Source organism: Streptomyces sp. NPDC059010 (genome assembly GCF_042740355.1).
GTDB lineage: Bacteria > Actinomycetota > Actinomycetes > Streptomycetales > Streptomycetaceae > Streptomyces.
Window position 1 is genome coordinate 76,882 of sequence record NZ_JBHYJA010000024.1, and the last position, 54,931, is coordinate 131,812.

The following is a 54,931-nucleotide window of genomic DNA, read 5'->3' on the forward strand; positions in this document are numbered from 1 at the left end:
CGGCCCCCCCCGCCCCGCGGCCCCCCCCCGCCCAAAACATGGTGCCGGCGCGCGGGGTAATGCCACATATTTTACCCCCGGGCGCCCCCCCCGTGGGGGGGCGGGCCCCAGCTCGCTGTATTTCCAGGGGGATTCTCCCCTGTTGTCTTCGGCCCGTTCTCGCGACTCTCTGCGCCGTTCATCGTGCTGCGGGAATTCCTTGATACGCGCCCGCATCGAGGAAGGTTCCGTATGAACCGAGCACGTCCGTCACGCAGCACCCGCACCGCACGCACCACCCGTACCCACGACCGCTCCGAGGGCTCTTCCGCAGGCCGCACCGGCTCCCGGCGCCGTCCCCAGGGCCGCCGGGGCCAACCTGCCGCGTCCCATGCCGAGTTCGCGCCGCCGAGGACGATCGAACCGGCGCTTCCCGCCGTCGAGTCGTTCTCCGAACTCGCCATGCCGGCGCCGCTGCTGGCCGCGCTCGGCCACGAAGGCGTGAGCGTGCCGTTCCCGATCCAGGCGGCGACCCTGCCGAACTCCCTGGCCGGCCGTGACGTACTCGGCCGGGGCCGTACGGGCTCCGGCAAGACCCTCGCCTTCGGCCTCCCCGTGCTGGCCCGTACGGCGGGCCGCCGAGCCGAGCCGCGGCAGCCGCTGGCCCTGATCCTGGTACCCACCCGCGAGCTCGCCCAACAGGTCACCGACGCGCTCACCCCGTACGCCCGCTCCGTGAGTCTGCGGCTGGCCACCGTGGTCGGCGGGATGTCGATCGGCAGACAGGCGCATGCGCTGCGGAACGGGGCCGAGGTCGTCGTCGCGACGCCGGGGCGGCTCAAGGACCTCATCGACCGGGGCGACTGCCGGCTGGGCGAGGTCGCGGTCACCGTCCTGGACGAGGCGGACCAGATGACCGACATGGGGTTCATGCCCCAGGTCACCGCGCTGCTCGACCAGGTGCGACCCGGCGGCCAGCGGATGCTCTTCTCGGCCACCCTGGACCGCAACGTCGACAAGCTGGTCCGCCGCTATCTGACCGACCCGGTGGTCCACTCCGTCGACCCGTCCGCGGGTGCCGTCACCACGATGGAGCACCACGTCCTCCATGTGCACGAGGCGGACAAGCACCGCACGACCACCGAGATAGCCGCGCGCGACGGCCGGGTGATCATGTTCCTGGACACCAAGCACGCGGTGGACCGGCTGACCAGGCACCTCCTCGGCAGCGGCGTCCGCGCCGCCGCCCTGCACGGCGGCAGGTCCCAGCCGCAGCGCACCCGGACCCTGGCCCAGTTCAAGGAGGGGCAGGTGACGGCGCTGGTGGCGACCAATGTCGCGGCGCGCGGCATCCACGTCGACGACCTCGACCTGGTCGTCAATGTGGATCCGCCCGGCGACCACAAGGACTATCTGCATCGCGGCGGCCGTACGGCCCGCGCCGGAGAGTCCGGCAGTGTCGTCACCCTGGTGACCCCCGGCCAACGCCGCGACATGGCCCGGCTGATGGCCTCGGCCGGCATCAGCCCGACGATCACCGCGGTGCGCTCGGGAGAGGCGGAACTGAGCCGCATCACCGGCGCCAAGGCCCCGTCCGGCATCCCGGTCGTCATCACCGCGCCGGCCGCGGAGCCCGCCCGCCGGGCCGCGTCCGGTACGTCGGCCTCGGCCCGGGGCCGACGCGGGCGCACCACCCGGGGCCGGTCCGCGGGAAAGCGCCGCGCAGCGTGACGTGCCGGCGGTCCGCCGTCGACACGAGACCGCCCGTCCGGGGCCGTCTCGACCAGAACGTCCACCCGTATCGCAGGAGGCAGCCGTGACACCTGTTCAGACGCGTCGAAGCCCGACCACCGCCCACCTCACGGCCAAGGCCCGCCACCGGGACACGGCCGAGCTGCGGGTCCGTGACGACATGACCGTCGAGGTCGCCCTGTCCGTCATGGCCGGTGCGGGGGTGGAGAGTCTCCTCCTGTGCGACGGGGACGACGAGCGCACCGGCTCGGTCACCCGGGCCGAACTCGTCGTGCACCGCGGCAGCTCCGCCTACACGGACCGCGTCCGCCTGCGGGACATCCTCGGCGCACCGTGCCCGGTCGCCGGTTCCGCCTCCCTCTGCCCGTGACTTCTCCCTGTGAGGCATCATCATGCGCTGTGTCATCGCCCGATACCCGTTCGAACTGACCAGGGACGGAGTGCTGGCCTCGATGGCGGGTGTCAAACCCGAGCTGGTCACCGGTGACTCCGTGACCATCGGCCGCCGCCGCTATCCCGTGAAGCAGGTCGGCGAGGTCATCACCCGGCAGGACCGCCGCGACTTCAGCGGCGGCGAGGTCACCCGGGCCATGGCCCGCCTGGGCTTCACCTGCCACGCTCGCCCCGAGGCCGTCCCGCCCTCGGCCCCGGCTGCCCGCACCCCCCTCCAGATCGCCTCGGAACTGCTCGGAAGCCCCGACGCGCAGGACGCGTGACGCCTTGCGGCGGGCGGCGTCGGGCCGACCGCCGTGAAGCCGCCGTGAAGCGCCGACCGGACAGAGGAGATGGGCCTCATGTGCCCTCGTCCCGAACCGCCCGAGCCCTGCCGTGCGCCCGAACTGTTCGACGAATGCCGGATGGTGCGCGCCCACGGCATGCTGGACCCGACCACCGTGGCACCCCTGGCGCACGCCCTGGAGGAGGCCCGCATCGGGTGCGGGCGCGTCTTCGTCATCGTCGACCTCCGTGAGGTGACCTCCACGGACGGAAGCATCCTGGGACCGCTGTGTGCGGCGTGGGACGACTGCCGGGCCCGCCACGGCTGGGTCCGGGTCGTCCACAGCAGCACGACGATCGACCTCGCCCTGCTGGGCGGCGGTGTACTCGACCGCTTCCCCGCCCATGCCAGCGCCCAGGACGCCTGGCGGGGAAGGACTACGGCAGCGCGTGGCGCAGTACCCGCCCCCACATCGACGCGTACTGCTGACGGAGAGACCCCGTGACATACGGCAGTCCGTACCGCGCGCAGATCTCCCGCACCCGGGGCGCGACCTCGGCGTAGCGGTTGCTGGGCAGGTCGGGGAAGACGTGGTGCTCGATCTGGTGGCTGAGGTTGCCGGTGAGGATGTGCAGCAGCCGGCCGCCCTCGATGTTCGCCGAGCCCTGGATCTGCCGCAGATACCACTCGCCCCGGGTCTCGCCCTCGATCTCGTCCTCCGTGAACGTCCTTACGTCACCGGGGAAATGGCCGCAGAAGATGACGGTGTGGGCCCAGACGTTGCGCAGGGCGTTCGCCGTCAGGTTGCCGAGGAGGCAGGGCACGGCCGAGGGGCCGGCGAGGAGCGGGAAGAGGACGTAGTCCTTGGCGAACTGGCCCACCGCCTTGCGGGCCAGGCCCGCGAGGTCGCCGAGGAAGGACCGCACGCTCTTACGGCCGGCCGTCACCGCGTCCGCCTCCAGGTCGTACAGCGCGATGCCCCATTCGAAGACCGGCGCGAGCAGGGCGGCGTAGAGCGGCTGGAGCGCGTACACCGGGTGCCAGGGCTGGTCGGGGCTCATCCGCAGGATGGTGTAGCCGAGGTCGCGGTCGCGTCCGACGACGTTGGTGTACGTGTGGTGCAGATGGTTGTGGGTGCGTTTCCAGGCGTCGGCGGGGGTGGCGAAGTCCCACTCCCAGGTGGTCGAGTGGATCGCCGGGTCGCCCATCCAGTCCCACTGGCCGTGCATGACGTTATGGCCCAGCTCCATGTTCTCCAGCGTCTTGGCGACCGTGAGCATCGCGGTGCCGGCCAGCCAGGCGGGCGGCAGGAGCGAGACGGTGAGCGCGAGGCGGCCGCCGGTCTCCAGGGTGCGCTGCACGGCGAGAACCGTGTGGATGTAGTGGGCGTCGTTCTCGCCGCGCGCCGCGACGACCTCGGAACGGACGCGGTCGAGTTCACGTCCCAGTTCGTCGGTCGGGTGGACGGTCGGGTCGTCGGTCGGGGCGACTTGCCTGACGGCAGGGGCACTTGCGGCCATGAGGGGCCTCCTCGGGAGGTCCTAGACGTCGAGGACGAGCGGACCCGCGGCTCCGTTGACGCAGGTCTGGATCAACTCGCCGGGTTCTCCGTGCAGTTCACCGGTGCGCAGATCGCGGACACGGCCGTCGAGCAGCGGCACGAGGCAGCCGTGGCAGACGCCCATGCGGCAGCCGTACGGCATCGTCACGCCCGCCTGCTCACCGGCCACCAGCAGCGGACCGGACGCGGGCGCGTCGGCCTCGATGCCGCTGCGGTCGAACCGCACCCGGCCGCCGGTGGTGTCGGCGGCCTGCGGCAGCGGCGGAGTCAGCCGGAAGCGCTCCGTGCGCAGCCGCCCGCCCAGGCCGGCGGCGCCCCAGTGGTGTTCGGCCGCGTCGAGCAGTCCCGCCGGGCCGCACACCCACGCCTGCCGCCGCCGCCAGTCGGGACAGAGCGCGGCGATGCGCTCCGGGGTGAGCCGGCCGTCCGCGCGCGTGTAGGTCAGTCCGAGCCGGAGCCAGGACGACCGGGCCGCCAGCTCGGTCAACTCGGCCCGGAACAGGCACTGTTCGGGATCGGGCGCGCTGTGCAGGAGTACGACGTCGCCGGGCGGCCGGCGCCGCTGTGCGAGAGTCCGGAGGATGCCCGCCACGGGGGTGATCCCGCTGCCCGCCGTCACGAACAGCATCCGCTCGGGCGGTGGCTCGGGCAGCACGAACTCCCCTTGCGCCGGACCGAGTCGCAGCACGGTGCCGGGCACAGTGCGGTGCACGAGATGGGGGGAGACACGGCCACGGGGGTCCGCCTTGACGGTGAGGGTGAGGGTCCGGTCGCCGGGTCGCGCGGTGATCGAGTACGTACGCCAGTGCCGTACGCCGTCGATCTCCACCCCCACCGGCAGATACTGCCCGGCCCGGTGCCCTCTCCAGCCACGCCCCGGCCGGATCGTCAGCGTGGCCGCGGCGGGACCCTCGGCGCGCACGGCCACGACCCGGCCCGCGGGGTGCCGCGCGGACAGCAGCGGGTCGAGCAGGGCGAGGTAGTCGTCGGGGGTGGAGGGCCTGGTCAGCGGGCCGGCCAGCCAGGACGCGGCCGTCAGGATCCGCCCACCGGTGCTCCCGGACCACCACTCGGTCAGCCGGTCCACTACGGGCGACGAGGACTTGGACCTCGGCACGGGCATACGGGTGCCCCTTCTCCTGGACGCGATCCGTGATTCGCTTCCCGGTGTATGTCCGGGCCTCGCTTCCCAGTGCATGTCCGGGCCTTGCTCGCCGGTGGTCTCCGGATGCGTGTGCGGCGGCCGTGGGACCCGCCGGTCGCGTCAGCCCACAGCGCGCCGCCGCCACGGGCGGTTACCCCGCACCGAGCGAAGCACACCGGGCAGACGGCGGTCGGGCGGGCGCGGGTTTTCGGCCACTGGTCGCGCATCCTCCCGTCGGCGGCGCCGCGACGGCCGTCCGGCGGGGGTGCGGTGACCTGCCCGGGCAGGGGCGCGCACGGGGGCCACCGCTGCTCGGAACGACCGGATCGCGGTGGGCGTACGGGAGTGTCGGGCGCCTCTCGCCGGACACGCCGTCCGCCGAGTCGAGCGAAGAGTCCGCCGAGACGGGACTCCGACCGCCGTTCCTCGCTCCCGTGCCCACCGCGTGCCCGTGAGTACGGACAACCACGGCAGTACGGAAACCCACTCGGATCCGACGTGGCGCTGAGGCATGCAGGTCGCGCTTGTACCTCGTTCGCGTTGAAGCGCCGACGTCTGGAAGACCGAACGGCCGCGCCGGGAACAGTTGATCCGGCCGGCGCGGTTGCATCGACCGAGGGACCGGTGCCGCACGGGCGGGGAACACGGAGATCGCGAGGTCGTCCGCCCCGGCAGGATCTGGGCCCCCGGGATCGCGGGATGCCCGCCGCGCCCTCGGACCAAGACGTATTTCTGCAGGAGGACTGCTTGATGACTGACCGGCCCTTGACGCTCATGGCAGTGCACGCCCACCCCGACGACGAGGCCACCGGAACCGGAGGGGTCCTCGCGCGGTACGCGGCGGAAGGCATCCGCACGGTTCTCGTGACCTGTACCGACGGCGGTTGCGGTGACGGACCGGGGGGTGCCAAGCCAGGCGATCCCGGGCACGATCCGGCGGCCGTCGCCCTGATGCGCCGTCAAGAACTCCAGGCGAGCTGTGACGTCCTGAAGATCAGCGATCTGGAGATGCTGGACTATGCCGACTCCGGGATGATGGGCTGGCCGAGCAACGACGCCCCCGGATCCTTCTGGCGGACTCCCGTGGAGGAAGGCGCGGCCCGACTCGCGGAACTCATGCGGCACTACCGACCCGATGTGGTCGTCACCTACGACGAGAACGGCTTCTACGGCCACCCCGATCACATCCAGGCCCACCGCATCACGATGGCGGCGCTGGAGATGACCGCGCTGACGCCGAAGGTGTACTGGACGACGATGCCCCGCTCGGGCATGCAGCGGTTCGGCGAGATCATGCGCGAGTTTCATCCGGACATGCCGGAGCCGGATCCCGCCGAGGCCGCCGCGATGGCCGAGATCGGCCTCCCTGACGATGAGATCACCACGTGGGTGGACACCACCGCGTTCAGCGACCAGAAGTTCGACGCGCTGGCCGCCCACGCCAGTCAGGGCGAGAACATCTTCTTCCTCAAGATGGGCAAGGAGAGGTTCGGCGAGCTGATGGGCATGGAGACCTTCATACGAGTCCAGGACGCCACCGGCGCGGCCGTACCCGAGAACGATCTCTTCGCCGGACTGCGCTGACCCACCCATCCGTGCCGTCCGGTGAGCAGATGCTCGACCGGGTGCGCCGTGGAGACTTGTCCGGCGGGGCGATGCCCCGCCGGACGCAGTTGGTCACCGATCAGAACAGCTGAGGTGCCAAACCGGCGGTTGCGCCTCCGACGACGGGAACGAGCAGAACCAGCCAGCCACGTACGCTACGCATCGGCGACTCTTCCTGACGGATCATCAGTGCAAGTGCCATGCCTGCCATGGCGGGGAGAGCAATTCCGAGAATGGCGAGCACCAGCAAATTGGGCACGGAGTGCCGGGTAATGGCCCACCCCGCGCCGAGGCTGAGTGCCGCGGCGGTGATCAGCTCTCCGGTCGGCTGTATGAGGCCAAGTCGAGGCCGGTCGGCCCCTGCGACCCTTGCCTTGCTCCGGACGACTGCGAGCATCCAGATAATGCCTGCTACGACCAGCAGGGTTTCGCAAGCGAAGACGATGTTTGCTGCCAGCATGTCATTCCTCCGGCTGTGCTACGAGCAGGCTGCCTTGACGCCTTCAAGTCCCAGGAGTTGGGCGCCGACCCATTGAAGGTCGTTGGCGAGGGTGTGCCCGTTGCCCTTCCGGATGGCCTTGATCGCGCTCACGATCCGCTTGACCCCGACGCGCTTCGCCACCTTCACGATCTTCACCATCTTCGCGGCGGGAAGCAGATTGGTGCCGATGGCCACCGCAACCGCACCCATGCACCCGAAGCTGGGCCAGCCGAAACGAAGTTGTGCCTGGCCCCGATTCTGCTCCTGTTGCTTCAGGTAGGCGATGGTCGCGGCGTCCCCCTGTTCCAACACGTCCTCGGGTATGGACATCATCGTGTTGAGCAGGGCTTCCCATTGGGCATCATCGCCAACCTCATCGGCGACGGCTACCGGAACAGTGCTGCGGTGTGTGCCTTCTGCCGCGTGTGCGCCGGCGCTGGTGGCGAAGATCGCGCCCGCCGTGAGGGCGGAGACAAGCATGGCGGCGCCGCGGGTGAAGCGGGCGCGGTCGGTCGTAGTGGTGGGCATCTGTCCCCGTTTACGTGTCGCTGTAGATCTGGACACACGCAACTACCCCTCCCAGCAAGGTGGGAAGGGTGCACGTGTGTCGTGTGGTCGAGATCAACAGAATCAGATCGAGATCAGGAAGGCTGTGACTGAAGTCATGATTCCGCCCCCGATTCTCCGACTATTTCGCAGGTATCACGCCTCAGTAACCATTTGATGCCAGGCGTGACAGTTGAGGAACCTTCAAATCTAAACCAGATCGCGCTCTGGAACGGCCCTGAGGGGGGACCCGGGACGCCTCAGGCCACGCCGAGGAAGCGCAGAACGGCGAGCACCCGGCGGTGGTCCGCGTCGGCCTTCGGCAGGTCCAGTTTGGTGAGGATGCTGTTGATGTGTTTGGCCACCGCGCTCTCGCTGACCACGAGCTGCGCGGCTATGCCGGCGTTGGACCGCCCGCCCGCCATCAGCTCCAGGACCTCGCGTTCGCGCGGGGTGAGGCGGTCCAGCGGGTCGCTGTGGCGGCGTACCAGCAGCTGGGAGACCACTTGCGGGTCCAGCGCGGTGCCGCCTTCGGCCACCCGCCGCAGTGTGTCGGCGAACTCCTCGACGTCCGCGACCCGTTGCTTGAGCAGGTAGCCGATCCCCGACGTGTGGGCGGACAGCAGATCGGCCGCGTACCGCTCCTCCACGTACTGGGAGAGCAGCAGTACGGCAGTACTGGGCCACTGCTGTCTGATGACCAGCGCGGCCCGCACCCCCTCGTCCGTGAAGCCGGGCGGCATCCGGACGTCCACCACCGCGATGTCCGGCCGGTGTTCCTCCACCGCCGCCAACAGCGCCTCGGCGTCGCCCACTTCGGCGGCCACCTCGAACCCGGCCATCTCCAGGACCTTGACCACGCCGATCCGGAGCAGGACGGAATCCTCGGCGATCACGGCACGCACGGCAACTCCACGGTCATGACGGTCGGCCCCCCGACGGGACTGTCGACCGACAGCCTGCCATCGACCGACGCGACCCGCTTGACCAGCCCGGCCAGCCCGGTACCGCCGGTCGGCCCGGCACCGCCCGTCGGCCCGGCACCGCCTGCCGGTCCGCTACCACCGGCCGGTCCGGCACCGCCGGAGAGTTCGGCGCCGCCCACCCCGTCGTCGCTGACGACGAGAACCAGGGTCTCGCCGACGCACTCCACCGTGACCTCGGCCCGCGACGCCTGCGCGTGCTTCACCACGTTCGTCAGCGCTTCGGAGACGATGAAGTACGCGACGGCCTCGACCGCGGGCGACGGCCTCGACGGCAGGTTCACCGTCACCCCCACCGGAATGGGTGCCCGGGCCGCGATACCCGAGAGCGCGGCGTCGAGGCCACGGTCCTCCAGAACGGCCGGGTGCAGCCCGCGCACCAGATCGTTCAGCTCCTCTATCGCCTCCTTCGCCTCCCGGTGCGCCTCGTCGATCACACGGCGGGCGTCCTCGGTCAGGTCAGCGAGCGTCGCCTTGGCCAGCCCGAGGTTGACCGCCAAGGAGACCAGCCGCTGCTGGGCACCGTCGTGCAGATCGCGTTCGATACGCCGCCGTTCGGCGTCGACCGCGTCCACCAGGCCCGCCCGGCTCTCGGCCAGGTCCTCCACCCGGCGCGCCAGCTGCTCCTCGCGGCTGGGCCCGAGCCGGACCGTGGCGGTGCGGGTGTCGAGCCGGGCGAGGGCTCCGGAGAGCCAGGATGCCGCGCAGAGCAGGGCGATTCCGGCGGCGGTGACGTAGGCCGCCAAGGGGGTGTAACCGGCTTGGCCGAGGCGCTGCTCCGGCGGAACGAGCCAGATCCATACGTAGACCGAGGCGGCCACGGCGGCCGTGGCCCACACCAGAAGGACGAGGACCGCTGCGAGGGCCAGGAGCGGCCCGAACAGCAGGTGGTAACCGAGCTGCCGCCGGCCCGCCGGGGAACGCAGCCACTCGGGCAGCGGGGGACGCGATCCCCGGTAGGGCGAGGGGATGTCCACACCGAGACGGGTACGGAAGCGGGCGCGCTGGGCCTCGGTCAGCAACGGCCCGGCCGACACGACGGCGGCGAGCGGGACGAGAACCGCGAGGAGGACCGCCGCCAACGCCTCCGGGACGAAGAAGATCCATGGCAGCGCCATGACGACCAGGACGGCGAGCTGGATCAGAACCCCGGTGACGATGAACGCGACCGGGCGTCCGGCGCCCTGGAACGGCCACTGGATCACGCGCCGCAGGCGGGCGGTTATGTGCATGAGGGAACGGTAAGTGCCGAGGTCAGGAGTGGTCCATGACGTAAGCGTCCGTCTTGGGGGTGTAGTTGGTGCCACCCCCAAGACGGACATCTGCGTTACTGACTGTGATCGCCGCGCGGTCGAGGCTGGAGGCCATGAAGGGGAACCACGAACGCGAGGAGTCCGAGCAGATGAGCGCGCTGATCACCCGTCAACCACGTGGTGTCGAGGGCGGGTCGCCCCTGTGGCGGGTGCGCCGCCGGTACCGGATGGAATACGTCCCGGTCGCCTGCGGGCTGGCCCTGCTGCCCTGGCTGGCCGTGTTGGCCAACAGCCTGCCCGCGGCGGCCGTTGCCTCGAACTGGCGCACCGTCTGGATCGGCCTGGACGCCGCGGAGGCGGTGGCCCTGATAGCCACGGGACTGCTGGCCGTACGAGGCCACCGCCTGCAGCCGCTCACGGCCACCGCCGCCGCCACGCTGCTGGTGGTCGACGCCTGGTTCGACACGATGACGGCGGCACCGGGCGCGGACCAGGTCTCGGCGGCGGCCATGGCACTCGGCGCGGAGCTGCCGCTGGCGGCGGTGTGCCTCGTACTGGCGGCAAGGGGACACGCCCGGCCCACGGCCTGACCGCCTCCCGGGCCATCGTCCGCCGACTGGCGAAGGAGCCGAGCCTCCTCGCCCGTTCGATCAATGTGCTGCGAGAGACCGAGTCAACCGCTGGACGAACAGGTGACGATCATCTGGCGGGTTCCGGGGCCCGGGTGAGTTCGGCGGCGCCGAAGGAGACGTCGAAGCGGTCGCACCAGATGCTGACGCTGCGGTACCGGGCCGGGTCGATGTCCTCGGGCACGGTGTAGTTCTGGCTGCCCTTGTTGCCCTTGAGCCTGCCGAGGCTGATGTGTTTGCCGTCGTCGAAGACGTGCCAGCCGGAGCGGCCCTCCCGCACGGGGGCGTCAGTCAGCCAGACGCGCAGGTCAGGACCGTTGCTGGTGTCGAGGTTCTCCAGCCGCACGATGTGGGATCCGTCGGCCAGCCGTACGAGCTTCGCCGTGCCGGACGTCGTGTGCTCGTGGCTGATCAGCTCACCGCCCGCCACCGTCACCGGTCCCGCCGGGGAGGCCGGAGCAGCGGAGGCATCGGGGGCAGCCGGGGCGGAGGACGCCCCGGGCGACGGCGGCGCGACGGGTGCCTTCGAGGCGGCCGCGGTTCCGGGGAAGGCCTCCTGAACCGTCTCGTCCTGCCACAGCTTCCACGGCTGGAACCAGTACAGCCCGAAGCCGACCCCGGCAGCCGCCACCACCAGCAGACCGACCACCCACGGCCTTGTCCACGCCCGCACCCGCCCCATACCGCCCGCCTCCTGGGAGTCACCCGTCCTGGCTCCCCATTCAACAGACGGGCGCGGGCGTCCGGGGCGCCCGGCCGATGACGAAAACCTTACGTCCGTACGCCCCCAGGGTCCCGTCAGCGGTGCTCGGGGTTGTCCGCGCCCGGGCGGCAGCCGGCGTCCCACTGCGAGCGCTGGTTGCCGAACGCGGGGACGCCGCCGGCACGCTTCAGCAGGGCGGCGAGGTGCATCAGGTTCCACGTCATGAAGCTGGTGTTGCGGTTGGTGAAGTCGTTCTCCGGGCCGCCCGAGCCGGGGTCGAGGTACGACGGTCCGGGACCGGCCGCGCCGATCCAGCCGGCGTCCGCCTGGGGCGGGATCGTGTAGCCGAGGTGCTGGAGGCTGTAGAGGACGTTCATCGCGCAGTGCTTGACCCCGTCCTCGTTGCCGGTGATCAGACAGCCGCCGACGCGGCCGTAGTAGGCGTACTGCCCTTGTGAGTTGAGGAGGCTGGAACAGGCGTAGAGGCGCTCGATCACCTTCTTCGTCACGGAGCTGTTGTCGCCCAGCCAGATCGGCCCGGCGATGACCAGGATGTCCGCGGCCATCACCCGCTCGTACAGTGCGGGCCATTCGTCGGTGGCGAAGCCGTGTTCAGTCATGTCCGGGTAGACGCCGGGTGCGATGTCGTGGTCGACGGCCCGGATCTCGGATGTGGTGACCCCGCGCGCCATCATGATCTCCGCGCTCTTGTCGATCAGGCCCTGGGTGTGGCTGAGGTGCGGGGACGGTTTGAGGGTGCAGTTGATGTAGAGGGCGGTCAGGTCGTCGAAGCGGTACGTGTCATCGGAGGCCGTATCGATGGCGGCTTCGGTGGCGGCATCGGGGGTCTGTGAGGGTGTCATGGGGGCAGCGTCTCGCGTGGATTCCGTTTTGTCCCGGTCCGACGCACGCCCTCATGCCGGCGGACATGCCTTGCGGACATGCCTTACGGAGTCATGACGTACTGGCGCGCTCCCGTGGTGCGGCGCCGGAGCGGGCCTAGCGTGGCCGTATGCGTGTACTGGTCACCGGCGGTGCCGGGTTCATCGGGTCCCATGTGGTGCAGGCGCTGGCGGCGCGCGGGCACGAGCCGCTCGTGTTCGACGTGCGGAAGGATCCCGGCGCCGATGTGCGGGACCCGGCGGCCGTCGGCCGCGCCCTCGCCGGGGTCGACGCCGTCTGCCACCAGGCCGCGATGGTCGGGCTCGGCAACGGGGTCGCCGACGCGGCGGAGTACGTCTCGCGCAACGACCTGGGAACCGCCGTGCTGCTCGCCGCCATGGCGGAGGCGGGCGTAGGGCGGCTGGTGCTGGCCGGGTCGATGGTCGTCTACGGGGAGGGGCGCTACGAGTGCCCGCGGCACGGGGTCGTACGGCCCGGGCCGCGTACCGTCGCCGACCTCGACGCGGGCCGGTTCGAGCCGCCGTGCCCGGTGTGCGGGACGGACCTCTCCCCCGGCCTGGTCGATGAGGACGCCCCGGCCGATCCCCGGAACGTGTACGCCACGACCAAGCTCGCCCAGGAGTACCTGGCCGCCGCCTGGGCCCGCGGCACCGGCGGCTCGGCGGTGTCGCTGCGCTACCACAACGTGTACGGCCCCGGGATGCCCCGCGACACCCCGTACGCCGGGGTCGCCTCCTTCTTCCGCTCCGCGCTCGCCCGGGGCGAGGCACCGCGTGTGTTCGAGGACGGGCGGCAGCGGCGGGACTTCGTGCATGTGCGGGACGTGGCGGCGGCGGGTGCGGTGGCCTTGGAGGCGGAGTCCGCCCCGGGTGCGCTCACGGCGTACAACACCGGCAGCGGCGACCCGCGCACCGTCGGCGAGATGGCGCGGGCGCTGGCCGCCGCGTACGGCGGGCCGGAACCGGTCGTCACGGGCGAGTACCGGCTCGGGGACGTACGCCACATCACCGCCGACTCGGCCCGGCTGCGGGACGCGCTGGGGTGGAAGCCGGAGGTCGGGTTCACCGAGGGCATGGCGGAGTTCGCGCGAGCCGGGATGCGGGACGCGTAGGTCCCCGGGGGCCAGGGGGTCCATGAGACCGGTGGTGCTGCCCGTGTTCAGGAAGCGGCGGCGGGCAGTACCACCTCGAAGCGGCAGCCGCCGGGGATGTTGCGTACGGTGGCCCGCCCCTGGTGTGCCTCGACGATGCCCCGGACGATGGCTAGGCCCAGGCCGGCGCCCGCCGGGGGCGTTCGCGCGTGCGTGCCGCGCCAGCCGGTGTCGAAGACGCGGGGCAGGTCCTCCTCGGGGATGCCGCCGCAGCCGTCCGTCACGGACAGCACCACGGCGCCGTCGGTCCCGCGCTCGGCGGCGATCGCGACCGTGCCGTCGGCCGGGGTCCGGCGGATCGCGTTGACCAGCAGATTGCCGAGCACCCGGCTCATCTCCTTGCCGTCCACCTCCACCGGCACCGGCTCGATCCGCCCGCCCACCAGCCGCACCCCGTGCTCCCGGGCGAGCGGGTCGGCCCCCGCGAGGGCGTCGCCGACCAGGTCGTAGAGCGAGATACGGGCGTACGACAGCGGCAGCGTGCCGGCGTGGATGCGGGAGAGTTCGAAGAGGTCGCCGACCATGTCGTTGAGGCGTTCCACCTCGGTGCGGATCTGCTTCAGATAGCGGTCGGGGTCGGCGGCGACGCCGTCCTCCAGGGCCTCCGACATGGCGCGCAGGCCGGCGAGCGGGGTGCGCAGGTCGTGCGAGATCCAGGCGACGAGTTCGCGCCGGGAGGTCTCCAGTGCGCGTTCCCGCTCCCGGGATTCGGCGAGCCGGGCGCTGGTGGCCGCCAACTCGCGGCTCAGTGACTGGAGTTCGGCGGTCGTCGGGCCGTCGGGGGCGGCGAAGCTCCCGCCGTCGCCGAACGACCGTGCCGCGACCGCGAGTTCGCGGCTGCGGGCCACGACCCAGCGGCCCAGGAGGAGAGCGGTGGCCACCGAGACCACGGCCGCCATGGCGACGACGGTCGTGACGACGGTCAGGTCGTGCGTGTTCAGGAACATCGCCCATGCCACGGCCAGCGTGCCCGCGAGCATCGCGACGACCCCGACCGCCGCGACCACCGCGAGGGACGCGGTGAGCGAGCGGCGCCGGATCAGGCGCAGTACGGCCGCCCCGGCCAGCCCGGTGGCGGCGGCACCGGCGAAGGCGTAGACCGCGATGAGAAGGGTGTCCCCCATGCTCACTCACCACCCGGTTCGAAGCGGTAGCCCACGCCCCACACGGTCTGGATGAGGCGAGGGCGGGCCGGGTCGTCCTCGACCTTGCCGCGCAGACGGCGGACGTGCACCGTGACGGTCGACAGATCGCCGAAGTCCCAGCCCCACACCTCACGCATGAGGTCCTCGCGGCCGAACGCCCGTCCCGGATGCCGCAGGAAGAACGAGAGCAGGTCGAACTCCCGCAGGGTCAGGGCGAGTTCGGCGCCGTTCTTGGTGGCCCGGCGGGCCGCCGGGTCGACCGTCAGCCCGGCCGCGCCCAGCCGCTGCCCGGTCGCGGCGGGCCTGCTGCGGCGCAGCACCGACTCCACGCGCAGCACCAGCTCGCGCGGGCTGAAGGGTTTGGTGACGTAGTCGTCGGCGCCGACCTCCAGGCCCAGGATGCGGTCGTCCTCGTCGCCGCGGGCGGTGAGCATGATGACCGGGACCGGCCCGTGCCCCCGGATCCGCCGGCACACCTCCAGGCCGTCCATGCCGGGCAGCATCAGGTCGAGGACGACCAGGTCGGGCCAGTGGGCGGCGGCACGGGTGAGGGCCGTCGGGCCGTCGTCGGCGCGGTCGACCACGTACCCGGCGCGGTCCAGATACCCGGCGACGACCTCGGCGACGGTCGGGTCGTCGTCGACGACCAGGATCCGGGAGATCCGGGAGGGTCCGCCCTCGGTCTCCTCGTGCTGATACGGCTGCTGCTGCATGCCTCCAGCCTGGCACCGAGCGCCCGCCGACGTCGTGCCCGGGCAGCGCCACCGCTCCGACGTCCGCGTTTCGTAAGGAGCGGAAGTCCGTTATGCCCGATTCGCGTTCGTAGGGTGAGACCGTGACGACGACACCTTCAGACGTCGACGTGGTGCTGCCCTGCCTGAACGAGGCCGAGGCCCTGCCCTGGGTGCTCCGGCGGATCCCGCCGGGCTGGCGTGCGCTCGTCGTCGACAACGGTTCCACCGACGGCTCCGACCGGATCGCCCGCGCGCTCGGCGCGACCGTCGTGCACGAGCCGCGCCGGGGCTTCGGCGCGGCCTGCGACGCCGGGCTGCGGGCCGCCACCGCCGACGTGGTGTGCTTCTGCGACTGCGATGCCTCCCTCGACCCGTCGCTCCTCGTCCCCTTCGTCCGCGAAGTGCGGGACGGCGAGGCCGACCTGGTGCTCGGGCGGCGGCGTCCGCAGGGCCCGGGCGCGTGGCCCGCGCACGCCCGCGCCGGCAACCTCGCGCTCGCGCGGATGCTGCGCCGCCGTACCGGGCTGCGCCTGCACGACCTCGGTCCGCTGCGTGCCGCCCGCCGCGAGCCGCTGCTCGCCCTCGGCCTCACCGACCGGCGCAGCGGCTACCCGCTGCAGATGGTCGTCCGCGCGGCCGACGCCGGCTGGCGGATCGCCGAGCACGACGTTCCCTACCTGCCGCGCACCGGGGCCTCGAAGGTGACGGGCACCTGGCGGGGGACCTGGCAGGCCGTACGGGACATGAGCCGCGTGCTGAGCGAGGCCCCGGCACACGGAGGAGGAACCGTCCGTTGAGTTCATCGAGTGCATCAAGTCCGTCGAGCCCATCCAGTGCGTCGAGTCCGTCGAGCGCATCGAGTTGGTTGCCCACGCTCCTGGTCATCGCCAAGGAGCCGCGGCCCGGCCGGGTCAAGACCCGGCTCACGCCGCCGTTCACGCCCACGGAGGCGGCCTCGCTGGCCGAGGCGGCCCTCGCGGACACCCTGCGCACCGTCGCGGCCACGCCCGCCTCCCGGCGCGTCCTCTACCTCGACGGCACGCCCGGCCCCTGGCTGCCGCCCGGCTTCGACGTCGTACCGCAGTGCGGGGGCGGGCTGGACGCGCGGCTGGCGGATGCCTTCGCGCACTGCGACGGCCCGGCCCTGCTCATCGGCATGGACACCCCACAGGTGACGCCGGAGCTGCTCACCGTGGACTTCGCCGACTGCGACGCGTGGTTCGGCCCCGCGGAGGACGGCGGCTTCTGGGCCCTCGGCCTGGCGAGCCCCGACCCCGCCCTGCTGCGGGGCGTCCCCATGTCCACGTCCACGACGGGCGCGGTCCAACGGGGCCGGCTCATCACCGCCGGCCTGCGGGTACGCGACCTGCCGCGCCTGCGCGACGTCGACACCGCCGCCGACGCCCACGCCGTCGCCGCCCTGGCCCCACGGGGGCGCTTCGCGGCACGGTTGGGGAGGTGTACGGCGGTGACGGGGGCGGGGGCGGGGCCGGTCACGGGGGCGCTCTCGCTGCCCTTCACGGGGTTCGACTCGCCGTCGGCCACCGAGGCAGGCTCACCATCTGCCGACCAACCGGACTCGCCAACTACCGACCGACCGGGCTCGCCACCATACGACCGACCGGGCTCCCGGTCGGCCACGGGTTCCCGGGCGGCCGATGGGCGGGGCTCCCTGCCGACTGATGGGCCGGGGTCCCCGTCGGCCCACCGAGCAGGCGCCCATCCGCATCCGCGCCCCCGGCCCGCCGCGCAGCCGAATCCGCGCCCGGCCCCTCCCCGATGAGCACCCCTCCCGTCACCGCCCCGGCCTGGGCGACCGCAACCCCCTATGCCGCGGCCCTGAGCACCGGCCGGGGACCGCTGTTCCTGCGTCGCACCGACGGCTGGCTGTTGCCGCTGGAGGTGGAGCGCTGGTGTGCCCGGGCCGACGCGGTCGACCGGGCGGTGCTGGACCGGTGCGAGGGCACCGTCCTGGACGTGGGGTGCGGGCCCGGACGGCTGGTGGCGGAACTCGCCGCCCGGGGCCGGGCCGTCCTCGGCATCGACATCAGCGAGGCCGCCGTCGACCAGACGGTGCGGCGCGGGGGTCAGGCGCTGCGGCGCTCGGTCTTCGAGCCGCTGCCCGGCGAGCGCCGCTGGGGCACCGTCCTGCTCATGGACGGCAACGTCGGCATCGGCGGCGACCCGCGCGCCCTGCTGGACCGGGTGGCCGGGCTCCTGCGCCCCGGCGGCCTGCTGATCGCCGAGACCGCTCCGGTGGACGTCGACGAACGCGCCCAGGTACAGGTCGTCGATCTCACCGGCACCGGGAACGGGGCCGACGACCCGTTCCCCTGGGCACGGCTCGGCACGCGGGCGCTGTTGCGGTACGCACAGGGCTGGGACGAGGCCGGTCAGTGGACGGCCGGCGGACGGCGCTTCGCAGCCCTGCGCAGCCGCAGCGCCAGCAGCAGCGCCGAGCCGCCGAAGAGGACGGCGGTGATCAGCAGCCAGCGGGCGAGGAACACATCCGCCGGCAACCCGGTGCCGGACCGGTAGCGCCGCTCCACCATCCCGCTGATCAGCGGGAACCACACGAGCAGGAGCAGCCCGGACAGGGCCGCCGGTACGCGCACGTACGGCACCCACTCCCGGCGCCGGACCGCGCCGAGTCCTCGTACGACCGCCCGGTCCGCCACCGCGTACAAGGGCAGCAGCACGAGGTCGTGCAGCAGCGCCGCGCCCACGAACCACAGCGCCACGCCGAACCAGTCGTCCGCGAGCAGCCGTACGCCCGCGTAGGCGGCGAGCGCGAACGAGCAGGCGAGGAGCAGGAGTTGGACGGGGCTTCCGACCGGGATCCGCAGCCGGCTCATCGACATCACAGGTCTCCGAACGTCATCCGGGCCACCCACTTGGTGTTGAGCACACCGGGCGCCGCGGGCACGATGATCCGCGCCGGGTAGCCGTGGTCGGGGGACAGCTCCTCGCCGTTGACGTACAGCGCGAGCAGGGAATGCGGGTCGGCCACCTGGTTGGCGCGCAGGGCGGCTTTCCGGAAGGCGCCGTGTCGCTGGAGGGACTCGACGAACACGTCGGGCGGGTCCGTGTCGTACCCGACGAGCGCCGCGAGGTCGCGCAGCCGTACCCCGCGCCACCACTGGTCCGACGTCGACCAGCCCTCCACGCAGGCGATGGGCAACGCCGCGCTGTGCAGGGGGAGTTGAAGCAGTTCACTCCGGCTCAGGCGGACGGTGCCCGTGCGTCCCGTCACGACCAGCCGCCATGCGTCCTCGTCGGTCTGAGCCGCGTCGATCCCGGCGTACGCCGCCGTCTTGTTGATCTGGAAGCCGTTCGGGCCACTGCCGGGTTCGCCGCCGCCATGGGGTGCGAGGAAGGCCGTGCGCCGCAGCGGACCGTCGAAGTTCTGCCCCACCGTCGTGGCGAACAGCAGCAGCGAGCCGCCCCCGACGAACCACAGGGCACCCCGCCGGGAGACGGTCGGCTCGGCGGGGCGCGGGGAGACCAGGTCGTTCTTCTCCTCCCGCAGGTGCCGCAGATTGCGCAGCGCGATCGGCATTTTCAGCAGCGCGTGGGCGACGAACGCGGCGAAGAACACCCACGCTCCGTAGAAGTGCAGCGGATAGAAGGAGCCGGGGAAGACATAGTCGAGCTGGACGTTGAGCACACCGGTCACGAACTCGAACAGCCCGCCGCCCACCAGGAGCAGCAGCGAGATCCGTTCCAGGGCGTGCGCGAGCGAGCGGGCCGGCGGCAGCGCGAACAGTCTCGGCACCACGGACCACAGCTTGGCGAGCAGGACGGGGATCAGGGTGATGCCCAGGGTGACGTGGACGCCCTGGTTGAGCCGGTACAGCCAGTGCGGGTCGGTCGGCCAGGAGAAGAGGTAGAAGCCGAGGATCCCCTTGTCCGGCGTCTTGTCGTTCACCGGCGCCAGGTCCGGGTTGTAGGCGGCGTACGAGACCAGGCCCGTCACGAACAGCACGGTGATGCCGACCAGCAGGACGAGGCCCAGCACCGAGGTGAACCAGGGGCCGCGCAGCGGGCTGCGCCAGAAGCCGGGCGTGGAGGGGAGCCGTGGGTCGGATCGCAGGGGGAGCCGTGGCTCGGCTCGCCGGGGGATCCGTGGGCTGTCGGGGTCGCGCATGTCCTGACGGTAGGCCGGGAGCGCCCCGCGAAAGGGTGCTCGACCCATGACGAAACGCTGACATCAGGCCCGGACGGCGGTCCGGGACCGGCCACGCGGCCTAGCGTTCCCGTGTGATCCGCACCCTGCCCTCCGCCGAGCCCGACACCGCGCGCTCCGACATGCCCCGCGGTGTCCGACGCGACCTGTACGCCGCCGGGGCCGCCACGCTGCTCGTGACGGCGGCCGTGCTGGTCGGCCGCCATATCCAAGGGGCCGACCACACGCTCTTCGTCGACTGGCCCCCGCTGTTGGCGTCCTGGGGACCCCACCTGGGCCCCGGCACTCCGGCGGCCGTCCTGCTGGCCGTCGCCGTCGTGGCGTACGGTCCCGGCCTCGCGGCCCGTCTCCCCTGGCGGGCCCTGCTGCCGGTGGCCTGGGGCACGGCCACGGCCTGGATCTTCTCCCTCGCCCTGATCGACGGCTGGCAGCGCGGCATCGCGGACAGGCTCACCACCCGCCACGAGTACCTCCAGGTCATCGACCGCTTCGACGACATCCCGGCCGCCCTGCGGGACTTCACCCAGCACATCCTTCTCCAGTCCCCCGACAACTGGCCCGCCCACGTCGCCGGCCACCCGCCCGCGGCCACCGTCACCTTCGTCCTGCTCGACCGGATCGGGCTGCACGGCGGCGGCTGGGCCGGGATGTGGTGCGTCACCCTCGGGGCGACGGCCTGTGTGGCCGTGCTGGTCACGATCCGCGCCATGGCCGACGAGGCACTCGCGCGCAGGGCGGCCCCCTTCCTCGTCCTGGCCCCGGCCGCCGTGTGGCTGGGTGCCTCGGCCGACGCGTACTTCGCGGCGGTGGCGGCGTGGGCGGTGGCACTGCTGGCACTGGCGCTCACCGGCCGGTCCCTGTGGTGGGCGGGGGCGTCCGGGCTGCTATTCGGCCTGACCTGCTATCTGTCGTACGGCCTCACGCTCGTCGCCCTGATCGCGGCAGCGGTCCTGGTGCTCGGCCGGGACGGCATCCGGGGGCGTCCCGCCCTGCTGGTGCCGCTGTTCGCCGGACTGGCCGTGGTCCCGACGGCGTTCACGCTCGCCGGGTTCGACTGGTGGGAGGCGTACCACCTGCTGGTCACGCGCTACTACCAGGGCGCGGGCGGTATCCGTCCCTACGGCTACTGGGTGTGGGCCAACCTCGCCTGCACGGTGCTCATCACGGGCCTGGCGACGGCGGCGGGCCTGCGGCGGACCGGCGCGGCGCTCCTGCGACACCGCGCCGACGCCTCCCCCCGGTCTCCTCGGTCCTACCGGACCCCCCGGGCCTACCGGACCGCCGATGCCCGCCTCGCGCTCCTCGTGTCCGCCGCCCTCCTCGCCCTGCTGGTCGCCGATCTGTCCGGCATGAGCAAGGCGGAGACGGAACGCATCTGGCTCCCGTTCGCGCTGTGGCTGCTCCCGGCCTGCGCGTTCCTCCCTCATCCCCGCGCCTGGCTCACCGCCCAGGCGGTACTCGCGCTGCTCCTGAACCATCTGCTGCACACCGGGTGGTGACCGCGGACGAGGCGGTGGAATCCGGTGTGCGCACCGAACAACTCGGCGAAGGCTTCCAGGCCACCGACCCGTATCCGCTCACGCGGGGAGAGTTCCACGATCAACCCTGTCCGCCCGGCACCGAGCCGGCAGCTGGCGTCCGCTGTCGGCCCGGTGGCTCGGCGTCACCTCAGGTGTCACTTCAGGTGTCGGCCGAAGAAGCGGTCCCCGTCCTCCAACTCGAACCACGGGGTGCCGGTGTGACCGCCCATGTTGGCGTGCAGTGTCTTTTCCTTGCTGCCGAAGGCGTCGAACAGGTCCAGGGCCCGTTGGCGGGGGTTCCCCTCGTCGTCCCACTGGAGCAGGATCAGCAGCGGAATGGTGATCTGCCGGGCCTCCTCGCGCTGGGCGTGGGGCACGTATCCCCCGGCGAAGAACCCGGCGGCCGCGATGCGCGGATCGACCGCGGCGAGGCGGATGCCGACGGCCATCCACCCCGAGTACCCGACCGGGCCGCCGATCTCGGGCAGCGCGAGGAGGGCGTCCAGGGCGGTCTGCCAGTCCGGGACCGCCTTGTGGACCAGCGGGCCGACGAAGGACTCGAAGATCCCGTCGACCGGCTCGCCGGCCTGCATCGCCCGGCGGAGGTCGGCGCGGGCCCGGTCGTCCGCGGCTGAGCGGGGCCGGTCACCGCACCCGGCGGCGTCAATGCCGGCCACCGCATAGCCACGCGCCGCGGTGTAGCGGGCCCGGGCCACGAGCCGCGGTTGCGCCTTGGACATGCCGTTGTTGTGGGCCATCAGGATCAACGGGGCCGGTGCGGCGGATGCGGGCGTCCACAGGGTGCCGGGGATCTCGCCGAGGGTGAATTCGCGTTCGAGGACGCCGTCTTCGAGGAGCTGCTCGGAAGTGAAGTGCATGGTCGTGCCTTTCGGGAGTGCGCTTGAACGGCGCTCCCGGACGACCTATCGCCCGACCGCGACCCCGGAGGGGAGCACCCATGTCGATACTGCGTTCACGGGTACCACCTCCTCGTTCTCCTGCACGGCCGCCAGAAAAGTAGCAACGGTCGCGATGGCCCGCCAACGGGTTTTCGCGGAGCCGGTGGCCCGAGGGCGGCGCCTATCGTGATCCGTATGCAGTCCTACACAATCGGCCAGGCCGCACGGCTTCTCGGGGTGAGTCCGGACACCGCGCGGCGATGGGCGGACGCCGGGCGGGTGGCCACGCACCGGGACGAGGGCGGGCGGCGGCTCGTCGACGGGAAGGATCTGGCCGCCTTCTCCGTGGAGTTGGCGAAGAGCGGTGGCGTCGAGGGGAACACCTCGTACACGTCCGTCCGCAATGCCTTCCCCGGCATCGTCACCGCCGTGAAGCTCGGCGACGTGGCGGCCCAGGTGGAGATCCAGGCCGGGCCGCACCGGCTGGTGTCGCTGCTGACCCGGGAGGCCGTGGAGGAACTGGGGCTGGAGGTCGGCATGGAGGCCACCGCCCGGGTGAAGTCGACGAACGTGCACATCGACCGCGCCTGAGCGGGGCCCAGGATGGCCCGTGCCGGACGACCAGCACGCCCGTCGATTCCGGCCAGCTCACCACGCGGCGTCAGCCGGGACGGGCGGGCCAGATCGCCGGTGAGGGCTATTTCCGCCACGGGGCCGGCGGCCGTACCGGTGGCTGCGAGGGACTGACTCACGGGGTACCACCTCCCGGATGACCGTACCCGGGCCCGAGTCCCGTACAAACGCACATGCCAGCCCAGCAGATCACAGTTGCGGCTCATGCGAAGAGACAGAGGACTTTTTCCTAGCAACTGCGGCAGTATCAAATCGGCCGACCTGGTCGTAGAGAGGGAGTAGAACCGTGATGACCCGTACCGTGCGCCGGACCCGCCGCCCCCTGCGGGTGGCCGCTCTGGGAGCCGTCGCCATGCTGGCCCTGGGTGCCTGCTCCTCCTCCGACTCGGACTCCGCTACGAACTCTGCGAAATCAGACTCCGCAGCGTCCGCCTCGGGCTCCGGCTCGGGCAAGGTGTCCGGCTCGGTCACCGTCTTCGCCGCCGCCTCGCTCAAGGAGAGCTTCGAGAAGCTGGGCAAGCAGTTCGAGCAGGCGCACCCGGGCACGAAGGTGACCTTCAGCTTCGGCGGCAGCGACTCCCTCGCCGCGAGCATCACCGGCGGGGCCCCGGCGGACGTGTTCGCCGCCGCCAGCCCCAAGACGATGAAGATCGTCACGGACGCCGGGGACGCCTCCGGCACCCCCGCCACCTTCGTCCGCAACCAGCTGGAGATCGCCACCCTGCCGGGCAACCCGGACAAGGTCGCCTCCCTGAAGGACCTCACCAAGTCCGGCCTGAAGGTCGTGCTGTGCGACAAGGAGGTGCCGTGCGGCGCCGCCGCCCAGAAGGCGCTGGACGCGAGCAAGCTCAAGCTCACACCGGTGTCGTACGAGCAGGACGTCAAGGCCGCCCTGATCAAGGTCGAGCTGAAGGAGGCGGACGCCGCCGTCGTCTACAAGACCGATGTGCACGCGGCGGGTGAGAAGGTGGAGGGCGTGGAGTTCCCCGAGTCGGCCGACGCCATCAACGACTACCCGATCACCCTGCTCAAGGACACGGAGAACGCCGAGGCGGCCAAGGCGTTCATCGCGCTGGTCCAGTCCGCCGAGGGCCAGAAGGTCCTGAGCGAGGCCGGGTTCCTCAAGCCGTGACCGTCCCGACCGACAAGTCCGGTGCCGCGACCGACACCCTCCGGGGTGGGCCGCGGCGCCGGCGTGTGCGGACCGGCGGCGGCCACGGGGTGCCGCTGCCCCTGCTCCTCCCCGCACTGATCGGCCTGGCGTTCCTCGTCGTGCCGCTGATCGCCCTGCTGGTGCGCACCCCGTGGCGCAGCCTGCCCGGGCAGCTGACCAGCGCCGAGGTGTGGCAGGCGCTCCAGCTGTCCCTGGTCTGCGCGACGGCGGCGACCGCGGTGAGCCTGGTCCTCGGCGTACCGCTGGCCTGGCTGCTGGCCCGGGTCGAGTTCCCCGGCCGAGGCTTCGTACGGGCCCTCGTCACCCTCCCCCTCGTCCTGCCGCCGGTCGTCGGCGGCGTCGCCCTGCTGATGGCGCTCGGCCGCAACGGCGTCGTCGGGAAGTGGCTGGACGCGTGGTTCGGCATCACCCTGCCCTTCACCACGGCCGGGGTGGTCGTGGCCGAGGCGTTCGTCGCCATGCCGTTCCTCGTGATCAGCGTGGAGGGCACACTGCGGGCCGCCGACCGGCGCTACGAGGAGGCCGCCACGACCCTGGGCGCCTCCCGCTTCACCGCGTTCCGCCGGGTCACGCTGCCCCTGATCGCGCCGGGCATCGCGGCCGGCGCCGTCCTCGCCTGGGCCCGGGCGCTCGGCGAGTTCGGCGCGACGATCACCTTCGCGGGCAACTTCCCGGGCCGTACCCAGACCATGCCGCTCGCCGTCTACCTCGCTCTGCAGAGCGACCCGGAGGCGGCCATCGCCCTCAGTCTCGTCCTGCTGGCCGTGTCGATCGCGGTCCTGGCGGGACTGCGTGACCGCTGGATGACCGCCTCATGACCGACACTGCCTCATGATCGGCGCTGCCTCATGACCGACATCGAGAAGACGGCCGAGGGTGCCGTGGGAGCGTCCGGGCCGGCCGGTGCGGGGCTCGACGCCCGGCTGGTGGTCGAGCGCGGCTCCTTCCGCCTCGACGTGAAACTGACGGCGGCGCCCGGCGACGTGGTCGCCCTGCTCGGCCCCAACGGCGCCGGCAAGACCACGGCGCTGCGCGCACTCGCCGGGCTCGTCCCGCTCACCGGCGGCCACCTCTGGCTGGACGGCGCGGAGCTGGACCGTACGCCACCGGAGTCCCGCCCGGTCGGCGTCGTCTTCCAGGACTACCTGCTCTTCCCCCACCTCACCGCGCTGGACAACGTCGCCTTCGGACCCCGCTGCCACGGCGCCACCAAGGCGGAGGCACGGGCGCAGGCCGCCGAGTGGCTGAAGCGGATGGACCTCGCCGCCCACGCGTCGGCCAGGCCCCGCCACCTCTCCGGCGGCCAGGCCCAGCGCGTCGCCCTCGCCCGCGCCCTGGCCACCCACCCTCGCCTGCTCCTCCTCGACGAACCCCTCGCCGCCCTCGACGCACGCACCCGCCTCGACATCCGCGCCCAACTCCGGCGCCATCTGGCCGACTTCGAGGCGGTCGCGGTCCTCGTCACGCACGACCCGCTCGACGCGATGGTCCTGGCCGACCGTCTCGTCGTCGTGGAGGACGGCCAGGTGGTGCAGGAGGGCACCCCGGCCGACATCGCCCGCCATCCCCGTACGGACTACATCGCCCACCTCGTCGGCCTGAACCTCTACCGGGGGCAGGCCGAAGGGCACCTGGTCCACGTCGACGACGGCCCCACGCTCACCACCACGGAAGAGCTCACCGGCCCGGTCTTCGTCGCCTTCCCGCCCAGCGCGGTCACCCTCCACCGGGACCGCCCCACCGGCTCCAGCGCCCGCAACGTCTGGCGCTGCGAGGTCGCCGGCCTGGAGACCCACGGCGACCAGATCCGCGCCGCCCTCACCGGCGAACTGCCCCTGGCCGCCGACCTCACGACGATCGCCGCCGCCGAACTCGACCTCCACGCCGGCGCCACGGTCTGGGCGACGGTGAAGGCGGCGGAGACGCACGCGTATCCGGCCTGAGGAGTGACGTCGTGCCGCCCCCTCCGGATCCTGTCCGAGCGGACGGACGGACGTCCCCTCGCACGGCTCACGGACACGCAGACACCGATCCGTGACAGGTGCGGCTCCGCTTCCGGCGTGGCAGGCCCTACGCTGATGCCCGTTAGGCAGGCCGGCGCTGGGAAGGATGATCGGCGATGACGCCCCTGAGCACCGGTGACCCGGAATCCATAGGCGGGTACACCCTTCTCGGCCGGCTCGGGGCGGGCGGCATGGGAGTCGTCTACCTGGGGGTTTCCGCCTCGGGACGGCAGGTCGCCGTGAAGCTGGTGCGCGGGTCGTACGCCCAGGAAGAGGAGTTCCGCACCCGCTTCCGGCAGGAGATCGCGGCGGCGCGCAGAGTGAGCGGCGCCTTCACCGCGCCGGTCGTGGACGCAGACCCGGACGCCGAGCGGCCCTGGATGGCGACGCTCTACGTGCCGGGGCTCAGCCTGGCCGAAGCCGTGGAGAAGAACGGCCCGTTGAGCCAGCGGGAACTGCGCACGCTGGGCCTGGGCCTCACCGAGGCGCTGCGTGACATCCACCGGGCGGGCCTGGTGCACCGGGACCTCAAACCGGGCAACGTGCTGATGACCGAGGACGGGCCGCGCGTCATCGACTTCGGCATATCGCGCGCCTCCAACCACCAGAGCCTGACCATGACCGGCCGCATCATCGGCACGCCGCCCTTCATGTCGCCGGAACAGCTCGCCTCTCCCCGGGACGTCACCCCGGCCTCGGACGTGTTCTCGCTCGGGTCGCTGCTGGTGTTCGCGGCCGTCGGCACCGGGCCGTTCGACGCCGACAGCCCCTATATGACCGGCTATCAGGTGCTGCACGAGCCGCCGGACCTCGACGGCGTGCCCGAAGCGCTCCTTGACATCGTCGGGCGCTGCCTGGACAAGGACCCGGCCGCACGGCCGGAACTGGCGGACATGCACCGCCTGCTCCAGGCGCTGCCGGAGTCCGACGCCACCGCGCCCCCGAGGACCAGGGACTCCGCGACCCCCCGCCCACGCCCCGCCCCTTGGGGATCGGCCACCGCCTCCGCGAGCACCACCACCCGCACCGCCACCCGCAAGGGACGCCGGCCCCGGATGCTGCTGGCCGCGCTCGGCACGGCGCTGGCCGTCGCCGGGCTGTCCGTCGGGGTCGGTGTCTTCCTGGCGGGCCAGGGCACGACGACCGCCTCCGACCCCGCCGCCGCGACGGCCACCACCCGTACCGCGTCGCTGCCCAAGGGCTGGCGGCCGTGGCGCACCGCACTGCGGCACGACGTGCGGGGCGTCCCTCTCGACTACCAGTCCCTCGGCTGCGTGACGGGCACGAACGCCCTGTTCTGCGGCGGTACGGGCTTCACCGCCGCCCGGCTCGACACGGCCTCCGGCCGCGTCCTGTGGCGGTTCGGCACCCGCCCTCAGGGGGTGCAGCCGATCGGCGTCCGCGACGGACTGGTCTATGTGTACGAGGACCCGGACGACTCGGTCAGGCGCGTGGTGGCCCTCGACGCCGCGACCGGGCACCGGCGGTGGCAGCGCGACATCAGCAAGTCCGAGGACGCGATCCTGTACGACGGCGGACTGCTGACCCTGTCCCCCGACCACTCGACGTTCGTCGCGTACGGCCGTGCCGGCAAGGAACTCTGGACGGCGCCCTCGCTGGACGAGTACTGCACCACATCGGTGCTCGGCGGCACCCCCTACGCCCTGTGCACGGCCGCCACCGAGCCCGGCCAGGCCCCGGTCGACCTGATGAAGCTCGGCCCCGGCAGCCTGACCGAAATCGCCACCCTGCCCAAGAAGGCGCTGGCGCTCGGCGCCGTCGACGGCCAACCCGTGTTCCTCGCCCCCCAGACCGCGAAGGACGTCTACGAATCCGGGTACGAGCGGCCGTACAACGCGCTGCTGCGCGTGAACCCGGAAACCAAGCAGGTCAGGCGGATACCACTGACCCCCGCACTGACCGGCGCGGCCACCCTCGTGGACGGCGTCGTCTACTTCGTCCGGTCCGACGGGACGGTCACCGCGGTGTCGGCGGACAGTGGCAAGCAGCTCTGGCAGAAGGCGACGGACATGGAGAACCTGTCCGCACCCGCAGTGTCGGCGCCGTACAAGCGGGTCTACTTCTCCAACCGCTTCGGCCGCCTGCTGGCCCTGGACAGCCGCACCGGAGTCGAGTCCTGGCGCACCTCCGCGCTGGACAACCCCGGGGACAAGGCCCAGGGCACCCCTCCGAGCGTGCTGCTCATCAAGGACGCGATCGTGGCGACGACCGGCGACACAGCCTTCTCCCGAAGCCCGGACGGGCCTTCCTGACCGGGCGTCAACTCCCAGGGCAGCTCGATCCAGACGGTCTTGCCTCCGTCGTCGGTTCGCTCGGTGAAGACGACCCCGTTCAGTTCTTCCAGCAGGGCGTGCACGATCTTCAGGCCGCGGCCATGGGTGGCGTCGGTGTCGGCATCGGCATCGGCATCGGTGCCGCTGTCACCGAGCGCGGGGCAGTCGGGGTGGCCGTCGTGCACTCCCATGCGGATCCAGGCGCCGTCGCACAGTTCCAGTACGACACCGATGTGCACGGTGGCCGCCGACGCGTGGAGCACGACGTTGGTGAGCAGCTCCGAGGCGATCAGCCGTATCGCGTGGACGGTCTCGCTGCCGGTCGGCACCCCCCAGCCCTTCAGGGTGTCCAGGACGGCCCGTCGGGCGAGCGGGACCTGCTCCGGGTGCGCGGGGATGTGCAGGGACCGGGTGCTGCGGCGCTGAGCGTTCATGGTGTCCGGTCTCCTCGTGCGGTGGCGTGCACGAAACGCTAGGAGAGCGGGGCCCGCACGGGACGACGGTTGTCGCGGTACCGGTAAGTCTCGGGCGCTCAGTGGAACAGCGCGGTGAGCAGGTCTTCGCCGATGCTGCGTACGCGTTCCAGATGCAGTTGGTAGTACGCCCGTCGGCCGTCGCGCTCGACCGTGACGAGGCCGGCCTCGCGCAGCCGGGCCAGATGGCGGGAGACCTGCGGCAGGGTCATGCCGCTGCGGTCGGCCAGTGCGGAGGGGGTGAGGGGTTCACGGGCGATGGCGCGGGCGATCCGCTGGCGGCCCGGGTCCCGCATGACTTCGAGGCGGCGGTGCACCACCGCGTAGCCGGGCTGGTCGTCGCCCTCCGGCACCAGGGGGTAGTGGACGACCGCCGCCAGCCCCGGCTCGTGCTTGACCAGCAGATGGGGGCGGCCGAAGGCGGACGGGATGACCAGCACCGGAGTGGTGGCGACGTTCACGATGCCGTGGTGGAACTTGTCGAAGACCACGCGCGGCGGTTCCTCCCGGTACGACGCCGTGGAGTCCAGGTCCGCCAGCGTCCTGCCGGGACCGCTGTGCTCGATGGAGTCACGCAGTCGCGGCAGCTGCCCGGCGATCACGCGGGCGGCCCTGGCGAGGTCCGGTTCCAGCGCACGGGCCGCCTGGGCGAGCAGGTCGAGGAGGTCGGCGCGCAGGGGTTCGGGGGCGTCGAGGAGTCTGCGGGCGAGTTCGGCGCGGGCGGTGGAGCGCTGCTCGGCCGCCGTCACCAGGCCCTCGCGCTGAGCGCGGTCGTACAGCACCCGGTCCAGCGGGGCACCGGAGTTGCCGCCCCGGATCGCGTATCCGGTCAGCTCTGCGAAGAGCGGCAGCGGCAGCTCCGCCAGGTCGTCGAGCTCGGCTTCGAGCGGCCGGTCCCCCGAGGCGCCCAGCGGGAACAGATACCGGGCCCGGTACGAGGCCCACAGCGGCGCCCAGTCCCTGATGCGCCGCCTCAGTGCGGGGGTGAGAGTGGAGGTGGGCGCCCCGTCGCGGGTGGATCCGTCGCGCGTGGCTCCGTCAGGCGTGGCTCCATCACCGTCCGCGGCATCCGCGTCCAGCCCGCGGACCCAGCGCAGCGCACGCGGATGGTGCTCGGCCTCCGTATAGGCGTGGAGCGCCGCGCCCAGCTCGGCGAGCGGCGAGGCACCTGCGGACACGCAGGAGGGGGAGGCCCCGGCGAGCGAAAGGACGACGCTCATGGCCACCTCCGGCACGCCGGGAATGTCGCTTACCGCGACCGCGACAACCATTGTAGGTACGGCCTCCGGTCGGCTCTACGGTTCCGACAACCCGCCCGAGCCTCGCCCCGGAGTCGCCATGAATCAGCCCGTCCCCGCCGGTCTCCCGGCCGGCCTCCGCGCCGCCGTACAGGATCGCCGCTCCCAGCTGGAGCAGCTCAGCCTCGATCTGCACGGCACGCCGGAGACCCGGTTCGAGGAGCACTACGCCGTCGAGCAGTTGGCCGGCCGGCTCGCCACCGCGGGCTTCGAGGTGAACAAGGGTGTGGCAGGCCTGCCGACCGCCTTCACGGCCACCCACCGGGGGCCGGTCGACGGTCCGACGGTCGCGGTGCTGCTGGAGTACGACGCACTGCCCGGCATCGGCCATGCGTGCGGGCACAACCTCATCGCGGCCGGCGGACTCACCGCCGCCGTCGCCGCGGCCGCCGTACGGCCCGACCACCCCGGCACGCTGATGGTGATCGGCACCCCTGGCGAGGAAGGCGGCGGCGGCAAGATCCTCATGCTGGACCGCGGTGTGTTCGAAGGCGTGGACGCGGCGGTGATGTTCCATCCCGGGGACCGCAGTCTGCGGGCCCGGCACGCACTGGCCGCCTGCCATCTGCGGCTCACCTTCCACGGGGTGGCCGCGCATGCCGCCAAGATGCCCTGGGGCGGTCGCTCCGCCGCCGCGGGCGCCCAACTGTTCCTGACGGCGGTGGACTCGCTGCGGCAGTTCATTCCGCCGACGGCCCGGGTGCACGGGATCATCGCGCACGGCGGCACCGCCCCGAACGTCGTACCCGACCGCACCGTGGTGGACCTCTTCGTACGCGAGGCGACCTCCGCCGCACTGGACGAACTGATGCCCCGGGTCCTCGCGGCCGCCGACGGGGCGGCGCTCGCCACCGGCACCACCGTCGAGACCGCGGAGACCGCGCCGCGCTACGCCGAGCGCGACGACAATCTGGTGATGGGCGACCGGATCGCCGCCTACACCGCCGGCCTGGGCCTGGAGCTGGAGCCGCCGTCCCTGGCCAATCCGGCCGGTTCCTCGGACATCGGCAACGTCTCGATCGCGCTTCCGGCGATCCATCCGTACGTCCAGATCTGCCCCCGCGACACCCCGAGCCACTCCGTGCGGATGCGTGAGGCCGCCCGCAGCCCGCGGGCGCACGAGGCGGCCACGACGATGGCGACCGCCATGGCCGCGCTCGTGCTCGACCTGCTCGGCGACCCGGAGTTCCTCACCGCGGTCCGTGCCGAGTTCCACGCGTCCGCTCCCGGTTCCACCGCCGGTGCGGGAGCCGTCTGTTCCACCGCTGGTCAGGAGCCGTCATGACCTCCTCGTCTCCACCCGCCCTCGCATCGGACGCCCTGTTCAACACGTTCTTCAACTGGGACCTGATCGCCGAGACCTTCCCCCGTCTGATCACCGAGGGGCTGGCGAACACCCTGATCATCGCCGCGGGCGCGATCGTTCTCGGCACCGCCATCGCCCTGGTGGCCGCGATGCTGCTGCTGTCCAATCGCCGGCTGGTGCGGCTGCCCGCCCGTATCTACGTCGACGTCTTCCGCGGCCTCCCGGTGATCATCACGGTGATGCTGGTCGGGGTGGGCCTGCCCGCGGCCGGGATCCGCCCGTTCGGCACCGACCCGTTCGGCTACGCGATCCTGGCGATCGGCATCATCTCCGGCGCCTACACCGCTGAGATCTTCCGCTCCGGCATCCAGAGCGTCGACCCCGGCCAGCTGCAGGCCGCCCGCAGTCTGGGCCTGAGCTATCTCAAGGCGATGCGCCTGGTGGTGGTGCCGCAGGGCATCCGCCGGGTACTGCCCGCCATGGCCGGCCAGTTCGTCAAGGACATCAAGGAGAGCTCGCTGGTCTACCTCCTCGGCCTCGCCGCGGGCCAGCGCGAGCTGTACTTCATCGCGCACGAGGAGGTCGCCCGGACCTACAACTCCTCGCCCTTGATCGCCGCGGGCCTGTGCTACCTCGCCCTCACCATCCCTCTGACCTACTTCGTCAACTACCTCGACAGACGGCTGCGCGAGGGCCCGCGCCCCGGAAGCCTCCCCGCTCCGGCCGAGCCCGACCTGCCCAAGACCCCGCTCCAGCCCGCCGGAACCGAAGCAGGAGAAGGCCGATGACCCCCGCGACCGCCGGACGGGACCCGATGCCGCCCTCGATGCCCGAAGGGGCCCCTGCGACGATGGCCCCCGTCGCTCCCGCCGCTCCCACCACCCCCGCCGCCGTACAGGTCATCGGTCTCAGCAAGAGCTACGGCGCCGTCCCCGTGCTGCACGACGTCAGCCTGGAAGTGCAGCGTGCCGAGACCCTCTGTCTGATCGGCCCCTCGGGCTCCGGCAAGTCCACCCTCCTGAAGTGCCTCAATCTGCTGGAGAAGCCGAACGCCGGTGAGATCTGGCTCGGCGAGACCTGCCTGACCGCGCCGCGTGCCGACGTCGATGCCGCCCGCGCCCGGATCGGCATGGTCTTCCAGCACTTCAACCTCTTCCCGCACATGAGCGTCGAGCGCAACGTCACGCTCGCACTGACCTCCGTGAAGGGCATGGGCCGCGAGCAGGCCCGCACGCTCGCCCGACGTCACCTCGACGAGGTCGGCCTCGCCGCCTTCGCCGACCAGCGGCCCGGCCGGCTGTCCGGCGGGCAGCAGCAGCGCGTCGCCATCGCCCGTGCGCTCGCCATGGAGCCGGAGCTGATGCTGTTCGACGAGGCCACCTCCGCGCTCGACCCCGAACTGGTCAAGGACGTGCTCGCCGTGATGCGCGATCTCGCATCGGGCGGCATGACCATGGCCGTCGTCACCCACGAAATGGGCTTCGCCCGGGAGGCCGCCGACCGCGTCGCCTTCATGTGCGACGGCCGTATCGCCGAGATCGGCACCCCCGACCGGATCTTCGAACGCGCCGACCACCCCCGGCTGCGCCAGTTCCTGTCCCAGGTCCTGTAACCCACCCCCGGGCGGTCCTGTCCACCCTCGCCCCCCGCCTCCCGGGCTCCCCTCCCCGCCTCCGTCGTGCACCACCCCACCAGAAAGCCCAGATCATGCACCTCACATCGCGCAGATCACTGCTCGCCGGCACCATCGCCGCCACCCTGCTGCTGCCCCTGACCGCCTGCGGCGGCGGCAGTGAGGCGGCGGACTCCACGGCCGCCAAGTACAAGCTCGTCCAGAACGGTGTGATCACCGCGGCCACCCAGTCCGAGCAGCCCCCCTTCGCGATCACCGATGCCGCGGGCAGGCCCACCGGCTTCTCGGTCGAACTCATGAACGAAGCCGCGAAGCGTCTCGGCCTGAAGGTCCAGTACAAGACGACCACCCTGCAGGGCATCCTCGCCGGTCTGTCGGCCGGGCAGTACGACATCGGCGTGGCCGGCGTCGGCGCGACCGCCGAGCGCAAGAAGCAGGTCGCGTTCACCACCCCGTACTACTGGGGCTTCACCGACGTCCTGACGCTCAAGAGCGGCAAGCAGACCACGCTGCCGGAGTTCGACGACAAGCGAGTCGGTGTCGTCAGCGGGTCCGTGCAGGAGACCTTCGTCAACCGCGAGATGATCCGGGCGAAGCCGGTCAAGTTCAAGGACCAGACCGCGCTGATCACGCAGTTGCTCTCGGGAGGCATCGACGCGGCCGTGCTGGGCGGCGCCAGCGCGGACGCGTACGTCGCGAAGGAGCCGGTGCGCATCGCCGTGAAGCTGGAGAGTCTCCAGGGCAGCGCCTTCCCGATGCGCAAGGACGGCGATCCCAAGCTGCTCAAGGACATCGACGACCAGATCGACGCGATGATCGACGACGGCACCTACATCAAGCTCTACCGCAAGTACTTCCACGACCCGATCGCCGCCGACCTGATCACCGAACGCCCGAATCTCGCCAAGCAGGTCCTGAACACTGACCTGGCCCCCAGCCGCCGCTGACCGGATAGTGGGGGCGCCTTCCTCAAGGCAGGGCGCCCCCACCTCCGGCGACCGTGGCGCGCGGTCAGCGACCCGCGAGCCAGTCCGCCAAGTCGTAGACGGCATCGCAGTAAGGGTCGTGGACGTCCTTCCGCATGCGTTCCAACTCCCCCAGCCGCAGAAGGACCGGAAGTGCGGCATGCACTGCGGTTACACCGACGGCCACGGAGCCTTCTTCGTCCCGAAGGGGAAGGTCAACGCCGAATGGCGGAGCGTCCTCTGACGTAGGGGTGTCCAGGTAGAGGCGGCACGTCGCCTGGTCGAGAAGCAGGAACCCACGCAGACGCAGTTCCGCAGGCTCGCCCGGTTCCTCGGAGAGGGAGAACGCCGCCGCTGCCGCATGCAGCGCGTCCGGCACGTGGAACCGAGGCCGGGCGACGAAGGCATGGACAGCGGCGGAGGCGTCGATCACCGGAATCCCGAAGGAGTCACGTGGCGCCTCCTCGACGTTGCGTCCAGAGCAGTCGTCCATTGCGCCGCGCAGGGCGGCCGCAAGGTCGCCCGAGGGGATGTTTCCGCCATGCTGATCCGTGAGCGGCACGTCGAACGCGACGGAACTGTCCAGCCGCCGCCCGTCCCACACCACAACGCGACCGACGCCGCGCCGGTCCGGGGACGCCACCACACCACGGACGAGCCTGACTTCCTGCCCGAACGCGAACGCCGTGACCCGACTCAGCATTTCCCGCGCCAACTGCGCCTGCAAGCCGGAAAGGCCGGCCTCGTCCCACATCATCGAGTGCTCCGTCATACCCGGTTCAACGCGTCAGGGCATTTGTTGGCACCCTGGCAGAAAGCTGTGATCACGCCGATCTTGTCGTCGTGATCGGCGAGCTTGTACTTCTTGTCGCTGGTCTCCCAGTGGTACTGGGCAATGACCTTCACTCGGGCGAGAATGATCCCGAGGTTGTCGTACAGCACAGCGCCGTACACCTTGCGGGTCTTCGTGCTCCCGTCTTCGGGATGTTCGTTCACCGCCGCCTTGATGACCTTCTCGTTGTGGATGTTGTGCGGCCCGGAGAAGTGGGCCCAGCCGAACTCCCTGTTGCCCTGGCGAGTCGGGATGTAGCGGCCGTCCTTGTCATGGGCCGTGAACTTCACCACGCTCCAGTGGCTACCGGCCTCACCGGCTACGACCCCTGAATCCGATGGTTCGTCGGCCTTGTAAGTGAGCCCCCGCGCAGCGGCCTTGGCCGCTCCGAAGGTCTGCACGTACTGCTCATCGGAGGCAAGATGAAGCCCACCCTCGCCCGCGTCCGTCGCAGCTGGATTGCCAACAGCGCTGGTTTTCAGTGCGGTTGTCGACTGCCCGGAGAAATCGGAAGCGTTGGCATACGCGGGAATCGCTCCGACAGTCACTGATCCAAGCAGTGCAATGGACGCCAATTTGACCTTCACGTGTTCCCCCAAGTTCCTGTGCTCTGTTGCGAGGCACTCTGGTGCCGAGGTGCCGAACTGATGCCGTGGTCCGCGGCATCACGTTGGATCAACCTACTCCGCTGATAATCAATAGCCTCTCCATAGCCGACCAATATTTGATCAATCCCGCTCGATTCAGGCCCTGCCCTGCAGAGCTGGACACCTCGGAAGCCGGCCACGGCATGACCGGGTGCCAAGTGAACGCGCTCATGCGCCTGTTGATCGTTGACCCGGGCATGGTGCCCGGGTCTGGATGGCGAACTCCCCGTCGACGACCTGCGCGGACTGCTGGCCCGCTCATCCACATGCTCACCGCAGCGGACATCGAGCCGGTCGCATCGGTCCTGGAGCGGCACCCCTCCGAGGCAACCGGGGTGCTCGCGGCGACGGCCCGAGAGGTGCGACGAACTGGCTCGCGCGGTGATGGCCACAGAAACCCTGTCCGAGGTGGAGACCCTCAGCCGTGCACCCTGCGGCTATCTGGACACAAGAGATCCTCTTGTCCTCCTACGCCGCAGAACAAGTAGCCGACGTGCTTCCACGAGCGGCAGCACGGTCCCGCAGCATCACAACGACGTCCTGGTGTCAGCCGTCTCCTAACGGCATCGAGGCTTCCCCGAAGCCGAGTACGGCGGTGGACTCAGCGCCAGTCGTCGATCACGTAGGCGTCCGGGTGGCTGTAGCCGGGTTCGTTGGGCTTGTGCATGGTCACGCCCTGCAGCCAGGTGCGGAAACCGCGGTCGACCATGCGCCGGTAGGCATCCTGGCGGGCCAGGTTCATTCCGGCGTCCAGTTGCCCCAGTCCCTGCTCGGTGGCCAGCTGCTCGCACGCGTTCAGCAGTCGTTCGAACCGGTCCGCGGCGTCCGGGCCAGGGCGTACGGCACCGAATTTGACGAAGCACACGTCCTCACCGGCCTCCGACCCCGCTCCGCAGTGGCAGACAGCCAGACCGTCGAGGTCGGAGTCGCCCCCCTCAAGGAGGATGGTGTCACCGAGCCCCTGCGCCTGTGTGGCCATGATTTCGCGCTCCAGGCTGAGGCCCTCGTACACGGCCCCCGTCAGTGCGCGACTGAGGCTCAGTGCTTCGGGCCGCTCAGCGGCGGTCAGCTCGCCGTACAGCACTCGGCCGGGGACTGCGGCACTGACGGTGACCTGTTTCTTCATGATGGCCGTAAGGAATCGGGGCCAGAAACCGTACCGGCGGTAGAGCTCAAGGTGCTTGGGACTGTGCGAGAAGGTGAACAGGCCGAGGTGGCGGTTCTCCCAGGTGTCGAAGCAGGCCATGACCGGTTCCATGAGGCGCCTGCCGACGCCCTGGTCCCACAGATCGGAACGTACGGTCAACGGGCCGAAGAACCCGACGCTGCCCCAGTTGGCGGCGAAGTTCGATCCGACGACCTCGCCCTCGACTGTTGCTGCGAAGGCCGCGTGTGGATCTGCCGCCCAGCGGGTGCGGACATAGTCGGCGGTCCCGAAGAACGTCTCCGGCTCAGGGGCCCCGAGGAAGGTCCCGAAGGCGACCCTGAAGATCTCGTCGGCCCGATCCAGGTCCGGCTCGACCAGCGGGCGGACCGACACCGAGGCGGCGACACTCGTTCGCTTCGCAGCGGGCATGATCGCTCTCCTTTCCGCCCCAGTTCCATCGCACCACGGACGTGCGCCGCGGGCGAAGCGACAGGTCGGGCGGTACCTCAAGGATCAAGCGATATCTCAAGGATCGAGCGACCGCGCCCCCGACAACCGGGCGGCCGACTTCCTGCCGCCCGACGACCCGCTGGGCCCCGGTCCGTCGGGGCCTCCAAGGAACCGGAGGAGCGCCGCCTGTGCCTGCCTACTGCCTCGCCCCGCCATGGCCATCACCGCCGTCGACAAGTTCGCCCAGTGCACAGAACGGACCCCAGCAATGCCCGCGATGCGCCACACGCAACCCGGCCGCCCTGGCCGGGAAGACGTCATTGGCCGGATGATCACCGACATGCACCGTCCGTTCCGGCGCAGCCTGCGCCACCTCCAGCACCCGCTGGAAGAACTCCGGCTGCGGCTTGGCCACACCCCAGTCCCCCGACGTCACGATCAGGTCCACGGGCAGATCGAGGTCACGCAGCAGGTCACCGACGCGGGACGTCTGATTCCCGGCGACGGCGACGCGGACCCCAAGTCCGCGGAGCTTGGACAAGGCGGGCCGCACGTCGTCACACAGATCCGACTCGTCAAGCGCCTCGCCACGCCCCGCAGCCTCACGAGCGTGATACTCAGCGGCAACGTCAACTCCGGGACGCGCCAGCCGGATGGCATCGACGTCAAGAACGATGGTCTCAACCACCCCGGAAAGCCTAGGCCTTACCCAAACAACCTGACGCGAACCGCACGCCCCACCTCACGCGGTCAGGCGGCGGCACGGTGGGAGTGAACTTCGGCAGACCCCGCAGAAGGCCCTGGAGTGCTCACCCCCTGTGTAACTGATTGACAATTCCTTGATTCGGGAGGAGCGTGCCGTCCAAGAATGGGCCCGAACGGGGGAAATGATCAAATGCCTGGAAGTCTGATTCTTCTATTACTACTGGGGCTCGCGATAGCGATCCCATTGGGACTCTGGTGGATGTCCACCGACAGCACAGCCACGCGCACGATCCTGGGACTCGCCATCACAGTCGTCACGCTTTCGGTTGCGGCGACCGGAAATCAGATCATTCAAAAGAGTACTCTAAACCCAACCCATACAGCAGCTACCCGTAATTCAACTGTCACATCGGGCACGCTTCTCCCACAGCGTCAGGGACAGGGCGATTCTAAAAGTCGTTGTGATCAAGGGTCTGTGTTGTTCGCGGCAATGTGACGATGTACTGGGCGCCCACCACCCCCGCAACGAGGCTCCGGTTGACGGGTGACCTCGCAAGTCACCCTGAACATCCGTAGCCTCGATGTGCCGTGCTGACCGTCACCTACCTCAGCGTCAACTTCCTCATGCACGCGGCCAGGATCATCTGGCATCGCACCATGATGCGGCGCGAACGCCCGGGATGTACCTGTCGTCGGTGCATCCCGGGCGCAATTGAGGCCAGGTCAGATTCTCGATTCCTCGGAGGCTGACTTGCTGTCCTGGCTGCGGGAAGATCCTGCCTTGCTCATGATGAAGGCGTAAATTCCGGCCAGTGCGAATGTGACCACGTACTGAGCCCATTGCGTGGAATCCAGCAGCTTGTTTGCCAGAACGAGCACGCCGGCCCAAACGAGGGTTATCAGAATCTTAGCCATCGTGAAACCTCACAGCTACGCGAGTGCGGAGAGGCACCCAGTGGCTCCTGCGACCACGACCTTGGCGGCAATGTCCTCAGCGACGTCCTTGCTGACGAACCTGCCCACCACGAGTGCACCAGCGCCACCGATAGCCGCCTTGATCAGGCAGTCCTTGACCACCTTCTCCATCTTCGTGTTGGACATGAGGGACTTGCACGAATTCTCGTCGTGATAGACGACGCACTTGGACCTCTGCTCCTCGATCGGGCTGACCCGGGCCCCGTCACCCCTGCCCGTGTCGGTCGACGCGGATGCCGCGCCCGCGCCGGAGAGCACCGCGGCCCCCACCAGCACAGCTGAAGTCAGTCCTGAAGTCAGACGTATCTTGCTCACTTGTTCCCCGGTTCTTGAATTTTCGAAGGCGAAGGTCGCATGCGCTTCGCCCTCTGGTCGTGTTCGACCTTAGTAACGGGGATCTTGCTGCGTGAACCCCCCTTGAGGGTCATTTGAGCTTCTCGTTCCCTGTTCCGCTTCGCAAAGACGCCGGGGCGCAAAAAATTAGGACGTGTGCGTACTTTGTGGTCCAGGGCGTGTGATGGATCGCTAATGTTCCGGCGGCGTCGTACCTGCCCGGGCTGCGGTCCCCGCAGGAACGCTCACGGTGCCGCCGGGAGCCAGTCCACAAGTGCCGGATCTCGATGCTCCGTCATGGCCCGTCAGTTGCACGACCGCCCGACCGTCGGCGTCCTGGCTGTAGGCGATCGTGCAGGTCAGTTGGCGTAGGGCGGTGCTGTTCAGGTCCTTTACGGCCAGGGGGAGGCGGCTTGTGATCTTGCCGTCCGGGGAGACGTCGATCTCGACGGTGGGGCCGGTGCCGGGGGTTGGGAGGGCGGTGGTCAGGCCGGCGGCTCGGTCTTCGGGGCGGGGGCCGTCGAGTAGCGCCAGGATTATCTTCTCCGTGGGGATCGGGCCCGTCTTGGCGTCGGAGTTCTTGGCTCCGGAGCCCCACTCGGCGGATCCGTCTCCGAACTCGTACGACGGCTCGGGTGTCCGGATCACCGGGGTCAGGCGTCCGTCAGGGGCGCGGAAGAAGAGCAGCATGTCGGTGTCGCGGTTGAAGAAGGCCTGGACGCTGGCGGGGCCGCCCGCCTCGATGACGTCGGTCTCCTGGATGCCGCAGCCGCCGAGCAGCGGTGCCGTTACCGCGATGGGGATGGCCAAGGCCACCGCGAGTCGGAGTCTGCGCGCACTCCTTCTCCCCCGACCCTCCTCCACGCGAGGCGGTGTCTCGACAGCCACGGCCACGGCATCCACGGCCACGGCGGCGTCCGTCGCGTGTCGGCGCCCCCGCGCACGCCTCATCCCCCGGCCCCCTCCGCGTGAAGCGGTATCTCCACGGTGAAGACGGCACCGCCCCCGGGCAGGTTCCCGGCGCGGATCGTTCCGCCGTGCAGCTTCACGTTCTCCAGGGTGATCGCCAGGCCCAGGCCGCTGCCCGCCGAACGGGTGCGGGCCGCGTCGGCCTTGTAGAAGCGGTCGAAGATGTGCGGGAGGGATTGGGGGCGGATGCCCGGGCCGCTGTCCATGACCTCGACGATCAGCGCCTGCGTGGACGCGGAGCAGGCCGAGGCAACCGAGCCGACCGAGGCAACCGAGGCAACCGAGGCAACCGAGGCAACCGAGGCAACCGAGGCAACCGAGGCAACCGAGGCAACCGAGGCAACCGGTGTCAGCGTGCCCGCGGAATCGGCCGAGGCCATCAGCACCGGCGTACCCGCAGAGCGTTCCTCCGCCGCCAACACCGGCGATCCCGCCGCCTCTACCTCCCCCGCCAACACCGCCGTACCTCCCACCCCCGTCCGCAACCGCACCGTCACCGGCGCACCCCCATGCCGCAGCGCGTTCCCCACCAGGTTGGCGATCACGACGTCGAAGCGGCGGAGGTCGAGGCGGGCTCGGATTCCGTCAGGGAGGTCCGTACAGACGCGGGCGTCGGTCCAGTGGCGGTTGTGGAGGGTTTTGCGGATGGCCTCGGCCACGTCCACCTCGTCGGCGTTCAGTTCGGCCGCGCGGGCGTCGAAGCGGGAGATCTCCATCAGGTCCTCGACGAGGACGGCGAGCTTTCCCGTCTCGGCGCTGACCAGGCGGACCGCTCGGGCGGTGTCGGCGTCCAAGCCGTCCGCGTCCTCGTCCAGGACCTCGGTGACGGCGAGCATTCCGGCGAGGGGGGTGCGTAGTTCGTGGGAGACGTCGGAGGCGAAGCGGCGGGCTCGGGCTTCGGCCTCGCGTAGTTCCCGGACCGAGCTCTCCAGTTGGGCGGCCGACTCGTTGAAGGTGTCGGCCAGGTCCGCCAGTTCGTCGCTGCCGCGTACCGGAATTCGGGTGTCCAGTCTGCCGCTGCCCATGCTCCGGGCCGCCTCGCGCAGTTCCCGCACCGGGCGCAGCACGCTGCGGGCGGCGATCAGGCCGGGGATCAGGGCGACGACGAGGCCGGGCAGGGCGCCGTCGCGGGCGGCCATGAGGAGGGCGTCGACGTTGATCTGTTCGTCCGTCATGGGCATTACGGCGTAGAGGACGAGTCCGCTGGGCAGCAGGCTGTACGGGCCGGTCTTGAAGACGGTCGGCATGGCGATGGTCAGGTACGGGACGCCGTCCTTGACCACCCGCTCGAAGCTGCCGTGCGGGTTGGCCCGCGCGGCGCGGCGCAGTTCGGGTGTGATGACGGTGGAGACGGGGTTCTCGCCCGAGGAGACGCGGACCGAACCGTACTCGGCGAACACCACCCAGGGGTGCGGCTTGCCCTTGCGGGCGATGTCGCGCAGGACCCCCTCCAGGCCGCCGCCGTCCTCCCGCACCGGCAGCCCGAAGCCCATCTGCTGGACCTGCTCGCGGAACGACGTGACCGCCGTGTCCTGCGCCGTCTCCAGCAGCGCGTTGCGGGCCTCGCGGTACGTCAGCGCCGCCGTCGTACCGGCACTCACCGCGGCGACCAGCAGGAAGGCCAGCAGGAGTCGCGTGCGCAGGCCGAACGCCCTGATCCGCCGCGATCGCCCCGATGGCCCCGATGGCCCCGATGGCCCCGATGGCCCCGATGACCGTGATCGCCGCGATCGTTGAGGGACCGTGGTCACAGCGGACCGAAGCGGTAGCCGAAACCCCGCAGTGTCTGGACGTAGCGGGGGCTGCCCACCTCGTTCTCGATCTTGCCTCGCAGACGGGCGACGCACGCGTCCACCAGCCGGGCGTCGGCGTGGTAGCTGTGCTCCCAGACGTGTTCCAGCAGCTGCTGCCTGCTGAACACCTGCTCGGGGGCGGCGGACAGGTGCAGCAGGAGCTTGAGCTCCGAGGGGGCGAGGGCCAGGGGGCGGCCGGACTTGGCGACGGTCAGGCCGACCCGGTCGATGGTGAGTTCGCCGTAGACCTCGATGGCCGGGCGGCCCTGGCCGCCGTCGTCCAGGCGGCGCAGTACGGCTCGGATGCGGGCCTCGATGACCTCGGTGCGGGCGGGCTTGACGATGTAGTCGTCGGCACCGGCCTCCAGGCCGATGACCACGTCGAAGTCGTCGCCGCGCGCGGTGAGCATGATGATCGGCAGCTGGCTGCGCTCGCGGACCTGGCGGCAGACCTGGACGCCGTTCATTCCGGGCAGCATCAGGTCCAGCAGCAGCAGATCGGGGCGGAACTCGGCCATCGCGGCGAGGCCGGCCTCGCCGGTCGCGGCCGCCCGGACCTCGTGGCCGCGGCGGCGCAGACCGAGTTCGACCCCCTCGCGTACGGAAGGGTCGTCCTCGATGAGGAGCACGCGGGGCATCTGCGGTTCTCCCTCAGTGATGGTCATCAGGTCCGGTCCGGGGCGGGGTCCCATTCCGCGTCCCGGTCCCGGCCCTGGTCCGGGTCCGGGTCAGTCTGTTGCGTATGCCGTGGAGCAGCGCTTCGAGTTCGGCCAGTCGCAGCGGGCGGGCCAGCACAGCGAAGGTGAGGACGACTACGGCCGCACCGGCAACCGTGGAGACCATCGCCCCCGCCCGCTCGGTTCCCGCGACCGCGAAGTGGGCCAGCGCCGTGGCGGGGACGGCGGCCAGCAGCAGCCGTATGTGCGCGCCGGCGGCCGATGAGCGCAGGGGGCGGGCGACGGCGAGCCTTCGGCTCAGCACCCGTGCGGTCAGCGCCCAGCCCGCGCACAGCGCCAGTGAGTACGCGGCCGCCATGCCCGTGACGGCCCAGCGCGCCTGCAGCAGATGCGCGGCGGCCAGGGACAGTCCCGCGTTGAGGGCGACGATCACGAGGTTGAGCAGGAACGGCGTACGGGTGTCGGAGAGCGCGTAGAAGGCGCGGGACAGTACGTACTGGCCGGACAGGGCGATCAGTCCCGGCGCGAAGGCCATCAGGATGCCGGCCATGGCGGCCGTGTCGGCGGCGCTGGTCCTGCCGTATCCGAAGACGAGCGCCATCACGGGCTGGGCCAGGGCGAACAGCGCGCAGGCGGCGGGTACGACGGCGGCGGCGCAGACCCGCAGGGCGTGCGAGACATCACGCCGTACGGCGCCGGTGTCCCCGTCGGCCGCGGACGCGCTCATCCTCGGCATCAGCGCGGTCACCACGGAGACCGTGACGATGCCGTGCGGTACGACCCACAGGGCATAGGCGTTGTTGTACGCGCCGTATCCGGGGCCGCCGTCGAGGCCCGCGGTCGTGGCCAGCCGGGTGGTGACCCAGTAGGCGGCCTGGTTGGCCAGGACCAGCAGCACCAGCCAGCCGGCCGAGCGCAGGGGGCGGGTCAGTCCGCTGCCGCGCCAGTCGAAGCGGGGCCGCCAGCGGAAGCGGGCCGCGCGCAGCGCCGGGACGAGGGCGAGTGCCTGGACCGCGATACCGGCGGTCGTGCCCCAGCCGAGCACGGCGGTCTCGGTCGCGGTGAGCATGCCCCCGCCGTCCCCATCGGCCCCGCCGCGCATGGCCAGGGCCAGGTACAGGCCGAAGACGGTCATGACCACGACGTTGTTCAGGACCGGCGCCCACATCATCGCGCCGAACCGGCCCCGTGCGTTGAGCACCTGGCCCAGCAGCGTGAACAGTCCGAGGAAGAAGATCTGGGGCAGGCAGTAGCGGGCGAACGCCGTCGTCATCGCCGCCTGTTCGCCCGTGTAGTCGGTGTACACGTCGATGATCGCGGGTGCCGCCCATACCGCCGTCGCGGTGATAGCCAGCAGGGCTACGACGCAGACCGTGACGAGCCGGTCGGTGTACGCGGTGCCCCCGTCCTCGTGCTCCTTGGCGGCCTTGACCAGCTCGGGCACGAAGACGGCGTTCAGCGCGCCGCCGAGGAGCAGCACGTAGACGATGGTGGGCAGGGCGTTGCCGACCGCGTAACCGTCGGGGACCGGACCGATGGTGCCCAGCGCCGCCGCGACCACGGCGGAGCGGGCGAAACCGGTGGCCCGGGAGACGATGGACCCGGCGGCCATGACGGCACTGCCGCGGGCGGCGTTCGTCGCTCGCGCGCTGTCCGTGCTGTCCGTGCTGTCCGCGCCGGTCGGCTTGGTCGGTGTCACCGGCGTCGTCTGCTTCATCGGCGGTTCAAATACGCCTGGAAGGCGCGGTGAAGCGTGTGGTTGGCGCTGCCGCTCAAGGGCCTCTCCCATTCCCCCAACGTCTCGACGACCTGTCCCCCGGTGCCGAGCTTCCACCGCAGCAGTCCGTACGTACGTTCCTCAGGATCGAGAGTGGAGGGTACCCCGCGCATGTCGTAGACCTCGGCGCCGAGCGCGTGGGCGTCCTGCAGCATCCGCCACTGCAGGGCGTTGGAGGGCCGGACCTCGCGGCGGTGGTCGGCCGAGGCGCCGGTCTGGTACCAGGTGCGGCGGCCCACCGTGATCATCGTGTGGGCGGCGAGGATCTCCCCGCGGTGCCGGGCGAGGTACAGCTTCATCCGGCCCGGTTCCTCGGCGTTGAGGGCCGCGTACTGGCGCTCGTAGTAGGCGAGGGAGCGGCCGAGCCGGAAGCCGTCGCGGCGCTCGGTGATGCCCAACAGCCGGTAGAAATCCGGGAGTTCGGCGGCGCTGCCCACCACCACCTCCACGCCTTCCTTCTGAGCCCGGCGGACATTGCGTCGCCACTCCTGGTTGAGGCCGGACCACAGGTCCTCGGTGGTGCGTCCGGCGAGCGGCACATGGAAGACGTGCCGGGGCTGGGCGTCACCGTCCCCGCCTCCGCCCCGGCCGCCGCCCTCTCCGGTCCCGTCACCACCGCAGCGCCGCCAGCCCCGCGCCCGCAGCCGTTCGGCGACGGCGGTGCCGAGCGGGTCGACCTCGCTGGCGAGGACGTCGCCGAGGCGTCGGCCCGGGCCGGTGAGGGACTTGAGCCGGGCGGCGTCCCAGCGGCGGTAGGCGGGCGACGGGCCGATGCGCACGGCGAAGGCGCCCGCGCGGCGCAGGTGTTCAAGGAGCGGGTCGAGCCAGTCGTCGAGGTGGGGGTCGCTCCAGTCGGCGACGGGGCCTTCGGGGAGGTAGGCGAAGTACTTGCGGGTGCCGGGGAACTGACGTAGCAGCACGAGGGCTACCCCGGTAAGGGCGCCGGCCTCCGGGTCGGGCCCCCAGCCGAGGAGCCGGGCGCGCCAGCCTTCCTTGACGTCGGCCCAGGACGGGCACTGGAGGAATCCGGCGCCGACTGCGGCGCCGTCGGGGGACGCGAGGAAGGCGCGGTAGGTGTCCGCGGAGATGGTGCACAGGGCGAAGCCCCGGTTGCCTGGTCGGCACACGCGGCTGGGCGGAACGAGCAGCGCTGACACGTCTGAGCCTCTCATTCTCCCCGGGTCTGTCGCGGGGACAGACAGGAGGCTCACAGCGGCCCATGACCGCTCCGTCCGGCGAATGTGACGGGACCATGACCGTTCCTCACCAGTCGCCGTCATAAAGCTCCGTAGCCGCTGACCTCGGGTTTTCCGGCTCTACAGTCACGACATCGCCGACTCTTCCACTCGTTCGCTTCCTCCCGGAGGTCTCGTTGTCGCGCACCCGTGCAATCGCCCAAGTCCGTGTCCGGACCGCCGTAGTGGCCACGGCCATGGCCGCCTTGCTGACGCCGCTCGCCGCCTGCACCTCGGGCGGCTCCCCCAGTGCCCCGGGCACCAAGGTGAAGCCGAGCGCCGACGACCGCCCGGTCACGGTGACGGTCACGCCCGAGGGCGAGAAGGTCCCGCCGGGCGAGACCGTGAAGGTCACGGCCGACGGCGGCAGACTCACCTCGGTGACCGTCACCGACGGCGAGGGCCACCGGCTCGCCGGCAAGGTCGCCGGTGACGGCCGTTCGTGGGTCTCCGACCGCAAGGCCGCACCCGGCGCGGCATACGCGGTGACGGCGGCGACCCGGACCGGAGCCGGAACCGCGAAGACCACCAGGGCCACCTTCACCACCGCCCCCGCCGACAAGGTCAACAAGGTCGACTGGCGGCCGGGCTCCGCCACCACCGTCGGCGTCGCGCAGCCGATCTCCCTGGTCTTCGACAACCCGGTCGAGAACCGGGCCGAGGTCGAGAAGCAGCTGAAGATCACCACCTCGAACAACACCGAGGGCTCCTGGGGCTGGATACGTGACTGGTCGGGCCGGGACCGGGTGGACTGGCGGCCCAAGGCGTACTGGAAGCCCGGCACCAAGGTCACGCTGAACGCCGAGCTGAACGGCACCGACTCGGGCAAGGGCGGCGGCTGGTTCGTACGCGACTACACGAGCACCTTCACCATCGGCGCCCGGCAGATCGTCAAGGTCGACCTCGACAGCCACCGGCTCACCCTCGAACGCGACGGCGAGACGGTCCGGCGCATACCGGTCTCCGGCGGTACGCCCGGCGGCGACAAGCGCTCCTGGCACGGGACCGCCGTGCTCATGGCCAAGGAGGGCACGATCAACATGAACTCCGAGACGGTGGGCCTGGGCGACGCCTACGACAAGATGGTCGACTACTCGATGCGGCTGACCTGGTCGGGGATGTACGCGCACGCCGCCCCGTGGAACGCCCGCTACTTCGGCAACTCCAACCAGAGTTCCGGGTGCATAGGAATGAGCACGGCGAACGCCGCCTGGTTCTACGGGCAGGTGCGGCCGGGCGACCCGTTCGAGATCACCGGCAAGGAGACCAAGGGCGCGGTCGCCCCCGGCAACGGCTTCGGCGCGTGGAACCTCTCGTGGGCCGAGTGGCAGCAGAAGAGCGCGCTGCGCTGAGCCACCGCGCCGAGACGGACTCACCGCCCGAGTGGGGTTCCGCCTTGTGCGACTTCTTCACCCGGGCCGTCGTTCTGCCCGGACGCGTCGCCGTCACGGCCCGATGACCAGGGCGCAGCACGGCACCGCGAGAGGCGATTCAGCGGCGGCGGCCGTCACGGAGCGCCAGCCCCAGGCGCGCAGGGCCCGCAGTGTCGCGGTGTCGGCGCGGTCCACCAGCGTGACGCCGAGTACGGCGGGGTGGCCGGTGAGCCCGGCGGTGTGATCGGCGAGCAGCCGCCGTTGCAGGCGCCGGGCGAGATTCCAGTCACGGCCCTGGTTCTGGGTGCGCACCCGGGAGTGGACCACCAGCCCGGAGATCGCGAAGAGCCTCCCGGAGGGCGCGAGCCGGAGCAGGTCCAGCGGGAGATACCGGTCCAGACCCCGCCACCGGGGCCCGTAGGCGCGTACCGGAAAACCGTAGGCGCATCCCGTCAGTACGACGCCGTTGGCCGGGCCGGTGCCGGCCAGTTCCCGGGGTACGCCGCGCTCCGCGACCAGCAGGGCGAAACCCGGTCGCTGCACCTCGACGGCGAGTCTGCGCAGGAACAGCTCGCGGTCCTGGTTCCACGCCCGCGGATCGCTTCCGGAGGTCTCCGCGTACAGGTCGCCGAGTTCCTGCCGCCGGTCCTCGATCTGCCAGCGGTTCAGCGGGCGGATGCGCTCCCCTTCCAGGGGCGACGGCATCTGCCGGCCCTTTCGGTCGGGCATGTTCACGGCCATGAGGCGCACCCTGCCCCCGGGGGCCGGACGGACCGGCCCGGCGTAGTCGTTCGCCGAGAACGGCACCGCGTGTGAGCCGGCGCACGATGAACCCTCGGCACTTTCACGGTACTCCCGCGCACGTCCGGCCAGGTCGGAGGAGCGGGACACGCCGAGCCGTCGACTCGTCACTAATCTGTTATGGCGAAGACACCTTCCCGCGTCCGCCGGAGTTAGGGTTGTCGCACGAGGCAGGTGTCGCTGAACCCTTCCGAGCACGCGTGCCGCGACACGCCCGGGCCCTCGCCGCGTCCCCGAAACGAAGGTGCCATGCCCGCTGAGAAGGTCCCTGTCGCGGGAGACCTCGACAACGACGACTACCCCGCCTACACGATGGGGCGGGCCGCAGACATTCTCGGCACCACCCCGGCCTTCCTGCGCGCCGTCGGCGGCACCGGGCTGATCACTCCGCTGCGTTCGGGAGGCGGCCACCGCCGGTACTCCCGCAGCCAGTTGCGGATCGCCGCCCGCGCCCGTGAACTCGTCGACCAGGGCACCCCCGTCGAGGCCGCGTGCCGGATCATCTCCCTGGAGGACCAGCTCGACGACGCCCTGCGGCTGAACCGGGAAATGCGTCGCCAGCTGGACCAGCGGGGCGGCCACGCGGCCGCGGATACCTAGTCCGGCCGGTACAGAAATATGACCCACGGCGGGATCAGAATCTCCGGCCGACCCCGAAAAAACATGAGGCTTCCACCGCGGTCCCTGTGTTAACGTGATAGCAGTTGCAGTTTTGGTTGCCAGAGACTTTTTTCTTTGCAGAGCTTTCCGGATCTTTCCGGAGGGGTGATCATCGCGGCGACTCGGATTCCGTAAAGTGCGGATTCCGGCACTGCCCCCCAAGGGAGATTCAATATGGCATCTGGCACCGTGAAGTGGTTCAACGCGGAAAAGGGCTTCGGCTTCATCGAGCAGGACGGCGGCGGCGCTGACGTGTTCGCCCACTACTCGAACATCGCCACCTCCGGCTTCCGCGAGCTTCAGGAAGGCCAGAAGGTTACCTTCGACGTGACGCAGGGCCAGAAGGGCCCGCAGGCCGAGAACATCGTTCCCGCCTGACGCTCACGCGAACCATGTGGCTGGGGCCCGCGCTCTTGGGGTGCGGGCCTCAGCCCATTGTTTTCCCGGGTTTCTCAGCGCCGTGAGGCCCTGACTTTCGCATTTCCCTCGGCTCATTCTTGTGAATCCGCGTGTGGCACCGCTGGGCGGAATTCCTCGATACGCCGCATCGAGGAAGGTTCCTCCATGAACCGCACCCGTCGTGCCGACGGTGGCTCCGGACGCTCTCGCACGCAGGCGAGAGGCCGGCAGAACCCTCGTCCGGCCACCGGGCGCAGGAACGGCTCCGGAGCACGCTCCACCACCCGCCCGCAGGAGTTCGCCCTGCCGGTCACGCACACCGAGCCGCTGCCGCCGGTCGCGACGTTCGCCGAACTCGACCTGCCCGCCCGCCTGCTGACCGCCCTCGCCGCCGAAGGCGTGACGGTGCCGTTCCCGATCCAGGCGGCCACCCTGCCGAACGCGCTGGCCGGACGGGACGTCCTCGGCCGGGCACGCACCGGCTCGGGCAAGACGCTCGCCTTCGGCCTGTCCCTGCTGGCCCGGCTGAACGGACAGCGGGCCCAGCCCCGGCAGCCGCTCGCCCTCGTCCTCGTACCCACCCGGGAACTGGCCCAGCAGGTCACCGACGCGCTCACCCCGTACGCGCGCGCCCTGCGCCTGCGGCTCGCCACCGTGGTGGGCGGCATGTCGATCGGCCGCCAGGCGAGTGCGCTGCGCGACGGCGCCGAGGTCGTCGTGGCGACACCCGGCCGCCTCAAGGACCTCATCGAGCGGGGCGACTGCCGGCTGGACCAGGTCACCGTCAGTGTCCTGGACGAAGCCGACCAGATGGCCGACATGGGGTTCATGCCCCAGGTGACCAAGCTGCTCGACCAAGTCGGTGCCGACGGCCAGCGGTTGCTGTTCTCCGCCACCCTGGACCGCAACATCGACCTGCTGATCCGGCGCTACCTCCACGACCCCGTGGTGCACTCGGTCGACCCGTCCGCGGGCGCCGTCAACACCATGGAGCACCATCTGCTGCAGGTGAGCGACACCGACAAGCACACCACCGCGACCGAGATAGCCGCCCGCGACGGGCGGGTGATCATGTTCCTGGACACCAAGCACGCGGCCGACCGGCTGGCCAAGCACCTGCTGTCCGTCGGTGTGCGGGCCGCGGCCCTGCACGGCGGCAAGTCGCAGCCGCAGCGCAACCGGACACTCGCCCGGTTCAAGGACGGCGACGTCACGGTCCTGGTGGCCACCAACGTCGCCGCCCGCGGGATCCACGTCGAAGGCCTCGACCTCGTCGTCAACTTCGATCCTCCGGGCGATCACAAGGACTACCTGCACCGCGGCGGACGTACCGCGCGCGCCGGGGAGTCCGGCACCGTCGTCACCCTGGTCCTGCCGCACCAGCGGCACGCGATGGACCGTCTGATGGCCGACGCCGGCATCACGCCGAGCACCGCCCGGGTCCGCCCGGGCGAGGCCGAACTGCATCGCATCACCGGCGCCCGAACCCCCTCGGGCGTGCCCGTCACCCTCACCGTGCCGGTCCCCGAGCAAGGCGAACGCAAGGGCTCCGCCTCACGCGGTCGCAAGGCGTCCGGGTCGCGCGGTCGCAGGGGATCCGGAGCAGGCAGCCGTACCGGGTCCGGCGCTGGTAGCCGTACGGGATCCAGCACCGGCAGCCGTACTGGATCCGGCGCTGGTAGCCGTACTGGATCCGGCGCTGGTAGCCGTTCTGGATCCGGAGCCGGTGGCCGAGGGGGACGGTCCGGCGACCGGGGCGGGAGCGGACGGGCCGCCGAACGAACCCCTCGCTCCAGCCCGCGGAACACCCCATAGAGGAGAAGCCCATGCGCTGTGTCATCGCACATTTCCCCTTCGACCTGATCAAGAGCGAGGTCGAGCAGTCGATGAGCGGAATCACCCCCGAACCCGTCACCGGCGTGGCCGTGACCATCGGGCGCCGCGTCTACCCCGTGATGCAGGTCGGGGAAGTCATCACCAGGCAGAACCGCCGCGACTTCACGGCAGGCGAGATGCGCCGGGCGCTGACCCGGCTCGGCTTCACCTGCCACGACGCGCCCCCGCCCGCACCGGCGCCGCGAGCCGACGAGGGTGCGCTCGGCTGGTAACACCTCGGGGCCGGGCCTGCTCGACGTCAAGGCCGTCCGGTCCCTTCGGTGTGGGCTTCGGCGGTGGTCTTCAGGTCGTGCAGCCACGCTTCGAGGCCCGCGCCGAGGGCCGCCGTCGCGGTGGGGACGTCCGCCTCGACCTGGGCGCCGGTCCAGGTCTCCTCGGTGTGGACACGCACCCCGCCCTTGACCTTCCTGAAGGTCCACAGGTGGACACCCTCGTCGATACGCAGCCCTTCACCGATCGCGGGTCCACGCCACAGGACGCAGTCGTGGCGCCGGAGTTCCTGCACGGTGGAGGTGATGGCGAGTGTGGTGGCGGGTGTCGTGGGGGTGGCCGGTGCGGGGGTCGTCCACCGGAACCGCGAACCCGCCTTCAGCCGGCCCGGGTCGAGACGTTCGGCGGTGATGACCGGGGGCTGCCAGGACGGCCAGCGTTCGACGTCGGTCTGCAGCTTCCAGACGGTGCTCAGCGGCGCCTTGATAAGGGTGTCGGACTCGTAGCGGATGACGGCGGCCGGGTCGACGCCGCGCCCGCCGCACTGGGACGTACCGCTGTGCGGGGTGACCTGGGTGGCTTGGGCAGCCTGTGCGGCCGGGACGGTGCCCGCCAGGACGGCGGTGACGGCGAGCGAGACCGTGACGGTGCTGAACATGGTGTTCCCCTCGTTTCGTTGTGGTGATTGGTTGCGGTGATTCGTTGCGTGATTCGCCGCGTGATCCTTGCGGTGATGGGATCGGGCGCTCCGGTGCCCGCTACGGGTTCAGGACGACCTTTCCGGCGACCGTGCCCGACTCGGCCAGCCGCAGGGCGTCGGCGGCGCGGGTGAGCGGCAGTTGCGCGGCGATCTGGGCCGTGACCTCGCCGCGCTGCAGGGCGGCGAAGACCTGCGTGAGGTCGGTACGCAGGCGGGCGCGGAAGCGGTTCTTGGCCAGGGCACGGCCGGCCCAGACGTTGAAGAAGTAGGCGCGGCGGCGGTTGGGCAGGGCGTTCCACAGCCACACCCGGCCGAGCAGCTTGAGGACCGGCCACTGCTTGGAGCCCTCGTCGTCCCGGGTGGAGGCGCTGCCGTACGAGACGAGCGTGCCGCCGGGGGCGAGGAGGCGCCAGGAGTCGACGATGCCCTGGCCGCCGACATGGTCGAAGACGGCGTGCACCCCGCCCGGCGCGAGTGTGCGGATGCGGGCGGCGAGGTCGGCGGCGCGGTAGTCGACGGGGACGACTCCCCGTTCCCGCAGGGCATCGTGGTGGCGTACGGACGCCGTGCCGATCACCCGCGCTCCCGCGGCCAGGGCGAGCTGGACCAGGACCGAGCCGACGCCGCCGTTGGCGCCGTACACCACGACGGTGTGTCCCGCGCGGACGCGGGCCTTGCGGTGCAGCATCTGCCAGGCGGTGATGCCGTTGACGACGAGGGTCTCCGCCTCGGCCGCGCCGATCCCGTCGGGCACCGGCACCACGTCCGCCGCGTCGACCACCACATGGCTGGCCCAGCCGCCGACCTTGAGCAGTGCGGCGACCCGGGTGCCGGCCAGGTCCGGGGTGACGCCCTCGCCGGTGGCCAGCACCGTGCCCACGAGGTCGTAGCCGGGCACGAACGGGAAGGGCGGCTGGTCGTAGTAGCGGCCGCGGCGCATCTGCTGCTCGGCGAAGGAGACGCCGGTGGCCTCCATCCGGATCACGACCTGGCCCGGGCCCGCGGCGGGGACGGCGCCGTGCCGGATCTCAAGCCCCTCGGGCTCGACCTTGCCCGGCAGGACGACCTCGACGAGTCCTTCGGCGTTCATGGTGACCTCCACAGAGTCAGCGGGTGCTCGGATTACTGGGCTTCGCGTTCGTTAGAAGTTATAACTCCACGGATCCGGGAGTGTCAATAACTTCAGTGATAACCTCTAACTATGGTGAACTCGGAAGCGAAGACCCCGCGTGAGCGCTACCGCGCCCAGGTGCGTACGGAGATCAAGGAGCGCGCGTGGGAGCAGATCGCCACGGCGGGCGCGTCCGCGCTCTCCCTCAACGCGATCGCCAAACAGATGGGCATGAGCGGGCCCGCGCTGTACCGGTACTTCAGCGGCCGTGACGAGCTGATCACCGAGCTGGTCAGGGATGCGTACCGAAGCCTCGCCGACACCTTCCGCGCGGCCTCGGCGGCCGGTGCCGACCTGGCCGCACTGGCGCACGCCCTACGCGGATGGGCCCTGGAGGACCCGCAGCGCTATTTCCTCATCTACGGCACGCCCGTTCCCGGCTACCACGCGCCCGACGACACCACCGCGATCTCGTCCGAGATCATGGCGACCCTGCTGGACGCCTGTGCCGCGCGGCCCCTGGACGGCCCGGCGACGCCGTTCGACGCACACATCGGGGAACACCGGGACTGGGCGGCCGGCCACCCCGCCCCGCCCGCGGTCCTGCGCCGGGCGCTGACCTTCTGGACCCGGCTGCACGGCGTCCTGTCCCTGGAACTCGCCGGTCAGTTCACCGGCATGGGATTCGACCCCGCGCAGCTCTTCGCCGCCGAACTGGACGACCTGGTCGGCCAGGGCCTGGTCGGCTAGGACCCGGTCGGCTGGGACCCGGACTCTTCGGGCCGAGAGACGGGGGCGCTCTTCCGGCGGGCCCGGTACGCGGCCGCCTTGATCTTGTTGCCGCAGGAGTCCATCCCGCACCACTGCCGGCGCGTGCCCCGGGAGCGGTCGATGTAGGTGCGGGTGCACTCCGGGTTCCCGCACTCCTTGAGCAGGGGGACGTCCGGTCCGCTCAGCAGCTCGACGGCGTGGCGTGCCACCAGGGAGAGGGCTTCTTCCGGTGTCGCCTGGGTCCAGCGCCCCGACGGGGTGAGCTGCGGCACCGCGGACGGCCTGCGCGCCGCGTTGTTCACCACGGTCAGCGCCGCCCTGTCGTACTCCTCACCGAGCCGACGGGCGGTGACCAGTTGGTAGGCGGCTTCCCGTACGGTCCTCGCCTGCTCGACGTCGGCCTCCTGACCTGGGGAGACCGCGTCGACGATGCCGGACTCCACGTACCATGCGTTCAGCCTGTCCGGCGTCACCAACATCTCGAAGCGGACCGAACGGCGCGCTCGCAGCGTCGCGGCGAAGTCGAGCGCCGGGTTCCCGCAGACGAAGACATGGTCGAGGTTCACGTCACCACTCTGACAGGTGACTGCCCCACCGGGCAAGAATTCCGGTTCCGGCTCAGAGGCCCAGGTCGGCGGCGACGCATGCGAAAGACCGCCACGAGCCCTCGGGGTCGTAGGCGAATCGCGCCGGATCGGCGGGCGTAGCCGTCTTCTCCTCGACCAAGTCCTCGCGGCGGATGCGCTCGGGCAGCCTGCCGAACCGCGCCCGCCGTCCCGCTGCGGCGCCGTCCGTGGCGTTCAGGCCTGTGTTCTGGATTTCGTTCCGGCTTTGGTTCCGGCTTTGGTTCCGGCTTTGGTTCCGGCTTTCCATGAGGGAACTCCCTTATCCGTTCACGTCGATGACGGCCCGGGCGAAGGCGGCGGGTGCTTCCTGGGGCACGTTGTGGCCGACACCCGGCAGGGTTCGGTGCTCGTAGGCGCCCGTGAACCTGTCCCGGTACGAGGCTCCGCCGCCCGGAGCGGTGAAGGGATCGCACTCGGGGTCGAGGGTGATGGTGGGAACGCCGATCGTCGGCCGCGCGGCGAGCCGTTTCTCCAGTGCGTCGTAGCGGCGCTCGCCGTCGGCGAGGCTCAGCCGCCAGCGGTAGTTGTGGACGACGACGGCCGCGTAGTCGGGGTTGTCGGTGACCAGGTATCCGCTCACCGACACGAGGGCCTTGCAGCGTTCGGGCCAGAGCGCGGCGACGATGTCGGCGGTGCGCGAGCCCCAGTCGAAGCCGGCGAGCACGGCCTTCTCGATCTTCAGGGCGTCCATCAGGGCGATGACGTCCAGGGCGACGGCCGACTGCTGGGCGTTGCGGAACGTCCGGTCGGAGCGGAAACGCGTCGTGCCGTGGCCGCGCAGATAGGGGACGACCACCCGGTAGCCCCGCTCGGCCAGGAGGGGGGCTACGTCGACGTAGCTGTGGATGTCGTACGGCCAGCCGTGCAGGCAGATGACCACGGGGCCGTGGGCCGGGCCCAGTTCGGCGTAACCGACGTTCAGCAGGCCTGCCCTGACCTGCTTGAGCTGCGGAAAGGTCGCTGCCGACGCTGTCTGCGGACCTCGCAAGCCGGTCAGCGAAACGGCTGCCGCGCCCGTGCCGACCCCCAGGGCCTTGCCGAAGACACGCCTGTCGATCATGTGCATCCCCTCCACGCGCAGACTTCACGGGCCGTGCGACGACTGAACTGTCGCACGGCGAGGGGGACCCGGGCCAAAACGCAGCCCAACAAGATGTGGGGCAGGTAGACCCAC

The 54,931-nt window shown here is 70.9% G+C and carries 55 protein-coding genes and 2 pseudogenes; 26 read left to right on the plus strand and 31 right to left on the minus strand.

Annotated elements, in window-relative coordinates; genetic code table 11:
- Positions 1-231: 231 nt before the first annotated feature.
- The 4 genes from ACFWYS_RS25605 to ACFWYS_RS25620 all read left to right on the plus strand — a co-directional run bounded on the left by ACFWYS_RS25605 (position 232) and on the right by ACFWYS_RS25620 (position 2,954).
- The gene (locus ACFWYS_RS25605; RefSeq protein ID WP_384773290.1) at positions 232-1,710 is read left to right on the plus strand and encodes a DEAD/DEAH box helicase; all 1,479 of its coding nucleotides are present in this window, start codon (positions 232-234) and stop codon (positions 1,708-1,710) included.
- Positions 1,711-1,795: 85 nt separating this feature from the next.
- Positions 1,796-2,101 (plus strand): hypothetical protein, encoded by a 306-nt coding sequence (locus tag ACFWYS_RS25610; protein ID WP_384773293.1) that lies wholly within the window; start codon positions 1,796-1,798, stop codon positions 2,099-2,101.
- A 22-nt stretch (positions 2,102-2,123) separates the two neighbouring features.
- Entirely contained in the window at positions 2,124-2,447 is a 324-nt protein-coding gene (locus tag ACFWYS_RS25615; RefSeq protein ID WP_384773295.1) for an SCO5918 family protein, read from the plus strand.
- Between the two features lie 78 nt (positions 2,448-2,525).
- Complete coding sequence (locus tag ACFWYS_RS25620) at positions 2,526-2,954, plus strand: STAS domain-containing protein (RefSeq protein ID WP_384773298.1); 429 nt, start codon at positions 2,526-2,528, stop codon at positions 2,952-2,954.
- Here ACFWYS_RS25620 and ACFWYS_RS25625 read toward each other — a convergent pair.
- Both ACFWYS_RS25625 and ACFWYS_RS25630 read right to left on the minus strand, forming a co-directional pair.
- Positions 2,887-3,969 (minus strand): fatty acid desaturase family protein, encoded by a 1,083-nt coding sequence (locus ACFWYS_RS25625; protein ID WP_384773301.1) that lies wholly within the window; start codon positions 3,967-3,969, stop codon positions 2,887-2,889. The genes ACFWYS_RS25620 and ACFWYS_RS25625 overlap by 68 nt on opposite strands.
- A 21-nt stretch (positions 3,970-3,990) precedes the next feature.
- Complete coding sequence (locus tag ACFWYS_RS25630; protein WP_384773304.1) at positions 3,991-5,133, minus strand: ferredoxin reductase; 1,143 nt, start codon at positions 5,131-5,133, stop codon at positions 3,991-3,993.
- Positions 5,134-5,904: 771 nt separating this feature from the next.
- Between ACFWYS_RS25630 and ACFWYS_RS25635 the strand changes: the two genes are divergently transcribed.
- Complete coding sequence (locus ACFWYS_RS25635; protein WP_384773307.1) at positions 5,905-6,738, plus strand: PIG-L family deacetylase; 834 nt, start codon at positions 5,905-5,907, stop codon at positions 6,736-6,738.
- Positions 6,739-6,838: 100 nt separating this feature from the next.
- On the opposite strand, the gene ACFWYS_RS25640 is transcribed toward ACFWYS_RS25635, so the two are convergent.
- The 4 genes from ACFWYS_RS25640 to ACFWYS_RS25655 form a co-directional block, all read right to left on the minus strand.
- A complete protein-coding gene (locus tag ACFWYS_RS25640) occupies positions 6,839-7,219 on the minus strand; it encodes a hypothetical protein (RefSeq protein ID WP_384773310.1) in 381 nt (126 codons plus the stop codon).
- An 18-nt stretch (positions 7,220-7,237) separates the two neighbouring features.
- A complete protein-coding gene (locus ACFWYS_RS25645; RefSeq protein ID WP_384773312.1) occupies positions 7,238-7,768 on the minus strand; it encodes a hypothetical protein in 531 nt (176 codons plus the stop codon).
- Between the two features lie 278 nt (positions 7,769-8,046).
- Positions 8,047-8,691: a response regulator gene (locus ACFWYS_RS25650; protein WP_384773315.1), complete on the minus strand. Its 645-nt coding sequence runs from the start codon at positions 8,689-8,691 to the stop codon at positions 8,047-8,049.
- Entirely contained in the window at positions 8,679-10,001 is a 1,323-nt protein-coding gene (locus ACFWYS_RS25655) for a histidine kinase (RefSeq protein WP_384773317.1), read from the minus strand. The genes ACFWYS_RS25650 and ACFWYS_RS25655 overlap by 13 nt, the downstream gene beginning before the upstream one ends.
- Positions 10,002-10,135: 134 nt before the next feature.
- On the opposite strand from ACFWYS_RS25655, the gene ACFWYS_RS25660 reads away from it, so the two are divergent.
- Positions 10,136-10,612 carry a hypothetical protein gene (locus ACFWYS_RS25660; protein WP_384773319.1) on the plus strand — a complete coding sequence of 159 codons (477 nt, stop codon included), beginning with the start codon at positions 10,136-10,138 and terminating at the stop codon, positions 10,610-10,612.
- A 109-nt stretch (positions 10,613-10,721) separates the two neighbouring features.
- Here ACFWYS_RS25660 and ACFWYS_RS25665 read toward each other — a convergent pair whose 3' ends face one another.
- Positions 10,722-11,333, minus strand: a complete 612-nt coding sequence (locus ACFWYS_RS25665) for a DM13 domain-containing protein (protein ID WP_384773321.1) — start codon at positions 11,331-11,333, stop codon at positions 10,722-10,724.
- 116 nt (positions 11,334-11,449) lie between these two features.
- Positions 11,450-12,217, minus strand: a complete 768-nt coding sequence (locus ACFWYS_RS25670; RefSeq protein WP_384773323.1) for a flavodoxin family protein — start codon at positions 12,215-12,217, stop codon at positions 11,450-11,452.
- A gap of 149 nt (positions 12,218-12,366) precedes the next feature.
- On the opposite strand from ACFWYS_RS25670, the gene ACFWYS_RS25675 reads away from it, so the two are divergent.
- Positions 12,367-13,368 (plus strand): NAD-dependent epimerase/dehydratase family protein, encoded by a 1,002-nt coding sequence (locus ACFWYS_RS25675; protein WP_384773325.1) that lies wholly within the window; start codon positions 12,367-12,369, stop codon positions 13,366-13,368.
- Positions 13,369-13,415: 47 nt separating this feature from the next.
- On the opposite strand, the gene ACFWYS_RS25680 is transcribed toward ACFWYS_RS25675, so the two are convergent.
- Both ACFWYS_RS25680 and ACFWYS_RS25685 read right to left on the minus strand, forming a co-directional pair.
- The gene (locus tag ACFWYS_RS25680; RefSeq protein ID WP_384773328.1) at positions 13,416-14,531 is read right to left on the minus strand and encodes a sensor histidine kinase; all 1,116 of its coding nucleotides are present in this window, start codon (positions 14,529-14,531) and stop codon (positions 13,416-13,418) included.
- Positions 14,532-14,533: 2 nt separating this feature from the next.
- Entirely contained in the window at positions 14,534-15,265 is a 732-nt protein-coding gene (locus ACFWYS_RS25685) for a response regulator transcription factor (protein WP_384773331.1), read from the minus strand.
- Positions 15,266-15,387: 122 nt separating this feature from the next.
- Here ACFWYS_RS25685 and ACFWYS_RS25690 point away from each other — a divergent pair, with 122 nt between their 5' ends.
- From ACFWYS_RS25690 to ACFWYS_RS25700, 3 genes and pseudogenes are all read left to right on the plus strand, one after another.
- Positions 15,388-16,083: a glycosyltransferase family 2 protein gene (locus ACFWYS_RS25690; RefSeq protein ID WP_384773333.1), complete on the plus strand. Its 696-nt coding sequence runs from the start codon at positions 15,388-15,390 to the stop codon at positions 16,081-16,083.
- A 68-nt stretch (positions 16,084-16,151) separates the two neighbouring features.
- Positions 16,152-16,757, plus strand: a pseudogene (locus tag ACFWYS_RS25695) (DUF2064 domain-containing protein); the annotation flags it as partial.
- A gap of 308 nt (positions 16,758-17,065) precedes the next feature.
- The gene (locus ACFWYS_RS25700) at positions 17,066-17,824 is read left to right on the plus strand and encodes a class I SAM-dependent methyltransferase (RefSeq protein WP_384773336.1); all 759 of its coding nucleotides are present in this window, start codon (positions 17,066-17,068) and stop codon (positions 17,822-17,824) included.
- Between the two features lie 322 nt (positions 17,825-18,146).
- On the opposite strand, the gene ACFWYS_RS25705 is transcribed toward ACFWYS_RS25700, so the two are convergent.
- Positions 18,147-19,481, minus strand: coding sequence for a molybdopterin-dependent oxidoreductase (locus ACFWYS_RS25705; protein ID WP_384773339.1), 1,335 nt, complete (start codon positions 19,479-19,481; stop codon positions 18,147-18,149).
- Between the two features lie 113 nt (positions 19,482-19,594).
- Here ACFWYS_RS25705 and ACFWYS_RS25710 point away from each other — a divergent pair, with 113 nt between their 5' ends.
- Positions 19,595-20,971: a hypothetical protein gene (locus tag ACFWYS_RS25710; RefSeq protein ID WP_384773510.1), complete on the plus strand. Its 1,377-nt coding sequence runs from the start codon at positions 19,595-19,597 to the stop codon at positions 20,969-20,971.
- A gap of 176 nt (positions 20,972-21,147) precedes the next feature.
- Here ACFWYS_RS25710 and ACFWYS_RS25715 read toward each other — a convergent pair whose 3' ends face one another.
- On the minus strand, positions 21,148-21,870 hold the full coding sequence (locus ACFWYS_RS25715) for a dienelactone hydrolase family protein (protein ID WP_384773341.1): 723 nt from the start codon (positions 21,868-21,870) through the stop codon (positions 21,148-21,150).
- 216 nt (positions 21,871-22,086) lie between these two features.
- Between ACFWYS_RS25715 and ACFWYS_RS25720 the strand changes: the two genes are divergently transcribed.
- The 5 genes from ACFWYS_RS25720 (at position 22,087) to ACFWYS_RS25740 (ending at position 27,974) form a co-directional block, all read left to right on the plus strand.
- On the plus strand, positions 22,087-22,482 hold the full coding sequence (locus ACFWYS_RS25720) for a molybdopterin-binding protein (protein WP_384773344.1): 396 nt from the start codon (positions 22,087-22,089) through the stop codon (positions 22,480-22,482).
- A 331-nt stretch (positions 22,483-22,813) separates the two neighbouring features.
- On the plus strand, positions 22,814-23,656 hold the full coding sequence (gene modA, locus ACFWYS_RS25725) for a molybdate ABC transporter substrate-binding protein (RefSeq protein WP_384773347.1): 843 nt from the start codon (positions 22,814-22,816) through the stop codon (positions 23,654-23,656).
- The gene (gene modB, locus ACFWYS_RS25730; protein ID WP_384773350.1) at positions 23,653-24,516 is read left to right on the plus strand and encodes a molybdate ABC transporter permease subunit; all 864 of its coding nucleotides are present in this window, start codon (positions 23,653-23,655) and stop codon (positions 24,514-24,516) included. Before modA ends, modB begins: the two co-directional genes overlap by 4 nt.
- 30 nt (positions 24,517-24,546) lie before the next feature.
- Positions 24,547-25,641: an ABC transporter ATP-binding protein gene (locus ACFWYS_RS25735; RefSeq protein ID WP_384773352.1), complete on the plus strand. Its 1,095-nt coding sequence runs from the start codon at positions 24,547-24,549 to the stop codon at positions 25,639-25,641.
- 176 nt (positions 25,642-25,817) lie between these two features.
- The gene (locus ACFWYS_RS25740) at positions 25,818-27,974 is read left to right on the plus strand and encodes a PQQ-binding-like beta-propeller repeat protein (RefSeq protein ID WP_384773355.1); all 2,157 of its coding nucleotides are present in this window, start codon (positions 25,818-25,820) and stop codon (positions 27,972-27,974) included.
- A gap of 26 nt (positions 27,975-28,000) precedes the next feature.
- Here ACFWYS_RS25740 and ACFWYS_RS25745 read toward each other — a convergent pair.
- Positions 28,001-28,429 (minus strand): annotated as a pseudogene (locus tag ACFWYS_RS25745) (ATP-binding protein); the annotation flags it as partial.
- A 98-nt stretch (positions 28,430-28,527) separates the two neighbouring features.
- Entirely contained in the window at positions 28,528-29,688 is a 1,161-nt protein-coding gene (locus ACFWYS_RS25750; RefSeq protein ID WP_384773358.1) for a DUF5937 family protein, read from the minus strand.
- Between the two features lie 118 nt (positions 29,689-29,806).
- Here ACFWYS_RS25750 and ACFWYS_RS25755 point away from each other — a divergent pair, with 118 nt between their 5' ends.
- The 4 genes from ACFWYS_RS25755 (at position 29,807) to ACFWYS_RS25770 (ending at position 33,652) form a co-directional block, all read left to right on the plus strand.
- Positions 29,807-31,051, plus strand: coding sequence for an amidohydrolase (locus tag ACFWYS_RS25755; protein WP_384773361.1), 1,245 nt, complete (start codon positions 29,807-29,809; stop codon positions 31,049-31,051).
- Positions 31,048-31,860, plus strand: a complete 813-nt coding sequence (locus tag ACFWYS_RS25760; protein ID WP_384773364.1) for an amino acid ABC transporter permease — start codon at positions 31,048-31,050, stop codon at positions 31,858-31,860. The genes ACFWYS_RS25755 and ACFWYS_RS25760 overlap by 4 nt, the downstream gene beginning before the upstream one ends.
- Positions 31,861-31,922: 62 nt before the next feature.
- The gene (locus ACFWYS_RS25765) at positions 31,923-32,684 is read left to right on the plus strand and encodes an amino acid ABC transporter ATP-binding protein (RefSeq protein ID WP_384773513.1); all 762 of its coding nucleotides are present in this window, start codon (positions 31,923-31,925) and stop codon (positions 32,682-32,684) included.
- 95 nt (positions 32,685-32,779) lie between these two features.
- On the plus strand, positions 32,780-33,652 hold the full coding sequence (locus tag ACFWYS_RS25770) for a substrate-binding periplasmic protein (protein WP_384773366.1): 873 nt from the start codon (positions 32,780-32,782) through the stop codon (positions 33,650-33,652).
- A gap of 64 nt (positions 33,653-33,716) precedes the next feature.
- Here ACFWYS_RS25770 and ACFWYS_RS25775 read toward each other — a convergent pair whose 3' ends face one another.
- The 11 genes from ACFWYS_RS25775 to ACFWYS_RS25825 all read right to left on the minus strand — a co-directional run bounded on the left by ACFWYS_RS25775 (position 33,717) and on the right by ACFWYS_RS25825 (position 45,132).
- Positions 33,717-34,427, minus strand: a complete 711-nt coding sequence (locus ACFWYS_RS25775; RefSeq protein WP_384773368.1) for a hypothetical protein — start codon at positions 34,425-34,427, stop codon at positions 33,717-33,719.
- 11 nt (positions 34,428-34,438) lie between these two features.
- Positions 34,439-35,089, minus strand: coding sequence for a hypothetical protein (locus ACFWYS_RS25780; protein ID WP_384773370.1), 651 nt, complete (start codon positions 35,087-35,089; stop codon positions 34,439-34,441).
- A 661-nt stretch (positions 35,090-35,750) separates the two neighbouring features.
- Positions 35,751-36,725 carry a GNAT family N-acetyltransferase gene (locus ACFWYS_RS25785; protein WP_384773373.1) on the minus strand — a complete coding sequence of 325 codons (975 nt, stop codon included), beginning with the start codon at positions 36,723-36,725 and terminating at the stop codon, positions 35,751-35,753.
- Positions 36,726-36,942: 217 nt separating this feature from the next.
- Positions 36,943-37,434 carry an HAD family hydrolase gene (locus tag ACFWYS_RS25790; RefSeq protein WP_384773376.1) on the minus strand — a complete coding sequence of 164 codons (492 nt, stop codon included), beginning with the start codon at positions 37,432-37,434 and terminating at the stop codon, positions 36,943-36,945.
- A 740-nt stretch (positions 37,435-38,174) separates the two neighbouring features.
- Positions 38,175-38,366: a hypothetical protein gene (locus ACFWYS_RS25795; RefSeq protein ID WP_384773378.1), complete on the minus strand. Its 192-nt coding sequence runs from the start codon at positions 38,364-38,366 to the stop codon at positions 38,175-38,177.
- A gap of 15 nt (positions 38,367-38,381) precedes the next feature.
- Positions 38,382-38,741 carry a hypothetical protein gene (locus ACFWYS_RS25800; protein WP_384773381.1) on the minus strand — a complete coding sequence of 120 codons (360 nt, stop codon included), beginning with the start codon at positions 38,739-38,741 and terminating at the stop codon, positions 38,382-38,384.
- Positions 38,742-38,951: 210 nt separating this feature from the next.
- On the minus strand, positions 38,952-39,575 hold the full coding sequence (locus ACFWYS_RS25805) for a hypothetical protein (protein WP_384773384.1): 624 nt from the start codon (positions 39,573-39,575) through the stop codon (positions 38,952-38,954).
- Positions 39,576-39,706: 131 nt separating this feature from the next.
- A complete protein-coding gene (locus ACFWYS_RS25810) occupies positions 39,707-41,386 on the minus strand; it encodes an ATP-binding protein (protein WP_384773516.1) in 1,680 nt (559 codons plus the stop codon).
- 89 nt (positions 41,387-41,475) lie between these two features.
- Positions 41,476-42,159 carry a response regulator gene (locus ACFWYS_RS25815; protein WP_384773387.1) on the minus strand — a complete coding sequence of 228 codons (684 nt, stop codon included), beginning with the start codon at positions 42,157-42,159 and terminating at the stop codon, positions 41,476-41,478.
- Positions 42,160-42,172: 13 nt separating this feature from the next.
- Complete coding sequence (gene murJ / locus ACFWYS_RS25820; protein ID WP_384773390.1) at positions 42,173-43,915, minus strand: murein biosynthesis integral membrane protein MurJ; 1,743 nt, start codon at positions 43,913-43,915, stop codon at positions 42,173-42,175.
- Positions 43,912-45,132, minus strand: a complete 1,221-nt coding sequence (locus tag ACFWYS_RS25825) for a lipid II:glycine glycyltransferase FemX (protein WP_384773393.1) — start codon at positions 45,130-45,132, stop codon at positions 43,912-43,914. The genes murJ and ACFWYS_RS25825 overlap by 4 nt, the downstream gene beginning before the upstream one ends.
- 275 nt (positions 45,133-45,407) lie before the next feature.
- Here ACFWYS_RS25825 and ACFWYS_RS25830 point away from each other — a divergent pair, with 275 nt between their 5' ends.
- Entirely contained in the window at positions 45,408-46,562 is a 1,155-nt protein-coding gene (locus ACFWYS_RS25830; protein ID WP_384773396.1) for an Ig-like domain-containing protein, read from the plus strand.
- A 93-nt stretch (positions 46,563-46,655) separates the two neighbouring features.
- Here ACFWYS_RS25830 and ACFWYS_RS25835 read toward each other — a convergent pair whose 3' ends face one another.
- Positions 46,656-47,324 (minus strand): hypothetical protein, encoded by a 669-nt coding sequence (locus ACFWYS_RS25835; RefSeq protein WP_384773399.1) that lies wholly within the window; start codon positions 47,322-47,324, stop codon positions 46,656-46,658.
- A gap of 309 nt (positions 47,325-47,633) precedes the next feature.
- Between ACFWYS_RS25835 and ACFWYS_RS25840 the strand changes: the two genes are divergently transcribed.
- From ACFWYS_RS25840 to ACFWYS_RS25855, 4 genes are all read left to right on the plus strand, one after another.
- The gene (locus tag ACFWYS_RS25840; RefSeq protein WP_384773402.1) at positions 47,634-47,984 is read left to right on the plus strand and encodes a MerR family transcriptional regulator; all 351 of its coding nucleotides are present in this window, start codon (positions 47,634-47,636) and stop codon (positions 47,982-47,984) included.
- Positions 47,985-48,218: 234 nt separating this feature from the next.
- Positions 48,219-48,422 (plus strand): cold-shock protein, encoded by a 204-nt coding sequence (locus tag ACFWYS_RS25845; protein WP_007383480.1) that lies wholly within the window; start codon positions 48,219-48,221, stop codon positions 48,420-48,422.
- A 186-nt stretch (positions 48,423-48,608) separates the two neighbouring features.
- Entirely contained in the window at positions 48,609-50,258 is a 1,650-nt protein-coding gene (locus tag ACFWYS_RS25850; RefSeq protein ID WP_384773405.1) for a DEAD/DEAH box helicase, read from the plus strand.
- 11 nt (positions 50,259-50,269) lie between these two features.
- On the plus strand, positions 50,270-50,551 hold the full coding sequence (locus ACFWYS_RS25855) for an SCO5918 family protein (RefSeq protein WP_384773408.1): 282 nt from the start codon (positions 50,270-50,272) through the stop codon (positions 50,549-50,551).
- A gap of 26 nt (positions 50,552-50,577) precedes the next feature.
- Here ACFWYS_RS25855 and ACFWYS_RS25860 read toward each other — a convergent pair whose 3' ends face one another.
- Positions 50,578-51,207, minus strand: a complete 630-nt coding sequence (locus tag ACFWYS_RS25860; RefSeq protein WP_384773410.1) for an SRPBCC family protein — start codon at positions 51,205-51,207, stop codon at positions 50,578-50,580.
- Positions 51,208-51,307: 100 nt separating this feature from the next.
- Positions 51,308-52,339 carry a medium chain dehydrogenase/reductase family protein gene (locus ACFWYS_RS25865; RefSeq protein ID WP_384773413.1) on the minus strand — a complete coding sequence of 344 codons (1,032 nt, stop codon included), beginning with the start codon at positions 52,337-52,339 and terminating at the stop codon, positions 51,308-51,310.
- Positions 52,340-52,450: 111 nt separating this feature from the next.
- Here ACFWYS_RS25865 and ACFWYS_RS25870 point away from each other — a divergent pair, with 111 nt between their 5' ends.
- The gene (locus ACFWYS_RS25870; RefSeq protein ID WP_384773416.1) at positions 52,451-53,110 is read left to right on the plus strand and encodes a TetR/AcrR family transcriptional regulator; all 660 of its coding nucleotides are present in this window, start codon (positions 52,451-52,453) and stop codon (positions 53,108-53,110) included.
- Here ACFWYS_RS25870 and ACFWYS_RS25875 read toward each other — a convergent pair.
- Genes ACFWYS_RS25875 through ACFWYS_RS25885 form a run of 3 tightly spaced genes read right to left on the minus strand, consistent with a single transcriptional unit; the run spans position 53,107 to position 54,817 of the window.
- Positions 53,107-53,697: a CGNR zinc finger domain-containing protein gene (locus ACFWYS_RS25875; RefSeq protein ID WP_384773419.1), complete on the minus strand. Its 591-nt coding sequence runs from the start codon at positions 53,695-53,697 to the stop codon at positions 53,107-53,109. The genes ACFWYS_RS25870 and ACFWYS_RS25875 overlap by 4 nt on opposite strands.
- Positions 53,698-53,749: 52 nt before the next feature.
- The gene (locus ACFWYS_RS25880; RefSeq protein WP_384773422.1) at positions 53,750-54,004 is read right to left on the minus strand and encodes a hypothetical protein; all 255 of its coding nucleotides are present in this window, start codon (positions 54,002-54,004) and stop codon (positions 53,750-53,752) included.
- A gap of 12 nt (positions 54,005-54,016) precedes the next feature.
- A complete protein-coding gene (locus ACFWYS_RS25885; protein ID WP_384773425.1) occupies positions 54,017-54,817 on the minus strand; it encodes an alpha/beta fold hydrolase in 801 nt (266 codons plus the stop codon).
- Positions 54,818-54,931 lie beyond the last annotated feature (114 nt).

Bases quoted from the DNA above. Each gene is read 5' to 3' on its own strand.
- ACFWYS_RS25845 (WP_007383480.1), top strand. From the start codon at position 48,219: ATGGCATCTGGCACCGTGAAGTGGTTCAACGCGGAAAAGGGCTTCGGC.
- ACFWYS_RS25670 (WP_384773323.1), bottom strand. From the start codon at position 12,217: ATGACACCCTCACAGACCCCCGATGCCGCCACCGAAGCCGCCATCGAT.
- ACFWYS_RS25625 (WP_384773301.1), bottom strand. From the start codon at position 3,969: ATGGCCGCAAGTGCCCCTGCCGTCAGGCAAGTCGCCCCGACCGACGAC.
- ACFWYS_RS25815 (WP_384773387.1), bottom strand. From the start codon at position 42,159: ATGCCCCGCGTGCTCCTCATCGAGGACGACCCTTCCGTACGCGAGGGG.
- ACFWYS_RS25640 (WP_384773310.1), bottom strand. From the start codon at position 7,219: ATGCTGGCAGCAAACATCGTCTTCGCTTGCGAAACCCTGCTGGTCGTA.
- ACFWYS_RS25680 (WP_384773328.1), bottom strand. From the start codon at position 14,531: ATGGGGGACACCCTTCTCATCGCGGTCTACGCCTTCGCCGGTGCCGCC.
- ACFWYS_RS25760 (WP_384773364.1), top strand. From the start codon at position 31,048: ATGACCTCCTCGTCTCCACCCGCCCTCGCATCGGACGCCCTGTTCAAC.
- ACFWYS_RS25655 (WP_384773317.1), bottom strand. From the start codon at position 10,001: ATGCACATAACCGCCCGCCTGCGGCGCGTGATCCAGTGGCCGTTCCAG.
- ACFWYS_RS25870 (WP_384773416.1), top strand. From the start codon at position 52,451: ATGGTGAACTCGGAAGCGAAGACCCCGCGTGAGCGCTACCGCGCCCAG.
- ACFWYS_RS25710 (WP_384773510.1), top strand. From the start codon at position 19,595: ATGCCCCGCGGTGTCCGACGCGACCTGTACGCCGCCGGGGCCGCCACG.
- ACFWYS_RS25885 (WP_384773425.1), bottom strand. From the start codon at position 54,817: ATGATCGACAGGCGTGTCTTCGGCAAGGCCCTGGGGGTCGGCACGGGC.
- ACFWYS_RS25755 (WP_384773361.1), top strand. From the start codon at position 29,807: ATGAATCAGCCCGTCCCCGCCGGTCTCCCGGCCGGCCTCCGCGCCGCC.
- ACFWYS_RS25775 (WP_384773368.1), bottom strand. From the start codon at position 34,427: ATGATGTGGGACGAGGCCGGCCTTTCCGGCTTGCAGGCGCAGTTGGCG.
- ACFWYS_RS25740 (WP_384773355.1), top strand. From the start codon at position 25,818: ATGACGCCCCTGAGCACCGGTGACCCGGAATCCATAGGCGGGTACACC.
- ACFWYS_RS25705 (WP_384773339.1), bottom strand. From the start codon at position 19,481: ATGGGTCGAGCACCCTTTCGCGGGGCGCTCCCGGCCTACCGTCAGGAC.
- ACFWYS_RS25615 (WP_384773295.1), top strand. From the start codon at position 2,124: ATGCGCTGTGTCATCGCCCGATACCCGTTCGAACTGACCAGGGACGGA.
- ACFWYS_RS25860 (WP_384773410.1), bottom strand. From the start codon at position 51,207: ATGTTCAGCACCGTCACGGTCTCGCTCGCCGTCACCGCCGTCCTGGCG.
- ACFWYS_RS25830 (WP_384773396.1), top strand. From the start codon at position 45,408: ATGGCCGCCTTGCTGACGCCGCTCGCCGCCTGCACCTCGGGCGGCTCC.
- ACFWYS_RS25855 (WP_384773408.1), top strand. From the start codon at position 50,270: ATGCGCTGTGTCATCGCACATTTCCCCTTCGACCTGATCAAGAGCGAG.
- murJ (WP_384773390.1), bottom strand. From the start codon at position 43,915: ATGAAGCAGACGACGCCGGTGACACCGACCAAGCCGACCGGCGCGGAC.
- ACFWYS_RS25620 (WP_384773298.1), top strand. From the start codon at position 2,526: ATGTGCCCTCGTCCCGAACCGCCCGAGCCCTGCCGTGCGCCCGAACTG.
- ACFWYS_RS25850 (WP_384773405.1), top strand. From the start codon at position 48,609: ATGAACCGCACCCGTCGTGCCGACGGTGGCTCCGGACGCTCTCGCACG.
- ACFWYS_RS25735 (WP_384773352.1), top strand. From the start codon at position 24,547: ATGACCGACATCGAGAAGACGGCCGAGGGTGCCGTGGGAGCGTCCGGG.
- ACFWYS_RS25660 (WP_384773319.1), top strand. From the start codon at position 10,136: ATGAAGGGGAACCACGAACGCGAGGAGTCCGAGCAGATGAGCGCGCTG.
- ACFWYS_RS25715 (WP_384773341.1), bottom strand. From the start codon at position 21,870: ATGCACTTCACTTCCGAGCAGCTCCTCGAAGACGGCGTCCTCGAACGC.
- ACFWYS_RS25770 (WP_384773366.1), top strand. From the start codon at position 32,780: ATGCACCTCACATCGCGCAGATCACTGCTCGCCGGCACCATCGCCGCC.
- ACFWYS_RS25840 (WP_384773402.1), top strand. From the start codon at position 47,634: ATGCCCGCTGAGAAGGTCCCTGTCGCGGGAGACCTCGACAACGACGAC.
- ACFWYS_RS25835 (WP_384773399.1), bottom strand. From the start codon at position 47,324: ATGGCCGTGAACATGCCCGACCGAAAGGGCCGGCAGATGCCGTCGCCC.
- ACFWYS_RS25685 (WP_384773331.1), bottom strand. From the start codon at position 15,265: ATGCAGCAGCAGCCGTATCAGCACGAGGAGACCGAGGGCGGACCCTCC.
- ACFWYS_RS25605 (WP_384773290.1), top strand. From the start codon at position 232: ATGAACCGAGCACGTCCGTCACGCAGCACCCGCACCGCACGCACCACC.
- ACFWYS_RS25635 (WP_384773307.1), top strand. From the start codon at position 5,905: ATGACTGACCGGCCCTTGACGCTCATGGCAGTGCACGCCCACCCCGAC.
- ACFWYS_RS25750 (WP_384773358.1), bottom strand. From the start codon at position 29,688: ATGAGCGTCGTCCTTTCGCTCGCCGGGGCCTCCCCCTCCTGCGTGTCC.
- ACFWYS_RS25720 (WP_384773344.1), top strand. From the start codon at position 22,087: ATGCAGTCCTACACAATCGGCCAGGCCGCACGGCTTCTCGGGGTGAGT.
- ACFWYS_RS25700 (WP_384773336.1), top strand. From the start codon at position 17,066: ATGAGCACCCCTCCCGTCACCGCCCCGGCCTGGGCGACCGCAACCCCC.
- ACFWYS_RS25785 (WP_384773373.1), bottom strand. From the start codon at position 36,725: ATGCCCGCTGCGAAGCGAACGAGTGTCGCCGCCTCGGTGTCGGTCCGC.
- ACFWYS_RS25765 (WP_384773513.1), top strand. From the start codon at position 31,923: ATGGCCCCCGTCGCTCCCGCCGCTCCCACCACCCCCGCCGCCGTACAG.
- ACFWYS_RS25630 (WP_384773304.1), bottom strand. From the start codon at position 5,133: ATGCCCGTGCCGAGGTCCAAGTCCTCGTCGCCCGTAGTGGACCGGCTG.
- ACFWYS_RS25645 (WP_384773312.1), bottom strand. From the start codon at position 7,768: ATGCCCACCACTACGACCGACCGCGCCCGCTTCACCCGCGGCGCCGCC.
- modA (WP_384773347.1), top strand. From the start codon at position 22,814: ATGACCCGTACCGTGCGCCGGACCCGCCGCCCCCTGCGGGTGGCCGCT.
- ACFWYS_RS25665 (WP_384773321.1), bottom strand. From the start codon at position 11,333: ATGGGGCGGGTGCGGGCGTGGACAAGGCCGTGGGTGGTCGGTCTGCTG.
- ACFWYS_RS25865 (WP_384773413.1), bottom strand. From the start codon at position 52,339: ATGAACGCCGAAGGACTCGTCGAGGTCGTCCTGCCGGGCAAGGTCGAG.
- ACFWYS_RS25795 (WP_384773378.1), bottom strand. From the start codon at position 38,366: ATGGCTAAGATTCTGATAACCCTCGTTTGGGCCGGCGTGCTCGTTCTG.
- ACFWYS_RS25675 (WP_384773325.1), top strand. From the start codon at position 12,367: ATGCGTGTACTGGTCACCGGCGGTGCCGGGTTCATCGGGTCCCATGTG.
- ACFWYS_RS25880 (WP_384773422.1), bottom strand. From the start codon at position 54,004: ATGGAAAGCCGGAACCAAAGCCGGAACCAAAGCCGGAACCAAAGCCGG.